Here is a 52,158-nt window from a genome sequence, read left to right on the forward strand (position 1 = left end):
CTGAACAGCCTCAAGCACCGGAAGGATATCCTGAATGTTGGAAATCTTTTGGTCGGTCATGAGAATGTAGGGGTTCTCGAGCTCGGCTGTCAGCGTCTCGTTATTGGTAGCGAAATACGGAGAGACGTAGCCCTTGTCAAACTGCATACCCTCGACGGTGTCGATATCAATGCCGAACGTCTGGGACTCCTCAACGGTAATGACGCCGTCCTTGCCAACAACGTCCATAGCGTCGGAAATCTTGGCGCCGACCGTCGGGTCGCCGGCGGAGATGGTACCAACGGAAGCAATCTGCTGCTTGGTGGAAACGTCCTGAGCGCCTTTCTTCATCTGCTCAACGACAGCGTCGACGGCTTTGTCGACGCCGCGGCGAATAGCGATGGGGTTAGCGCCGGCGGCAACGTTGCGGAGGCCCTCATTAACGATGACCTGTGCAAGCAGGGTTGCAGTGGTAGTGCCGTCACCAACGGTGTCGTTAGTCTTGGTTGCAACTTCCTTGACCAGCTGAGCACCCATGTTCTCCACGGGATCAGAAAGCTCAATCTCTTTAGCAACGGAAACGCCGTCATTGGTAATGGTAGGTGCGCCATACGAACGCTGAAGCGCGACGTAGCGACCCTTAGGTCCAAGCGTAGTCGTTACCGCGTCCGCCAAAGTGTTTACGCCCTTGGCAAGCTTGGCGCGGGCATCGGTGCCAAATGCAATATCTTTTGCCATGTTCTATTCCTCCAAATGAATGAGTACAAGAAGTACCAAGCGAGAAGACCGTTACTTTTGAGGCACTTCTCGCGAAATTTCTTGCGAAAGGTTAGTCCTCGACGATTGCGTAAATGTCATCGGCACGAAGAAGCAGAAGTTCCTCACCGTCGACCTTTACCTCGGTGCCACCAAACTTACCGTAAAAGACCTGATCGCCAACGTGAACATCAAGAGCGATGCGCTTACCATCCTGGTCATACTTACCTGCTCCGACAGCCAGAACTTCACCGCGCTGCGGCTTTTCTTGCGCGGCCGACGCGATATACAGACCGGTGGAAGTCTTCTCCTCCTTGGGAGCTGGCTTAACCAAAACGCGATCTCCAAGCGGCTTCAATGTCATCGTGCAAAACCTCCTTATAAGGGCGTACGTGAACGTCTGTGTCCGTACCCATGTTGCGGCTCCTGCCTTAACGCGGACGCCGCTCTTTCCAACGCTATGAAGTATTCCCCACATTGATAGAAAAATATACGAATCAATAGCAAAAAATCTTACTAACGGCACTTAGATTTTCTATAACTTGAAAAAGAAAGCCGAACAAAGGCGGAAATTGACCGTCACGGCAGAGAACTGACACAGAAGCACGGCGATAACTTTGGTCCAACCCCGATATGATGGATGCATTGAGCGCGGGTTTTGCGTACAATTTGCATACGACAAAGTCAACAACTGTCAACAGGAATCGAGGATCTATGCGTGAGCTCGAAGAGAGAATCATCGCCGAAGGGATTGTCCGTGAAGGCAACGTCCTCAAAGTGGACAGCTTTTTAAATCATCAATGCGATGTCACTCTCTACCGGCATATGGGAGACGCGTGGGTTTGCCACTTTGCAGGCAAAAAAGTTGACAAGATCCTGACAGTCGCAGCTTCCGGTATCGGAATATCCTGCGTAGCCGCGCTTTCCTTTGGCGGCGTGCCGGTCGTGTTCGCACGCAAGGCTCAGTCAATCAATCTTGACGGAGACCAGTACACCGCACGCGTCCACAGCTACACGCACGGCAACGACAATACCGTCATCATTGCAAAGCGGTTCCTGCAGCCAGGCGAACACGTCCTGCTTATCGATGATTTTCTCGCCAACGGAGCAGCGCTTGATGGACTCATTGAGATTTGCCGACAGGCCAACGCGGTTATCGAGGGCATTGGCATAGCTGTCGAGAAGGGCTTCCAATCCGGAGGTAAGCGCATGCGTGAGGCTGGCTATGATGTATGTTCGCTGGCCGTGGTTAAGTCGATGGACGTCTCCACAGGAACGATTGAATTTGCGTAGAAATAACAGCCATGCCGTGAAGCACCCCATAATCACAGGAACGATGTTGTTGATAACCAGCACCGCGATATTGAACCCCTGTGCACGCAGGGCAACCGTCCAAGTTGCCGTGAAAATGTACAGTACACCCCAGGCAACCGCCAGAACGTAATTCGTTTTCATGAACAGGGGATTTCTGAGCGCCTTATCCTCTCCGTAGTTGTACTTGACGTAGGAAGCGCACAGAGGTTGCTTCATCACGCATGAAGCAAGCCACATGAGGCCGAAGCAGAAATAGCCCGCCACGGTGATTACTCCGCCGTTCCCAGTATTCCACTCGACGCGTATTCACTGCCTGCCCGCTTTACCACGCTGAGGTACTTCTCGGTACGAGCGGATAATTCGGAAACGCAGAACAGCTCTCCCTGTCCACAGAAGATCGTTTCAAAATTGCCCTTGCCGAGAATGTGGTCGAACATGCTCGTTACGCTGTCGTAGTTGCCCTCAGACGACCAGAAGCCGCAGGTGAATACAAGTACATGCTTTCCGCCTTTGCCCTTATATCTCGAGTCGTGACTCCCGCTTCCGTAACCATCATCACGCGAACTCATGAACGGCCGGCTCATAGGAAGCTGCCGGTCAATCATGGTCTTGAGAATACCCGGCACGTTGAAGTAATAAAGCGGGAAGCTCCAGATGACAAGGTCGGCCGCCAGGAGCTTCTCAATAACACCCGCCATGTTCATGAAGGGTGTCAGCGAATCTCTCGCGGGGAGGATACGGATTTTAGAAATGCCTGCTTTGAGCCTAAGGGAGCTGACAGGTGCAGCTGGCAGTCCGCACCCCTACGTCCCCACTCCAATAAAAACACCCAGCAAGACACCTCAGACAGACATCTGGAAAATCATCCACAGAGGGTCGATGCCCGAGCTCCAAGACAGCTCAATCGACTGGGATTCGTTCTACTCCGACTATGTAGCAGCCTATCTGGAGAGGGACGTTCGCGACCTCATCAACGTCAAAGACGAGTCAAAGTTCTATAGCTTCATGGTAGCGTGCGCCGCACGATCGGGACAGCTGCTCAACGCCTCAGACATCGGAAACACAGTCGATGCCGATCACAAGACGGTGAAGGCGTGGCTCTCCGTCCTCCAAGCATCAAACGTCATCCGCATCATAGGGCCATTTTGGCCAAACATCGGCAAGAGCCTCACCAAAACGCCTAAGCTCTACTTCATGGATACAGGTCTCGTGTGTCACCTCACAAGGTGGATGACCCCGGAGCAATTGCGCCTCGGAGCGGTAGCAGGACACGTTTTTGAGACCTTCGTTGTATCTGAGGTTCTCAAGAGCTACATGAATTCCGGCGCCAATATGCGCGACGTCTGGTTCTACCGTGACGCCAAGAAGAGAGAGATTGACCTTGTGCTCCAGGAAGGCCACATACTGCATCCCGTTGAGATAAAGATGGCAGCGATGGTTGGAGCTGACGTTGTAAAGAGCTTCGGGAGTCTTAATAGTTTTTCGGACTACGAGGTCGGGTTCGGGCACGTCATCTGCCAGACCGCCGAGCCATACTATGTGGCCAAAGATGTGCAGGCTGTTCCTGTCTGGACGATTTAGAATTTGGCGAAAAGAAATCTCTTGACGCATCAACAGCAACGGTGAGATAGTCTACCGACAGCTCTTTCAAACGGTCTCACCCGGCAAAAGATCCGTTGGGAGAATAACCCGCTTATGCTCTACGGGTCTCCCGGCAATTTGATCCAGCAGCAGTGATAAGAGGGCAGCAGATTACCCGCTAGATATTACTGAGCGAGAGAAACAACAGAAGCCCGGGTTACCTACCCCGGGTTTTTTGGCGCTGTCCCATAAAATGGCCACACTGTGATAGGTATCATACGCGGAGTAGCGATTGTGTATCGTTCCGGACACTCTCATGGCACCAGTGACGGCTAAGTCAAACATTGTGTCGCAGTTGTAGGCTTGTACCCTACAACTGCGACATGAGAAAAATTCTACCTCTCCAGAAGTAACGAATAGAACCATTGAACGAACTTCTTCCAAGCGCAACCGGAGAAGAAATCTCTTCTACCAGGTTACTTATTGCTGCTTTGTGACCACATATCCTATAATTACTGCTTACCATGCACTAAAACCAAATATTTCGTTGTAGAGGAGAACCGTATGCGCACCACTGCTCAACGCCTATGGCTCAGTTTATTTCTTGTATTTGCTCTATGTCTGGGATTCATTCCCCCAAAAGTTGTTCTGGCACAACCGGCCAGCGTAACCGTTACAGACCCCAAAGCAACCGTTGACAAGACAGCAAGCGAGCTCACCAAAAATCCGCAGACCAACGATTTGGAAACAAAGGTTTCCCTTACCTTCTCCGGAACAACGGAGGATGTACCCTCAGACGTTGTTTTTGTTCTCGATAAATCGGGTGCCGCGGATGTTCTTGACGAAGCGCTCGCCTTTCTCGATGAACTCAAGCAGCAGGCAGACACCAAAGGGGTGAAAGTGCGAGTCGGCGTGGTTTTGTTTAACCGAGTCGGCAATATCAGGCTGCCTCTTACCGACATTTCTACTGGCTACGATGAAATCAAAGCCGCGATGCAATCATCAGTTCACATGGGAACTAACATGCATGCCGGCTTGCTCGCCGGTCAGCAGATGCTGGACGAGGACACCAGCATTCCCAACAACCACAAACATATGGTGCTTATTTCCGACGGCGCTACCTACCTTTATTCAAAGAACAACGACTACACTACGTCGTATACCCGCTCATTCGGCGATCCCAAAGCGCAGACAAACCCCGCGACGGGCAACCCCTTCCTTAACGGGAGCGACAAAAAAGGCGGCATCTGGGAGTATCAATCCCGTGAGTACAACCTGAATGAAGCGATTAAGTTTTCAGCCGCTTCCGGCAACGTTACATTACTGGAAACATATCTCAACCAGAAACGCCTGCACGACGCCGAGTATGAGCAGTACGAATATGAATACAATGCCAGCTCCGCCTATCTTGGCATCGGCCGCAAGACCACGCCCATCGAGGAAAACGCCGTGGCCAACATTGACGCGGCATGGATCCACGCCATCGATACCTTCGATAAAATCGCGGAAAAGTACCGCACCTACGTCTTCTTCAAGAACGTCGCTGATTTTGACGGATCAACGTTGCTCAAGTACATGACGCGCAACACAGGCGGCCTCTCACAGAACTTCGTACAGCTTGAGAGGGCGCTTAGCCACTCCCTTTCCGACGGCTCTTTTGTGACGGACGTTGTCGGAGACGACTTTGATTTCGTACATGATTTTTCACGTGTCACCGTAAAAGTCGGTGATAAAGAGCTTACCGGCGAGAAAATCTCTGACAATAAATACGGCTTCGGTAAGCGCGCCGACGGCACGTATCGCTACGAGCTCACCTATAGCGAAGCGGATAAGACCCTCAAGCTTGACATTCACGAGACCATTACTGCCGATAAGCCCGCCACGCTGAGCTTCTACGAGAAGCTCAAGGATCCTCCGGTAACTCCGGGAACCTATACATATGATACAAACAAGTCAGCAACGCTTACTGTCATTAACAGCGGCGGCAACAGCTTAGGCAGATACAACTTCCCCAAACCGCAAGTCACCTATGTGGCAGTTGCGCAAGGAACGGTTACCGCTCGCTACGTCGATGAAAATGGTGCTGAAATAGCCGATTCTGTTACCACTACGGGAAATGTCGACAGCCCCTACACTACGCAGCAAAAGGATATCGACGGGTACACCTTTAAGGAAATGGCCCATGATTCCGCAGCGGCAAACGGCACCTACATTGATGGCACACTTACGGTTACCTATGTGTACCACAAAAAGCCCACACCCAACAAACCTGACCAACCGAACAAGCCCAATCAGCCCGAAAATCCCAAGAAACCCTCTCAGCCTTCTCCCTCTAAAGGGCGCGGGGTCATACCTGGCATGGGTGACGTTGGCGCGGCGGCTGCAACAGGCGCTGTAGCATTAGGCGGCGGTCTGCTCATTCTTGACCTTCGGCGTAAGCTGAGAAATTCGCACAAGTAACCAAAGTAACCGAAGTAACCAAAATAACCGCTGCAAATAATCGCACATACTCATTGCGAAAAGCCCGGATCCTTACGAGTCCGGGCTTTTACTCTTGCCATTTTCGCTACTCTTTGTTGCTCTGTACTGTCGTGTCAGTCATCCTCATCCTCAAGCGAGTCCAGCTCAGAAAGCCAGAGCGCGCTTGACGCGTCAGACGGCATACGAAGGTCACCGCGCGGCGAAAGCGCTACAGAGCCCACTTTTGGTCCATCCGGCATCGCGCTGCGTTTGAACTGCTGCGCGAAGAACCGGCGATAAAATACCTTGAGCCAGGAAAGGATAGTTTTTCTGGAGTACTTCTCGCCAGAAGCTCCTGCACCAAACGCGTAACACGCGAGACGGAATACCTTGCGCGGGCTTGAACCATACCGAAGCACCTGGTACAAGAAGAAATCGTGAAGCTCATAGGGTCCCACAAGGTTTTCGGTCTTCTGCCCGATTGAGCCGTCCGCGCTCGCGGGAAGCAGCTCAGGGCTGACCGGCGTATCCAGCACATCGTACAAAGTATCCGCCACGTCTTCTTCATGTGTCTGAGCGTACATGTCGGCGCAATAGCGGACAAGATGCCTCACGAGCGTTTTGGGCACCGAGGCGTTCACGCCATACATAGACATTTGGTCGCCGTTGTAGGTAGCCCAGCCAAGCGCCAGTTCAGAGAGGTCGCCGGTACCGATAACCATGCCGCGCGCTTGGTTAGCGACATCCATAAGTATCTGAGTGCGCTCGCGCGCCTGAGCGTTTTCATACGTCACGTCGTGATTTGATTCGTCGTGACTGATGTCGGCAAAATGCTGGCGGACGGCGGCGGTAATGGAAATCTCGCGCAGCTCAGCGCCGAGAGCGCGGGCAAGCTCGACCGCATTGGTATACGTGCGATCCGTCGTGCCAAATCCGGGCATGGTAACCGCGACAATGCCGCCTCGATCAAGACCAAGCTGATCAAAGGCGCGCACGGTCACCAAAAGGGCAAGCGTGGAGTCAAGACCTCCGGAAATGCCAATAACAGCGTGGTCAGAGCCGGTATGAGCAAGACGGGTCGCAAGGCCGTGAGCCTGAATGCTCAACACCTCTTCACAACGCTCGGCACGACGATTGTCGCTTGCCGGAACAAACGGACGGGGGTCCACAAATCGCGTCAACTTCGTGGGAGTTTCAACATCAAGCGAGAAGTACGTAACGATATGTCGGGCTTCTTCCGGGCTTGGAGCCACCTGAAACGTTGACAGGCGACGCCGCTCCGCGGAAAGTCGTGTCACATCAATCTCGGACACGGCGATGCCGTCAGCAAAACAGCCGGAATCAGCCAACCTGCGGCCGTTTTCACAGATGAGGTCATGCCCAGGAAAGACCAAGTCGGTAGTCGATTCTCCCTCGCCCGAACTCGCATACGCGTACCCGCAGACAAGACGCGCGGACTGGTTCGTCACAAGCGCGCGGCGGTAATCCGCTTTACCAGCTGTAGCCGGCGAAGCGCTCATATTGCAGATGAGCGTAGCTCCCGCCATAGCGTGAGCAGTCGAAGGCGGGTCTGGCACCCAGAGATCCTCGCAAATCTCAACGGCCACAACTAGATCAGGCAGGGTGTCACATGCAAAAAGCTGATCAGCGCCAAAAGGAACAGTTCTCGACAGGTTGAAGTCTATTTCCGTTACAGAGCGGGGCCCGGCCGTAAAGTGGCGCCCCTCATAAAACTCGTTGTAGGTTGGGATATGCCGCTTGGGAACCAACCCGAGAAGTTCGCCGCCGTACAGCACAGCAGCGCAGTTATAAAGTTTGGACGCCACCCGCACCGGGAGACCCGCCAAAATCAGCGCGTCCACATCAGCGGTGCGCGAGGCGATAGCAACAAGACCCCGCTCAGCCATATCCAAAAGCTCATCTTGCCAGAAGAGGTCCTCGCAGGTATAGCCCGTAATGCAAAGCTCCGGAAGCACCACAACGCGAGCATCATGCTCAACGATGGCCTTCTCGATTGAGTTCAGACAGGACTCCACGTTATAAGCGACATCGGCAACACGCACCTTTGGCGTCACGGCGGCTACCTTTACAAATCCGTCTCGCATGGTTCTCCCCTATCTACTGGAAGCGCTTCTCGCCCTCCGCAGTCCCTTATCGAGAACAAAGCCCTCTTGAAAACGAGTTCTCTGCCACAGAAACCCTTTGCCCTATCTTACATGCCGCTCGGAATCACAGGAGCATCAGTCGAAGACCACTCGCCCAGCGGTGCGTTTGGATTGGCGTCAAGCGTCAGTGGAGAGAAGAGCCCGGCGCGGTAACTTCTGAGCGCGCCAACAGCAATCATGGCGGCGTTATCGCCACAGACCGACATCGGCGGCACGGTCACGCGCACTCCCTTTTTACCGAAAGCTTCCTTGTATGCCGCACGCAGCGCGGGATTTGCCGCTACGCCGCCGCCGACGCAAAAGTCATGGACGCCAGTTTCTTCTACCGCGCTGAGCGCCTTGGCAACTTGCACGTCAATAACCGCCTGCTCAAACGAGGCCGCCAGATCCGGAAGATTGATTGCTCTGCCTGCGCGATTTTCCGCTTCAATATAGGTGATAACTGATGTCTTAAGCCCGGAAAGCGAGAACGAATAGTCCCCGCTATGCAGCATGGCGCGAGGGAACTGAATAGCTCGCGGATTGCCCTGCGCCGCCAACTTGCTGATAACAGGGCCTCCCGGATATCCCAGACCCAGCGCCTTTGCCACCTTATCAAAGGCCTCACCAACCGCGTCGTCAATGGTCGTTCCCAGGACAACGTAGTCTCCCCAAGCACGCACGTGAACCAGCATGGTATTACCGCCGGAAACGAGACTTGCTATAAACGGCGGCTTCAAATCAGGCATTTCAAAGAGATTAGCAAGAAGGTGGCCTTCAAGGTGATGTACGGGAATAAGCGGGAACCCCGCTGCCGTACAGAGACCCTTCGCAAAGGCAACACCCACCACAAGCGCTCCCACGAGCCCTGGTCCCGCCGTAACGCCAACAGCCGAAAGATCTGAGGGTGCAAGCGTGTCGCAGCCAAAATGCTCGCCCGCGCGGATGAGCGTCTCCTCGAACAGACCTACGATAGCTTCGGTATGCTTGCGCGACGCGATCTCGGGAACCACGCCGCCAAAACGCGCGTGAAAATCAATCTGCGTTGCGACAACATTCGCGCAGATAATGCCATGGGAGTCAATGATCGCCATGGCCGTCTCATCGCAAGACGATTCAATAGCCAGCACCAGATCACCGGCCGCCTTGAGGGCGGCCTTGCTCTTATCGGAACGCTGAGCCGCCGTGAGAGGCCACGGGCGAATCGAAGCCTGAGGTTCGGGATCGCGAGCCGAGAAACCAGCGCCGGTTGCAAGCGGCAGCTTCGCCGTCATCACAATCGCCGCAACGTCCGGAGCGTAGTAGCCACTACGTTTTCCAACCTGCTCAAAGCCGAGGCGCTCATAGAGCCCATGAGCAGGCGTGTTATTCTCGGCAACTTCAAGGGTAAGGAAGCCTGCCCCCAGCATCTGAGCGTCATAGGCAACACGGCGGAGCAGCTCAGAAGCGATGCCGCCGTGGCGGTGCTCTTGCGCCACCACGACCTCTTCAATTTCAAACTCCGCTCCGGCGAGACGGCCGCCGGCAAAGCCCACCGGCTTTCCGTAATCATGAGCCAGCCACCAACTGCGGCCCGGCTGAGAAAGCTCCTCGTAAAAGGTCTTTTGTGTCCAAGGCGTATGCGCAGAACCAGCATACGCTGCAGCTTCTAGTTTTGCCACCTGCTCCAGATCGTTCACGGAGAGCGGTCGAAACTGCAGGTGCTTATCGGCAAGCGCGTCATCTACACCGGTCAGAGCGACAGTCGTCGGCTCTTTGAGACCTAAGCGCTGACGCTCCGTTTCCTCCGCGTCAGAAAGGCGTGTGTAGATGGGAAGCACCAGCGCAGGATCTCCATCGCCGAGTTCGTGCTCTGGAAGCGCCGCTGACCGAAGCAGCCCTTCTCCCGTGGGATACCACGTTTCTTCAGGCGTAAAGGCCGAGAAGCCCGCCGCTTCAAATCTCTCCTGGTATTTCTTGAGACCGTTGCCACTCAGCGTCAGTTCTTCGCGATCGGATCTTTCCGACCACTCCGCAACCACCTTGTCTACCTTGAACACCGTTTCAGCAGGAAACGTACGGTGGGCGCCCTCACCGTCAAGCAGATATACGCCGGGATACACCTCACCTCGCATGGCGTCACCCGCAACGGCAAGTTTGCCGCGAACGCCTGCGTTCCATGCGGAAAACGCCATCGCGTCAAGCGCGGAAGCGCCATAAAGCGGCAGTTCAGCCCCACATGCAATACCTTTCGCGGTTGCTACGCCGATGCGCACGCCGGTAAACGAGCCCGGCCCGCGGCCCACAAGCACCGCGTCCACATCTGCCATTGTCATGCCCGCCGTGCTCAGGACCTGCTGAATAGTTCCGGCAAGCTCCACATTCGCTTGACGACGGCAAAGATAATCGGCGGAGGCGAGCGTCTCAACGGCCGCGCCACCCGCCTGAGACGGTATCCAGCGCGCTACCGAGCATGCCAGCATATCCGTTGAGGTGTCAAGCGCAAGGACAATCTTCGGTTTGGTCGTACTTCTCAGCATACAAGCTCTTCTCGACAGGAAATGTACCGTGCAATACTATACGCCACCTGTTGATTTTCATTGAAAGAAGGTAGGCCTTGCTCCTTTATCTCCTTTCATCTTAGTCAAAACGTAAAAGAGAGCTCGCTGCATTGACGATTAAAAAACGAATAAATAGAACGCCCAGAAAGGCGGATAGTCCTGTTTGTGTGTTTTGCTTTTTACCAAATCAGTGAGGTGGCGCACACCTGTTATCTCAGAATAAGCATCATTTACCCTGCGTGCTTTTCATAATACTTTTCAAATTTTCATTACTATCTACATTGGTTTTTCATAATAGTTACTTCATCTCCATTTACTAAAATAACTTGGCCAATTATAAAATCAAGCTGAACATGTAGTAGAAAAGTCCATACGACATCTCTTGGTAGAACGTAAGTGTTCAAAGCTTCATTCATAAGGAGAAAACCTCTATGAATCACTTACGCTCCACTACAACTAAATACAAGAAGGGATAATGCCTTTCATTTGGGCACCGGGTTTTGATTCAAACTCAACTCAATAGTAGCTAGACTCCCAATAAGATTGTCGAAGAAATTGGCTATATATCAAACATCTTCCGCAACGAGATTAAGCACAAAACAGTGGAACTGTATCGTATTCCTAGCGGAAGCAAAACGATATCATGGACACCTCAGAGACCATCCGTTCACAGTATAGTGAGCATTGAGGCGACATTTTCAGGTACGACAGACAACGGTTCTGAGTTCTCGATGTTGTCTAAGCCGGAAGATTTAAGCAAAGCGCCAATCTTACTTTACCTATCCCCATACCTCTTGTGAAAAGGGATTCGCAAAGTGTCACAGCGGTCTAATCCGCAGATTTACTCCCCCAAGAGAAAACAAATCGACAGTTATTCTATGAAAACCGCCAAATCGAAATCTGATGTAATAGCTTTTCGAGAAAATTTCTGGGCTACCGCACCCCAGATAATCTCTTTGGAGATGAGCTGAACCGAATCTATTCCTATGTCGCCTGGTGCACCATTCAACTGTCAATATCCAACTTGTTATTGCAATTTACGTCCTCTATGATTGCATTTTTTATTTTTTTAAAACTCTCAGGATACTCAGCGGGTTGCAAGTTCTCTATTACTTCTAAAACGTTCTTCCTATTTTTAATTGATTTATATTTCTCCGTCAATAATGTTTTCTTCCTCTCTTTGTCATTATCTGAATTTGGTAACTTTAGAATTTTATAGTATAACTCTCTTGCTCTTTTAGATGAGCATACCAAGTCAATTTCTAAACACTGCTTCATAGAATAAAAATGTGCATATCTAATTAATTCAAAAAATTTTCTATATCCTTTTGCCTGTTCCAATTTATCAATATTTTTAGAAAAAGCATCATCAATTATCCTTCGTTTTGTCTCTATTTTAGTTATTTTATCCTGATACTTAGGCAATCCATAATTATTTCTACTGTCTTTGATTTTTTGCTCGCTGTAATCGAAAAAGAAATCATAGTCCACGACAACAGAAAATGGTATTGATAGTTCTTTTAATAAATAATATGGATATGCTAAATTGTTCACTCCATCAAGAGCTATAAATGAAATATCTGCAATATCATTTTCTATATGCGGTTTAATAAGCTCTTTTATTATATATGCATCGATTGGACTTTCACAAATTACAACGTGTTTTGCAAAAAAGAATTCACTATTTTTGAGTTTAAAAAAATTATAATGTGCTGATTCTTTTATAGCATATTTATTCAAAAAGTCTACTGGTACTTGTTTTATTGATGAAATAAAAGCCCTCTTCGAGTCTATCTTTCTCTTTACTAATAAAATATTCTCATGTTTTAATTCATCAATGAGCACTGTCGAGTGAGTAGTAAAAATAGTTTGAACTTCAGATTCTGTCATATTCCTAGATAGCGATTGAACAAACCTTTTTTGAGCTTGCGGATGCAAATTAATTTCTGGTTCTTCAATTCCTAAAATTATGTCTTTATCTTCTATTAGTGCATATGCTCTATACATAGCAATAATAGCTAAACTCTTTGTTCCACTCCCCCATTCTTTCAACAAATGATTACTAAAAGATTCACTAATTGATAACTCAACATAATTTAATATAGATGTGTAATCCATGTCACTTGGAAAGTCAATTTTAAAACCAATATCCTTATTTTGCATATACAATCCACTAAGTTGCTTTTCTAATTTACTTAATACAGTGTCATGAATTCTTCTGCTGGACCTCTTAATATCAGAGGATACGGTATCTCTATTTTTTGTATATTGATTTAAGAAACTTGTAATTAATTTTTTGAAAATTGTATTTTCGTTCCACATGATATCATGATTCGTTCTCTCTGCTGGGATATATACATATGTCAAAAATTTATTTAATTCTTCAATAAAGCTCTCTAAGTTCTGAATATGCTTCTTATTATTTCCCCTGACAACCGATAACTTTCTTTTATTATCACTATATGAATATTTCAATTCTATAGTTATCTCATCATGGAAAATATATCCGCTCAATAATTTACTTTTATCCGGGATATCCTTCAATTTTACCTCTATATAGGAATTGTTCCTTGGAGCATATTGATGAGTTTTATCGAGAAAAAATTTTCTTTCTTCATCAAAATTAAAAACACTATTTAACGCCCTTAATATTCCTGTTTTCCCAGCATTATTTTCCCCAACAATTGCAGTAATATCATTCATATGAAAAGAAGCTTCTTTAATGGAACGAAATTTTTTAATTGTGATGCTGCTAATTTTCATCTTTCTTTCCTTAACTATACTTCTTGAAATGTTCAACCTGTTATTATAATTTGTAGAGTAATTTTCTAACTGTATACTCTCCCCTCGTTTTTCTTTTATTTATAGTATAGAGTCTTACTGTCAGATTCAAACCAGTTTCGTGAAGGACTGTCGTCAGGTTCACGTCAAGTTCATCAGACCTTACTAAATCCAAAAAACGCAACATAAATTGCTTGGTTTATGACCAGATAGCCATAGCTATGGTACTGAAGACCATAAGAGCTAGCCCCCATGCCACCTTTTTGCTGAGCTTCTCATGAAATACCAGGAAAGAGAAGGCGATAGACACTAAAATACTCATCTTGTCGATAGGGACAACCACGCTGACAACGCCATTCTGAATTGCATAGTAATAGCATAGCCACGAGGCTCCTGTTGCAAATCCAGAAAGGATGATAAAAAGCAATTCTCTTTTGTCGATGTTTTCCAACGACGCTTGCTTGCCCTTAAGAAACACGATGAGCCACGCCATGATTAAAACAACACCTGTACGGATTGCCGTTCCAAGGTTGGATTCCACGCCCGTTATACCAACTTTCGCGAGAATCGCCGTCAGAGCTGCAAAAACAGCTGAGCCAATAGCATAGACACGCCAGCGCTGTTTCTTTGGACTTTGGTGCTGTTTCAAAATTTGCGTTTTTACCCGTTGAGAATTTGCAGGTTCTCTTCCTGTCATGAGAAAAATACCAGTCGCCAAGAGCGCCGTTCCCGCTAATTTAATAGCCAGATGATTTGTTTCTCCAAAAAGGATAATTGCCAGAAGTACTGTCAGAATCGTACTGGACTTATCAATAGGCACAACTTGATTTACATCGCCTACGGACAGCGCTTTGAAGTAGCAAATCCACGACGCACCCGTCGTCAATCCCGAAAGTATTAAAAATGCCAGCGACTTTGGCTGTATCTGCACGATTGTCTGAGCAGACCCCACCATGAAGACCATCGTCCATGAAAACGCCAGCACCACGATTGTGCGCAATGCGGTAGCCAAGTCGGAGTCCGTCTTCCGGATACCGCACTTTGCCAATATAGCCGTCAGCCCCGCGAAAAAGGCGGACAGCAGCGCCATGACAAGCCACATGCTATGGACTTCCTAACTTCCTATAGGATGCCCCTACGTCTCACCGTCGCCATAGAGCCAGTACGATTAATGCTCATTTCTGACATCACACGATTGCTAGTTTAGCGCACCTTCTTGCTGTCCAAATTATAATCTGAACCAAAATAATTTAAGGAAATCTGGAATCCGTCGAAAAATTATATCGCTGCGCTTTTTCTCAGGCATTTGCAGCGGTACTGCGCTTTACGTCAGCGCGCCGCTTCTAAAATCGAGCAACCTGCTCTATCTTTCGAGCCACGATTTCCAAACCGAGAAGATCTTCTCGGTTAAAGCGTCCCACAACAGGACTGTCGATATCTAGCACTCCCACGACAGAGCCTCCAACCTGCAGCGGAACTACGACCTCAGAATTCGACGCGGCGTCGCAGGCGATGTGACCTGAAAACTCATGGACGTTTTCTACCAGCTGACTCTCTTTTGTCGCGGCGGCCGTACCGCAGACTCCTTGCCCAAAGGGAATGCGCACGCAGGCTACTTTTCCCTGAAAGGGGCCAAGGTGAAGTTCAGAAGAGCACGCCTTCTCCAACTCCACGCTGTCGCGTTTCTCGCCTGAAAGCACCCAATCTGCCAGGTAAAATCCGACCCAATTGACCTCATCAAGTGCGTCCCACAAGAGCGCGGAAGCGTTCGCCAGCACCGGGAGCCAATGTGCGTCAATCTCGGCAAGCTCTTCAATTTGGCTGGCAAGCAACGTATAGTCGGGCATTGGACTCCTCTCAAAACGGCGCCGGGAATATCTCCCGACGCCGAAATCAGCACCACATTCCGATGAAACAGGCGCGCGCTTACAGGCTCTACGCTTACTTGTCCGCCGTAAGGTGCCATATCTCATCGTTATACTCAGCAATCGTGCGATCGCTTGAGAACTGGCCCGCCATAGCGATATTAACCAGGGATTTCTTGAGCCAGAGCTTGCGATCTTCGTAGTCTGAGCAGACCAGCTCTTTCTCCTGGATGTACTCTTCAAGGTCGAGAAGAGCCATAAACCAATCCTTACAGGCCAAGTCATCGTGAAGGCGCCGCAGACGCTCAGCGTTGCCGGTGGCTATAAACTGAGGGCTGGTAATAAAGTCGACCAGCAGCTTAATGCCGGGCTTCAGGTACTGCGCATGGGCGTTGTAGGAGCCGTCAGCGTAAAGCTTGACTACCTCATCGCTGGACGCGCCGAAGGTATAGATGTTCTCATCGCCCACAAGCTCAGCGATCTCAACATTAGCGCCATCTATGGTACACAGCGTCACGGCGCCGTTGAGCATGAACTTCATGTTGGACGTACCGGAAGCCTCCTTGGAAGCGAGCGAAATCTGCTCCGAGATGTCGGCGGCGGGAATCACATGCTCGGCCGCAGTCACATTGTAGTTCTCTATCATAATGACCTGCAGGTACGGGGCGACTTCGGGGTCATTTGCAATCCACTTGCTCAGTGTCAGAATCAAATGGATGATGTCCTGCGCAATAACGTAGGCGGGAGCGGCTTTACCGCCGAAAATGACCGTAAGGGGACGCTCAGGGATGTTGCCGTTTTTGATATCCAGATACTTCCAAATGAGGTACAGCGCAAGCATCTGCTGGCGCTTGTACTCGTGGATACGCTTCACCTGCACATCAACGATTGAGCCGTCAAGCACCTGAGCGCCCTGATGAGCCAGAAGAAATTCGCTCATGACGTGTTTCGCGTCGTCTTTAATGGCCGCCAGTCGCTCCAAGACCTCATCGTCATCGACAAAGCGCAAAAGACCCTTCAGATCTCCCGTGCGGCGCCACTCAGTTCCCAATAGCGTATCGAGAAGGTCGGCAAGACCGGGATTGCACCCCATGAGCCAGCGGCGGAAGGTAATGCCGTTGGTCTTGTTGGAGAACTTCTCAGGGTAGATGTCATAGAACGGCTTAAGTTCGCTCTCCTCCAAGATCTTGGTATGGAGAGCGGCGACGCCGTTAATGCTGTAGCCGTAGTGGATAGCCAGGTGAGCCATATGCACCTTGCCGTCGATGATAATTTGTACGGCGGGGTCTTTGAACTCAGCGTGTGTGCGCTCGTCAAGCTTCTTGATAATAGAGGCAATCTTCGGCGAGACTTCCTCAAGGAACTCAAGCGGCCATTTTTCAAGCGCCTCAGCCAAAATAGTGTGGTTGGTGTAGGCAACCATCGAGCGCACGATAGTAACCGCCTCGTCAAAGGCAATGTCGTGCTCTTCCGTGAGAATACGGATAAGCTCGGGGATAACCATAGTCGGATGCGTATCGTTGATTTGAATGACCGCGTACTCCGCCAAATCATGCAAGTTGCACCCGCGGTCCATCGCCTCTTTTACAATAAGCTGAGCGGCGTTGGATACCATAAAGTACTGCTGGTATACGCGGAGCAGCTGACCGTCTCTGTCGGAATCGTCCGGATACAAGAAGAGCGTCAGGTTCTTTTTCAGCTCGCGCTTATCAAAACCGATAGAATCCTCAGGCACCAGTCCATCATCAACGCCCTCCAAATCAAAGAGGCGCAGGCGATTCTTCTTCGGACGCTCGTACCCAAGCACATCAATCGAGAAGAGCTTCGAGGTGACTGAGAAACTGCCGAACGTAACGGTAAACGAGGTGTTTTCGTCACGCAGCCATCCCTCTCTCTCAAGCCAGCCATCGGGTACGGTCGCTTGCTGGTTGTCCTTAAACTTCTGATGAAACAGGCCATAGTGGTAATTGAGACCAACGCCATCGCCCGGAAGCGCGAGCGTAGCCATGGAATCGATAAAGCAGGCGGCGAGGCGTCCAAGGCCTCCATTACCCAGAGAAGGCTCCGCCTCATACTCTTCAACCGTATTGAGGTCATGACCGGCTTCGGTAAGCTGGCGTTTGACCTCGTCATACAGGCCGAGGTTGATCAGATTGTTGGTCAGAAGCTTGCCGATAAGAAATTCAGCGGAGATGTAGTACAGACGCTTCTTTCCCTCGTTCAGTGGAAGCTCAGCGCTCTTCTCGCTTACGACTGACATCAGCAGCTCATACACAGTCGCGTCATCAAGCTCAGCAAGCGGCCGGCCATATCTTTGATGAGAAAGCTCATCCAAATTCATTATTCGTCCCCCTTAGGAATCCTGAAGTAGGTCTCAGTAATCGTTCGCAGGTAGTCTTCGGTATGGCGAGTAATCGCGCCTCGTTCCATACGCCAGCACCAGTTTCCCCCTAATGTCGCCGGAGTATTCATGCGGGCTTCATCTCCAAGGCCGAGAAGGTCTTGCATGGTATGAATGCAGGTATCGCTTACCGAAGCCGCGATCCCGCGGTCGAGAGCTTCACTTACCGGCTCATCGGGCGCGCGATGGAGATATAGGTCAACTTGCTCACGTTCGCGAGGCGTCGCCGTATGCTCATACCAGCCGCGACCTGTTTGATTGTCGTGCGTGCCCACATACGCCACGGTGTTGGGCTTGTAGTTATGCGGGAGATCTCCCGCGTCCCTCTCGCCGTTAAAGCCGCACTGGAGCACTTTCATGCCGGGAAACCCGGTTTTCTCGCGCATATCGATAAGTTCCTGCGTCATGAGACCCAAATCCTCCGCAATGATGGGCAACTTGCCAAGCTGGCGCTTCAGCTCATCGAACAGATCAGTATCAGGCCCCTTGGTCCACTTACCGCCGCGGGCGTCGGGAGCGCCAAAAGGAACCTCCCAGTACGCCTCAAACCCGCGGAAATGATCAATGCGCAAAACGTCATACAGCTCAAAGCTCAGCCGGATACGCCATACCCACCACGCGTAGTGGTTCTTCTTCATGTATTCCCAGTTATAGATTGGATTGCCCCAATACTGACCGGTTGAGGAGAAGTGATCGGGAGGCGTACCGGCCACCGTTACAGGATCGCCCTTTTCATCAATCTTAAAGAGCTCGGGCTGCGCCCACATTTCAACCGAGTCGCGCGACACGTAAATGGGAAGGTCACCAATAATCAGAACGCCATGGTCATTGGCGTAGCTTTTGAGCGTATCCCACTGCTTGAAGAAGAAATACTGCGTCATCTTGTGATACAGCAACTTGTCCGAAAACTGCGCCGCATACTCCTGGCTCTTCTGGCCACGGCGTTGATACTGGCGTGGCCACTCCCAAAACGCCCTCAGACCAAACGTCTCCTTGAGCGTCATGAACTCCGCGTACGGCTCAAGCCATTCCTTGTGCTTCGCGCAGAATGTTTTGAAGTCGGCGGGGATGTCGGACGCGAATCGAGCAAAGGCACGCTCCAGCAGGCGGCGATGGCTCACAAAGAGTGTACCGTAGTCGACGCGGGCGGGATCAGAGCCAAAGTCAAGGTCATCGGCATCGTTTTCCGCCAGGTACCCAAGCTCTTTCAGGGCGTCAATATCGATAAAATAGGGATTGCCTGCGGCAGCGGAAAACGACTGGTACGGTGAGTCGCCGTAGCTGGTGGTCGTTAAAGGCAGCACCTGCCAATAGCGCTGTTTTGCGCGGGCGAGAAAATCGACGAACTGGTAGGCTTCGCGGCCAAAGGTGCCGATTCCATAGTGATTCGGAAGGGACGAGACTGCCATCAATACTCCGCTGGCACGCTCCATACATTTCCCTCTTTCTAACGTCAAAAAAATGCCGCCCTCTTGCGCCGCACATAGACAGACATTGCAAGAGAACGGCGTTCTATATTAGTACTTAATGAGGTTCTTCTCGGTCTCTTTATCAAAAAGATGCACGGCGTTGTCCTCAAACTTGAACCAGACATCGTTGCCGATCTCAAGATCGCGCTTTGCGATTTCGGTCGCGGGAACAATCAGAACGAAGCTACCGTCATCCGTCTTGACATGGACGTGCACCGTAGAGCCCATGAGCTCGGTAACTTCAATGATGCCCTGGAATGCGGTGGTGTCGTCTTTGTCAGTCAGAATAATTTGCTCAGGGCGGACGCCAACCGTAACGTCAGTTGCAGGCGCGGCGACCCAAGACTCTCCCAAAAGGTTCGCCGTTTCGGGAGCAAGGTCAAAGGACAGGTGCTCGGTCTCAACATGAAACTCGTTGCCAACGCGCACGAGGTGAGCGTCGAAGAAGTTCATCTGCGGCATGCCAATAAAGCCCGCAACAAAGAGGTTGGCCGGACGGTTGAAAACGTCCTGCGGCGTGCCGATCTGCTGGACAAAGCCGTCACGCATAATAACGATGCGATCTCCCAAGGTCATGGCCTCAGTTTGGTCATGCGTAACGTAGATAAACGTACCGTTGACTTTCTGACGCAGCTTGATGAGCTCGGCGCGCATCTGGTTACGGAGCTTCGCGTCCAAGTTGGAGAGCGGCTCGTCCATCAGGAAGACCTTGGGGTCACGCACGATAGCGCGACCGATAGCGACACGCTGGCGCTGTCCGCCGGAAAGAGCTTTCGGCTTGCGGTCAAGATACGCCGTAATGCCGAGAGTTTCCGCGGCCGCGCGGACCTTCTCGTCAATAATGGCCTGGTCAACCTTCTTGAGTTTCAGCGTAAACGCCATATTCTCATAGACCGTCATGTTGGGATACAGCGCGTAGCTCTGAAAGACCATGGCGATGTCGCGGTCTTTCGGAGCAATGTCATTCATAAGCTTGCCGTCGATGTAGAGCTCTCCTGAGGAGATGTCCTCAAGGCCGGCGATCATGCGGAGCGTCGTGGACTTGCCACAGCCCGAGGGTCCCACGAGAACGACGAACTCATGATCCTTAATCTCCAGATTAAAGTCTTGAACAGCGATGACGCCCTCATCGGTAACCTCAAGATTGCTCTTCTTCTGCTGCACAGGCTTCTTGCCAAAGAGACGCTTTTGCTCTTTTTCATTGGGGTAGATCTTTTTGACGTTCTTCAGAACGATTTCAGCCATGATTCATGCCTTTCTGAAAGCATCCGTCAGGATGCGCGAATTCTTTCGTGTGGCGAGAAGTGCACGGAGGCGAAACACTACCGGCCGCGGGCGCTTCTCGCGAGCGCTTAACCCTTCACGGCGCCGGAAACAACACCGTTAATGATGTAGCGCTGGCAGATGAGGTACATGATGACGATGGGGATGATGACCATCATGATGCAGGCCAACATAGGACCCATTTCCACACGGCCGTATCCGCCGCGGAAATATTGAATCAGGATGGGAATCGTCTTGTACTTAGTACGGTCAAGTACGAGGTACGGAAGGAGGTAGTCGTTCCATACCCACATGGTCTCAAGAATGCCGACTGAAATATACGTTGGCTTCATGATGGGAAGAACAACGTGGAAGAACGTCTGGACGGGATTGCAGCCGTCAATAGTCGCCGCCTCTTCAATCTCAAGCGGAATGGTCTTGACGAAACCCGCGAACATAAAGACCGCAAGACCCGCACCAAAGCCCAGATAGATAAAGCAAATGTTGAAGGGCGTATTAAAGCCCAGCGTAGTTGCCATATTGGACAGCGTAAACATAAGCATCTGGAACGGCACGACCATCGAGAACACAAACAGATAGTAGAGCGTCTTACATACGCGGCTGTTGACGCGTACTACATACCACGCGCACATGGAGCAGCACACCAGAATAAGCACGACAGACGTCACGGTAATAACCAGAGAATATCCGAACGCCGCCGCGAAACCCTGCCGCTCAAGAGCGGAGATGTAGTTCGCGAGGCCAGCGGCATTCTCGGGTGTTACCAGCTCGAATGCCGACGAGGTAGTAATGGCGGTCTCCTCCTTGAACGAGTTCAGGAGAATCATGACCATAGGATAGATCCATGCAAGCGACAAAACCGTAAAGAATACGGTAATGATCTTGTTGATAGTGGTTTCCCGCTTCATTACTGCTGCACCTCCCTTGACTTAGTGGCTCTGAGCTGGACCATGACGATCGCGATAACCAGAATGCAGAAAATAACCGCCTTCGCCTGGCCAATGCCCATCCACTTCGCGCCTTGGCGCGCGTAGAAGGTATTGTAGATGTTGAGGGCGAGCATTTCAGTTGTGTGCTTAGGTTCGCCCGCGGTCAGCGCCAGGTTCTGGTCAAAGAGCTTGAAGCCGTTGGTGATGGTCAAGAACAGGCAGATAGTAATGGTAGGCATCAGGTTGGGAATCTTTACCTTCCAAAGTGTCTGCCACGCGTTCGCGCCGTCCACCTTAGCGGCTTCAAGATAGTCGCTGGGGATGGACTGAAGACCGGCAATGTAGATGATCATCATATAGCCGACCTGCTGCCACAGCGTCAAGATAATCATGCCCCAGAAACCAGCAGTGCTGTTCAGGGCAAGCAGCTGCTCGCCTACATTGGAGAGCACGCAGTTGATGAGGATGTTCCAAATGTAGCCGAGAACGATGCCGCCGATAAGGTTGGGCATGAAGAATACGGTACGGAACGTGTTGGTGCCCTTGAGGTGCTTGCGCGTAAGAGCCAGGGCGATAGCCAGCGCGAGAACGTTAATCAGTATCATCGATACAACTGCAAAAAGCGCTGTGAACCAAAACGCGCTGGCGAACTGTTTGTCCGCGAAAGCCGCGGCATAGTTGGAAAAACCTACCGGCTTTGCGTCGCTGATACTGATGAATTTGCAGAATGAAAGATAAAAACCTTGGATAAACGGGATAACAAATCCGAATAAGAAGGAAAGCGCCGTCGGTAGCAAAAAGAGCGGCCACCAGCGCTTCAACATTTTGACCATAGGGGGATTCCCTTCCATAAACAAGGAGGCGAGAAGAGGCTCGGCCCTTCTCGCCCCTTTGAAAGCTACGAGCTACGTTAAAACCTTACTCAGCATTTGCTTCCTTCTCGGTCTTCCAGCCGTCAACGAAAGCGGTCTTGACAGCATCCCAGCTCTCGGTTCCTGCTGCATAGCCCTTGAGGGCGCTGGAAAGGTTGTTCTTCCACTCCTGAGAGGGAATGTAGATGAAGTCCCAAGCCACAGCCTCGTTGCCCCTCTTGGCGTAGTCGGCCGCGATGTTGGCGAGAGTATTGCTGGTAGGCTTGGCGTTCTTGAACGGAATGGTAAGGCCCATCTCCTCAGCGATTGCCTTCGTAGCGGTATCGGAGGTAACGCACCAATACATGAAGTCAAGCGTCGCCTTCTGAGAATCCTCGTCCGCCTTGGAGCTGACGCACCAGTAGTTCTCGCCGCCGGAGCACATGCCCTGCTTCTCTTCACCCTTAACGCCAATGTAAATGGGGATCATGCCGAGAGCGTCATCGCCGAGCTTCTTGATGTCGTTATATGCCCAGGTGCCGTTCTGATAGAAGACAGCTTCCTCATTGACGAACTCCGCGACGGAGTCATCGCCGGTCTTGCCGGCAAGCTGCGTAGGATCGCAGGTAGAGTTGTTGATATAGAGATCAAAGATCTGCTTGTAGTTAGGCAGATACGTACCCTTGATTTCCTTGGCCTCGGGATCGCCGGTGTCCTTGAACTCATAGTACAGAGGAAGGTTGGCAAGGTGAGTAGTAAAGCGCCAGTCAGAGCTGGAGTCAAGACCCGCGCTGGTAAAGGCGCCCTTGACGCCAAGCTCATCTTTGCGGGACTGAATGTCTTCGACGATCTTTTTAAGGGACGCAAAGTCCTTGATGTCCTCGCCCTTGTAACCGGCCTTCTCAAGAAGTTTCTTGTTGTAGATGATGCCGTAGTCTTCCTCAACATAGTCAACGCCGTACACAACGCCGTCCTGCTCAAGCTTCAGGGCATCATTGGTGAGCTCATCGAGAATCTTGGCGCCCTTGAGGTCAATGCAATAGTCCTTGATACCGATAAGGCCGGAAGGACCATTGGTCTGGAAGAGCGTAGGAGCCGCGGAAGCCTCTTTGTTGATCTCGGACTGGAATGTCTGAGCATAGGTATCGGAAGCAGCGGTAACAACCTTAACGGGAACCTTGGTCTCTTCGGTATACTTCTTGGCAAGGTCTTGCCACTGCTGATCAGCCTCAGGCTTAAAGTTCAGGAAATAAACGGAACCCTTTGTGCCGTCGCCACCATCTGACTTTTTGTCATCAGTCTTGCTGCCACCGCAGCCCGCAAGGCCGAGAGCGCAAAGAGCTGATGCGCTCAAAGTGACGAATTGCTTACGATTCAGATTGGACATACTGTTCCTCCTCATGGAACGTACTGCGCCGGCTCCATCGCCCACACAGATTAATTTGTAAGTTATGACCGCCGGGCAAGTCTTTGATGAGAGCCAACGGACAGTACTTACTCAACCTTTCAAAAGTATAGTCTTTTGCGGAAAATTGCGAAAAAGTTGTCTGAACAACTACGTCGGTGAACGGTCGGTTTTTACCGGCAAACGTTATGCCAATTGGAAAATCCATAACTTTGACGTAGTATCAACACAAAAAAGACATTGTTATTACAACTACTACCTGCAGAGATTAGTTTTTTGGATACTTTTGCGTTGTTCAAAGGATTGAATAGTCATGCCGAAGGCGCGATTTGAAAACATCTATCGAGATCTTAAGGTCAAAATTCTTGACGGCACTTACGCTTATCAAACGTTTCTACCCACCGAAACCGAACTCACCGCCTCCTACGCATGCTCAAGAAATACCCTCAGACGAGCGCTCTCCATGCTTTCTGATGAAACCTACCTGCAGCCGATTCATGGAAAAGGCGTCCGGGTCATCTGGCAAAAACAGTCCCATGAGATTCTCGGCTCCCTTGAGGGCTTGGAATCGTTCCATGAGTATGCCGAGCGCAACGGACTCATTCCCTTCACTGAAGTCAAGCAGTTTGACGCAATCACCTGCACTGCGGCCCTTGCTGAGCGCACGGGTTTTCTCGTTGGTGATCAGCTCATACGCATCGTGCGCGTCCGCGGGCTCAACGGTGTTGCTCGCCAAGTAGACCACGACTATCTTTTGTCCAGCGCGGTACAAGGACTTACCGAGAAGGACGCCGCGCGTTCCATCTTTTCCTATCTTGAGAACACGTTGGGTATGCGCATTCTCACCAGCAAGCGCCAGATCACCGTGGAGCTGGCGTCAGATGAGGACTCCAGCTATCTTGACCTTGGGCCGTACAACAGCGTCGCCGTAACGGAAAGCAATTCCTTCAACTCCGAAGGTATCATGTTTGAGTTTACGCAGTCTCGCAGCCATCCGATGACGTTTTGCTACAACGTCATCTCAAAGCGCGAAGCGAAGCAGGTCTAGGCGTCAAGCGAGAAGGAACTAGGAAAGTTCCTTCTCCAGCTGTTTGACCAAATCAGCAAAAGAGGCGAGCGCCGCGTTGATTGGCTCTGGGGTTGCCATGTCTATTCCTGCGCCGCGAAGCAGCTCAATCGGAGGCTTAGAGCATCCGCCTGAAAGATAGTTGAGATAGTCCCTCACCGCGGGAGCGCCTTCTTTGAGAATACGCTGCGACAGAGCGATGGCCGCCGAGAACCCAATAGAGTACTGATAGACGTAAAAGTCGTAGTAAAAGTGGGGGATGCGCGCCCACTCGATTTCGATTTCCTTATCAGACACAATGCCTGGTCCAAAGTAGAGCTTGTTGAGCTCGCCGTAGCGCTTGCAGAGTACGTCAGCGTTCAGCGCTTCGCCACGCCCATTCATAGCGTTGATATCACGCTCAAACTCGGCAAACATGCACTGGCGGTATATCGTTCCGCGAAAACCTTCCAGGAAGTGGTTAAGAATGTAGGCGTGACGCGCGGGGTCAGTCTCATGCTCAAGCAGATAATGAGAGAGCAGCGCTTCATTGCAGGTAGAAGCTACCTCAGCAACAAAAAGCACATAATTTGAGTAGGTGATCTCCTGCGCGTGGGACGAAAGGTATGTATGAATTGAGTGACCCATTTCATGAATGAGCGTAAAGACATCATCAAGCGTGCCCTGGAAATTCATAAGGATAACGGGGTTCATACCCTTGCCGCCGGCCGAGTAGGCTCCGGAGCGCTTGCCGGGGGTTTCAAACACATCGACCCATCGCTCTGAAAGCCCTTTCTTAACCAGCTGAAGGTACTTCTCGCCCATAGGCTCAAGCGCCTTTACGATAAGGTCGCAAGCCTCCTCATAGGTAAACTTCATGTCAACGTCAGCAACGAGCGGCGCGTAGATATCCCAATAGTGGAGCTCGTCGAGGCCCAGTTGTTTCTTGCGCAGATCCATGTATGCGTAAAATGCGGGCAAATTATTATGAACGGCCTCAATCAGATTGTCATATACCTCAACGGGTACCTCGTTCTTATCGAGACTGTACGCAAGAGAGCTCTCGTATTTGCGAGAATCAGCAAAGAACTTGAGCTGCTTGACCTGGCTGGTCAGCATTGCTGCGGACGTATTGCGGAATTGATTGTAGCGACCGTAAAGCTGCTTGAACGCGGACTCGCGCAGAACACGGTCATGACCCATGAGCATCGGAATGTACGATCCGCTGGTCAGTTTATGCTTTTGACCTTTCTCATCCGTCGCGTCGTCAAACGTGAGATCCGCGTCTTCAAACATGGAATATATGTTTTCAGGCTGAGAAGCGGCATCGTTAGCGCGGGCGAGAATTGCCTCTTCGGCCGCGGAAAGCGTATGAGCGCGCATGCGCAGAATCTGTTCAAGCTTGCGGCGATAGTGCTCAAGCGCGGGCTCGTCCGCGTAAAACCGGGCGATATCGTCCTCGGGAATGGAGAGCAGCTCCGCGTTGAACCAAGATCCGGCTTCTTCAAGCTGCGTATACAAGCTCATGCACTGCGCGCTATATGCCTGGCATTTTGACTTGCGCGTATCCTCATCAAAGCGGCGCTCCGCGTAGTTCAGCGCTTTTTCAACCTCAAGCGCGACACGGTCCTCCAACTTGAGGTACGAGAGAAGTTCTGACGCGGACTTCGAAATCTTCCCGCGATACGCCGCAAGCTGCTCCGGATAGGCTTTGATGTTGACAAGCGCCTGTTCAAAAGCCTCATCGCTGGGATACATAGAGGAAAGATCCCACTGATACTTCTCCTCTATCTGATCGCGGGATTCATACGTCATTGGGTGTCCTTTCAGAGTGATTGTCTTACAACAGTTAAATAAATGGTTTGAGTCATTGTGTACAAAACAGCATGCCTATCGTATTAGTGAGCGTACCGTAGGAAGAAAGCCTTCAAAAATTCCCGGAGCGCCCTCCATTTCGGACGCGATAAGATCCGCTTCGCTTGTAATAGTCCATGTCACCAAGTGAGCGCCCATTTTATTGCAAGCGAGGTCAACAAAAGGATTTTTGCGATCTTCAAAACGATAGGCGATAAAGTCCGGACGGGACAAAGAGTTGCCAAAAAGCGCTGTACCCGCCGCTTTCTTAGGAGCAGACAGGTCTGAGGTAGTGTCATCAGTCAGGAAGTTCTCCGCAAGCTGGCCGCGAAGGACCTCAGGTCGATGCACGCGAAGCCACCTAAGCGCCATCGGATCAAAACTTTCAACAGCGGCTCGCACGGAATGCCTGTCAAGAATTTTCATAACTTGTTCAGTCACTGCTGCGGCATTGCCGCCATACGTTTTTACTTCAACAATTAAAGGCGCTGGAAGCTCATCTTCGCCGTTCCAGTCGTAGCACGACAGCACCTCGGCAAAGGTCGGAATACCCGCTTCCGTATTAAGCAGGCGATACGTTCTCAGCTGCTCAAGAGTGCAGTCTTCAACAACGCAATCAACACCACAGAGGCGTTGTAAGTGAGAGTCATGAATAACTACTACCTGGCCATCGGCCGTCAGGTGAACATCCAGCTCCGAACCAAAACCATGCTCCACGGCATGGCGAAAGGCGGCAAGCGAGTTTTCAGGAATTCCCTGTTTGATGTCGTGCAGGCCACGGTGCGCGTACCGATATTTTTTAAACTCGTCCCAATGGGCGCGAAGCGCCTTATTGCCCGAGAAACGAGGAGCAATCGCAAAGGCAGTGAACGCCGCGGCACCTGCAACAACTCCCGCCGTAACACCTGCTGCAAGAGCCACGCCTTTGAGAACGGGATGGGCCTTCTTTGGCGCAACAGCAAGCTCGCTTTTTGCGACGGACTCATCACTCACCGCGACGGGTTTATCGTCCACAGCAACAGGAACTAAAGCACTGTCCCGCGTACCAACAACTTCCGCGTCAATGAGAGCGATCTGCGCGCCATCCGCAGGACGTCGGACGCCGAAGCCGTCCAAAAACGATGGACGCGCAGGCAAAGAAACCACCGGCAATCGCTTGACAATAGTTTTATGCGCCGCCCCACCTAACGCGCGGGCGGTCTTTGACGCCGCCGTTACGATCATTTTGCGGGCAGCGGGTGACGCGAGCGCCGCCTTCGTGGCATATCGCCCTAGTGTCAAACCAGCCGCATTGACAGCCATACGTTTAAGAAAACTACTCATCATTGCCTCCCAACGGCGCTTATTCATCAAATGCCTCGAGTCCGCGTTTAACGACAGTGCAACTATCGCCATGATGTACAAATTGCATTGTAATAAAGCTTGCCCCCACCGCGAGTGTTGAATATATAAACAGCGCCTCATAGGAAATATGCCCCATAAGCCATCCAGCCACAATTGGCGTTATCGTCTGCGACGCCATTGAGAACGTGTAGTAATAACCCGTAAATTTGCCCACATCGGAGCCTTTACACATCTCAACGACCATGGGAAGCGAGTTAACGTTGATAAACGCCCACCCTATACCGAGGATCACCATGACAGCATAAAGCGCTGGCGAGAAGCCCCACCCCATGAGAGTCCACACCACAAAAAAGGCAAACCCGCCGCCCAAAAGTAAAATGCCCGTAAGGATTGTCCGCTTGCGGCCAATCCTTCCTGCTATCTGACCGGCAGGAATGAAGGAAAGTATAGCTCCCACCGTGCACACAATAAGACACTGGGACGCTTCACCTAAGCTCATTCCCCACTCCGCCTGCGCGTATGTGGTAAACCATGTTTCCATGGCGTTGTATCCCAAAAACCACAGCGCGATTGAAAACAGCAGAAAAACAAGGGATCGCTTTACCGGGACAGGAAGCACTTCTCGCCCGGAGGCGTCAGTTTCAGAGAGACTGTCCTCCGGATGATTGGCTTCATAAGCGCTGAACTCCTGCTCAAGCTTGGGCTCTTTGATGGTAATAAAAACAATCGCCACCGACGCGATCATAATGGCGCCCACAACAAGAAACAGCGGCAGGTAGTCGACGTGCGTAAGCCCTGTGACACGGCTTTTGCTGTAAAGAAACGCCGTAATCAGAAGGTACACGATACCGCCGCAGGCTCCCATAAGATTGATGATGGCATTCCCTTTTGAGCGCAAGGGCTTTGGCGTTACGTCTGGCATCAACGCTACCGCGGGGCTGCGATAGGTCCCCATGGCCACAAGCACCAAAAGCAGCACGCCTACAAAGGCGTATATTTTCCAAGGCTGCAGCTGCTCGGCCGCCGAATTGTCAATAATGGGCAGGAAAATCATCAGCCCGACAGCCGCCACCGTGCCAAAAACCAAAAACGGCATGCGCTTACCCCAGGGATGCGTGCACTTGTCGGAAAGAGCGCCAAAAAACGGCAGTAAAAAGAGGGCGAGCACGTTGTCGAGAGCCATCAGAGCGCCTGAGACTGTCTCATCAAGATGAAGCGTATTAGTAAGCATGAGCGGTATAACGCTGTTGTACATCTGCCAAAACGCGCAGATAGAAAAGAACGCGAAACCGATAAGGATTGTCCGCTTTACCTTGAGTTTCATGCCTCTCCTCAAACGTTTTGAAACACTGCGCCAGCCTGACGCGCTATCCGATGCTCCTAATAGTAGCAAGTCAATCTCTCGAAATATGAAGTCTTTCAGCGTGCGGATAATTTTTCTACGGCAACGGCATACTATCCGGGTACTATGATGGAAGAAAACATAAGTTAATACCGTGAATACCTTAATCGGGGTACGCGAGAAGAGAGGTCGGTATGCCTGCTTTGCAACCAGCATATGAACTTTACCTGTACAGACTTCTTAAAGAACAGCTGGGTGTCAATCGGCAGGTCTCGCTTTCCCGCATTGATGAAGCGCTTGAGGCAGACGGCTTGGCGGCCTCCGATTTTGGCGCTCTCGATTCACGCCAATTGGCTGAAATGGTTCCTGATTTTATAAAGCTCACCGTTTTCAAAAAGGGCGTTGTTTTTGTAACTGTTATTGAAAACAAACCCTTTGAGCAGTCGCTTTCTGCAAGCGAGAAGAACAACGAAACCGGTAAGGCCGTCGTTAGCAATAAACCTTGGAAACGTAAGCGCGGAGCCAAGGGCATAAAACCCATAAAGCCGAAACATATCGCGAAAACTGAAGATGTCGCAAGAACCAAAGCGGCGAAGGATCCTGCAAAGGATGAAGACCGAGAGAACAGTGATACTTTTATCGCTGAGCTCATCGAAGCTGTAAAAGAAGCCACCGCCACAGAGCCCGCCATGGAATCCGAACCTGAGTCAGAGTTTGAACTTGTCTCGGAGCCTGCGGCGGAACCTGAGTCGGAGCCCGTATCGCAGCCGACGCAGTCTGACACCGCTCAACGTAAACCCTCGATTTCTCTTACCATCACCTATGATCCCTCAGACGCTGACACGCGCTCCGAAACCAAACGTATATCAGCGGCGGATATCGCCGCCGGCGATCTTATCAAAGACTTCGAAAACGATGTTCACATAGACAACGACCTCATGGGAACCTTGTATCAAATAGCGCCCATGGGAGCAAACGTTTTGCAGCTGCTCGCAGAGGACTTCGCCCTCGCAAGCGCTTCTCGCGATCTTAACGTTGCAGGAGGAATTATTACCTTCCCTACGCGCTACAGGCTTCCGCATCACACAGAGCCGATAGAGGCGGCGCTTAAGCGCACCCCGAAAGCTCAAAGACCTTGGAAACTTACGGCAATTAGCGTCTTGCCCTCTGAGCTGGAAACTCTCGCTATCGATCCTTTTGGCGGACTTCCCCACGCGGGAATCGCTCCGTGGGACAAACTCCCCTCTCAAAAAGGTCATCTGGCGCCTGATTTCCTCAGGGTTCTTACGAACGAACGCGCAATCGCCGACTGGAAAGCGCTGGTGGACGAAGTTTCAAGCCATATCGCACTTGAAGCTGACGATTTCACATCACGGCCTCTGGCCCTGCAACAGGCAACCATTGCCGCCGCCTACGCGTACCGCAAGGCCCAAAAACAGCTTACCGGGACTCATGAGGACTTTTACCTTCCCGTCAGGCGCTCTCCCGCAACCGAAACCATCCGTTTTGATCCTGAACGCTCGTGGGCATCTTCGCCTTCCTTCGAGCGTATCATCCGCGAGAAGAACCTTGATGCCGACACCCTTTTTACAGACGCAAAGACGGCAGGCGCCTGCGGATATCGTACTCTGGTAGAGCTGTATAATCCCTCGCTCGACATCGTCTGCGCCGCTTTGCCCGTTAAGAGCGAGCATGCTCCTCATGCGCACGGCGCCATAGAAAAGGTGCTAGTTTTTGAGACGCCTCAGGCATCTCAAGCGCCTCAGACGTCTCAGAGTCCATACGTTGCCATCACGCTCTTGAGCGCCCCGGAAGCCTACGCGCTTGCACGCATCTTCTCGGCAGGACTGCCAAGCTGGCTCGCCGCATAGGCGGTTTAGCCACGCGTTTACATTACCAGTCGTCACCAACCGGCCACTCTTTACCGGTGAGCTGCCAGTTGTTCATGTCGTTCGCGTCGCCATTGATAACAAACTCTTTTATGAACGTATCCCTCTTGCCGTCGGAAAGCGTCTCATAGTAGTAGCGAGGACGATCCTCTCCTTCTTTCACCTCATCAAGCGGGGTGGTGTAGTTGGAAAGCATCTGCCTGTCGGCGCCCATGTCTTTAAGAACTTGCGGCAGGATGTCATAGTGCCAAACCGGAGCGTCGGAAACCTTCATAGGCTGAGCGTCAAGCTCAGCGCTTTGAGCGGGTTTGTAGAAGATGCACGGCGCCGAAGGAGTCTTGATGTCTTCCGGTGTCAAGTACCAGCGACCATGGTCGGCGGTAATGATGATTGAGGTGTTGTCATACGCCCCAATATCCTTGAGGTATTGAATATAGGCATCGATGATCTTAAACATGCCGCGGGTCTGCTCGTCCTCAGTCTGTTCAGCCTCGTCTTGCGTCTCTTCCATATTGTGATTGAGGTGGAAAGGAGGATGAGAACCCATCAAATGGATAAAGCGGAACGACCCGTTTGTGTTCTCTTCATCATGAATCCTCAACTTATAGTGCTTAAGCTCGTTGTAATACTTGAGGTCGTCCTCATGGTAAGGCTGCGAAGAAAGATCAACCTTGTCAGGATCAGCTTCCTTACGCATACGCTGATTGAGGTCTTCCGTGTAATACCAGAAGCGAGGCTTCATAATCCAAGGGGCGTCCCTGCAAAAAGCTGCTTTATACAGAATCCGGAGAGCTCCCCCTACGTCAAGCTGATCATCGGCTCCAACTCCCTGAAGCGGATGGATATTCATGGTGCGATCCCGCATCCATATCTTGTTCTCGGGCTTCTCGTCACGCCATGAATCCGAATAAACACCTGCCGCGTACCCAAGTTTATTAACATCGTCCAAGAAGGTGCTCCGCTGATACCAACTGTAGAAGAAATCCTTGAATTTCTCATTGGTGTCAGTGGGGCGCACACCCGACAGAAGCGACGGAATGCCATAGCGGGTGGGAATCATTGAACCGGCAGTATTGCTGTACCAGGTAAAGCCCGTCAGATGGGCAAAGGTCTCGGGATATGACTCCCGCAGCGTACGGATCTCGTCCGTATCCGTCGTATCAAGCACGAACACTACAACGGTCTTTTTTGAAGAAACGTCATAGAGACCTTCGCGAGTCGTGTCTATGCTGTCAACCGTCTTGGCGTTCACGTCTGTAAACGTTTGAACCGCGGGGCCCCAGAGGCTGGCTACACCGACTGTTTGAATGATGATGAGTGCGACGGCAATGCCGAGAAGCGCTGTCCGCGTTTGACGAGTACGAATGATAATGAAAACAACCAGAGCCACCAGAATAGCCACCCAAACAACTCCGGAAATGACCATCTTTCGCGTAAACTCTGACCAGATTACTTCGTGACCGTCCGCAAGCGGCATTCCACCGTTCATGAACATAGCCTGTATATACGCGCAGAGCCCCAGTCCACCCACAAGAGATAGGGCAATATTGAAGGCGCGTCCACGCAGCGCGGTCAGTATGAGAGTCACTATCAGTGTTACGGCAAGACCGGCAAGAACAACCGGAACAAAGACGTCCTGCAGACTGAACGCAAGATCAGCGGCATTTCGCGCGACCAATTCAAGTGGAGCGACCACCAAAACCGTATAGACGGAAAAGGCCGTCACCAAAAGCCCCGAGAAGAACCTGCCCATCGGCTTAAGGCGACCTTCTTTTCTGTCACGCATGTAGGCTTGTTCCTGAGCGAGAATCTCTCTCATATGAGCATCCGCTTGTTGAGCGCCCGCCTCATCCACCCGACGCACATCGTCTTCAACCACTTTGTTGACGTTTTCGTCTATGTGAAGCAGACGAAAAAGCACTTTGCGAGAGCGCCTAAAGGCCACGCCAAGCACCGCGGAGAGCGCGACGGCGACCGCTGCAAGCGCCTGGATTGTATAGGTCATAACCGAAGGGTCAACATACGCAAACGCGGGACGAGCTGTCGCGCACAAAAATATGCCGACAAGCATTACCACATAGGTCGCATCGTGAGCCGCACGCGCTATGCGCTTCCCGTGCTTTCTTTTGTAACCTTGGGCGCTTTGCTCCTCGTGGGCATGCGTTTCCTCCTGGGGCTGTTCGCCTTGGGCGCGTTGCTCCTCCTGGTGCGCCAAGACGCGGTCGAGGATAAATTTGCCGGCGGCTTCTCCGCCATGACCCAAATTAAAAATCATATTGCTACGAATCTCTTTGATGCGGTCAGACCATGCGAGCGGATTGTCGAACATTTCCGCCACCGCGTCCGCAAGGCCGCTCAATGTTTGAGGATCAAAACTGCGACCAATCTCATTACGCAGGGTAATGTCGCAGGGATTGGAGTGAATCTTTGACCATTCGGGATTGTTTTCTTTCATCTTGGTATCAATAAACACGGATGGTCTGAGCGTCGTAAACGAGAACTCTTCTGCAACGCTCGACCAGTCAGTAATGAGCAGGTCCGCTGAAAGTACCGAGGTATTTGAGGTGAAGTCAGTTTCAAAGGTAAGCTCTGAAGGGTCAGCGTCAGCATAACGAGCCATAATCTCGTCCATGCGCGGACGATAGCGCTTGATGTATTCAGGATGCGGGCGAACCACAATGCGCCAGCCGTGACCCATAAGCTCTTTCAACAGGTCGTCAATGCAGCTGTCCATAATGTTGTCAAATTGCCACGAGGGACCAATAACAATGAGGGGCTTCTCGCCAGAATCGCGGCGGCCAAGGCCCTGTTTTTCATAGTCTGCAATAGAGCGGTCAAGCAGGTCGTACCCGATAGCGGGTTTACGTTTTTCTGTGGTGTGATAATACGCCTCAAGAAGCTCAAGGTCATGCTGCTGATGGGGGCCAACGCAAAGAACATCGTCATAGTACGTATACTCATTACGCGTTGAAGTTACCGTCATTGATGTCATGTGATGTGGCATATACATATATTCGGCGTCTTTTCTCACATACGAGCGCTTCATATAAGAACTCTCAAGGTCACCGAGGCTGGTAACGACAACGTCGGCGTCCATTTTCATAAAAAGCGTAATGAGGCGACGCTGACCCAGATAGTACGGAATCAAGCGCGGCTCTTTTTTGGAAATCTCAAATACCTGGTCGTTAGGGTCGGACGTCACATAGTGGATATGGATATCGGAATGGGAGAGTAGCCACTCGATGGCGCCTCGGAAATACTTGTAGAACCCGCTGGATTCGGAATAGAACACCAGGTGCTTGCCAATGGTATTGAAGAAGCGCGCATAGTCGTCCTTCTCGCGAGCTGCATGAGGATCACGCTGGAACCACTTTCTCGTTGACTTGGTTGCTTTCTCCATTGCTTCGTATTCCTCGCGAGCCTCATTGAGCACTTCATAATCGACCTGTTTGCGAGGGTCAATAATGAGGTTGCAGACAACCTGAACAAGAATGGAGAGCAGGTTTGAGCAGACCCAGTAAAACGCCATACCACATACGACATATATCGCCAGCACCAACGACATCGCAATAGAAAGGCCGTTGGTAGTGTTTTTCTCTGCGCGGGACTGCTCGCGCTGAAGCGGGTTGATTTTGTTTGACGCGAGTCCAAGCGCCACGGACGAAAGCGCCGCTGCAAGAGGCATTATCCAGGTAATGCCGCCGTCAATGATAGGCGTCATGCCGAGAAACTCCGTGCCGGGCGCGCCGGAATCAGTGATGCCGTGGATAACGTCGACAAGACCAAACAGGATGACAACCTGGATTGCTAAGGGAATCAAGCTTAAAAGCGGATGGTATCCGGCCTTTTTATTGAGCTCATTCTGACGTTCTTCAATAGCCTCGCGATCGCCGAAGTAGCGCGCCTTAAGACGAAATATCTCGGGCATGATTTTAACCATGACAATGGAGTTTTGCTGCGTCCACAATGCAAGCGGCATCAAAATAATCTTCGTTGCAAGCGTAAAAAGGAAAATTGCCGCCCACCAGCTTCCGGTAAGATCGTATGCCGGCTGGACAATAAGTGAGAAAAGCTTCGCAAGCTGCTCAAGCATAGGACTGTCCTTCGAATTCTTTTCGAGTCTTGGTTTACGCACCAAATTTTGGTTTACGTACCAAATGTTAGTTTGTGCACACAGAGTAAAAGTATACCAAAGAATTCGCGTGCTAGATGTTACACACCAGACGCTGCGAGCTAGATGTACCCTCCAACCCTGCGGACACTGTTCTTCACAATGAGCCGTGGTTTCAATACCACTCTATGGGCGCTGTGAGCGCGAAGTCTTTCCTCTCCCTGATTTTCTTCGGCAATTCTTGAAAACAATAGGTCAAGAGCAGCGGCTGCCAACTCTTCGACATTTTGTTCGATTGATGTTAACGCTGGTTCAAAAAGGGCGTCCGCAGCGGAGTTGTCGTACCCGACTACCGAGTAGTTTTGCGGAACATGGAGTCCGTGCTCGTAGAGGTAGCGAAGCAATCCTAAGGCAATGTTGTCTGAGCCGGCAAACACCGCAGTAGCGTTCAGGCGAATAAGCTGTTGAGCGGCAAGGTACGCGTCGGGGATGTAATAGTCGGTATCCAGCACAAGGCTGGGATCCAATCTGATGTTCTTCTCGCCAAGCGCCTGCTCGTATCCGGCGAGACGGCGCATACCGGTCGCTGACTTAGTGTTGACCATACAGGCAATGCGCGTATGTCCATGATCCAGCAGGTGGCGAGTTGCCAGATAGCCGCCCAGCTTATTGTTGAAATACACCTTATCGCAGGCGAGCGTGTCTATGGTGCGATCGACCATCACAAAAGGGACCGGCAGCTGCGACAGATTGACCGCGAGACTTTGCGCGTCACGACCTCCCGATGAAATGATAAAAAGCCCATCAACACCGCGATTTACCAGCAGCCCCACAAGCTCGGAGTCATTGGTGGAATTGTCATCGGAATTGGTGATAAAGAGCGCGTATCCGCGTTGCCTGCATCTCAGCTCCAGGTTTCGTGCCAGTGACGAAAAGAACCTCGACTCGATATTGGGAACGATGAGGCCGAGTGTTTTCGACTGCTGCGTCACCAAGCTGCGCGCGATTTGGTTGGGAATGTAATGCTCGCGCCGGGCGACCTCCAAAATGTGACGGCGATGCTCTTCCGTGACGCGGACCGGCTTGCCGTTGAGCACCAAAGAAACCGTCGCCGGTGAAAGGCCGACTTCCCGCGCGATTGATTTGAGCGTTACCTTCTCTGGCATGAATCCCCTTCTGGGCCGCACCCTCGCCCTTCTCGCTTCAAAAGGTATTATAGAAGCATTGTGCCGAGCAGTTATCGAGAGGGCTTTTATGAACATTACTCCCCAAGAGGTCGCCGAGACGTTGGCAATGGTTGGCGAGCAGAACCTTGATCTTCGCACCATAACTATGGGGATCTCGCTCAACTCATGCGCTGACGAGGATCTTAACCGCATGTGCGAGAAGGTCTACGAACGTATTGTTCGCCAAGCGGAACACCTGGTAGACGTAGCTGTCGACCTGGAGTGCGAATACGGTATCCCTATCGCCAACAAGCGAGTTTCCGTTACACCCATAGCGCAGATCGCGGCCTGTACAAGCGCGGCAGACCTCTCCCCTCTGGCCTGCACGCTTGACCGCGCCGCTGAAACGCTGGGTGTCGATTTTCTCGGTGGCTTCTCTGCCCTCGTGCACAAGGGCACTGGCGATGCAGACCGTCGCTTGATCGCGTCGATCCCCGAAGCGCTGGCCACCACCTCACGCGTATGCTCGTCCGTCAACGTCGCGTCGACGCGCGCGGGCATCAATATGGACGCTGTGCTGCTCATGGCTGAGACCGTGCTCGAAGCTGCGCGCCGCACAACGAGCACTCAATGCTATGGCGCCGCGAAGCTGGTTGTTTTTGCCAATATGGTCGAAGACTCGCCGTTCATGGCAGGTGCCGTTCATGGCTCCGGCGAAGCGGACGCGATCATCAACGTGGGCGTTTCCGGTCCCGGCGTCATGGCCGCCGCTCTTGAGGAGCTGACGGACGATGCCAATCTTATGGATGTCGCCGAGAAAATCAAGGCCACCGCGTTCAAGATTACCCGTGCGGGTGAGCTCATCAGTCGAGAAGCTTCCCGGCGACTTGGTGTCGAGAAGGGCATCGTAGATTTGAGTCTGGCACCCACGCCGGCAGCAGGCGACTCTGTTGCTCGCATCCTCGAACTTATCGGTGTCGGCGAGTGCGGAGGTCCTGGAACTACCTGCGCTCTGGCTCTCTTGAACGATGCTGTCAAAAAGGGAGGCGTTATGGCATCAAGCTCTGTGGGAGGCCTGTCCGGCGCGTTTATCCCTGTATCCGAGGATGCAGGGATGATTCGCGCCGCTCAGGATGGCGCTCTCTCGCTCGAAAAGCTTGAGGCTATGACCTCGGTATGCTCGGTTGGACTTGATATGATTGCCATTCCCGGCGACGTCAGCGTTGAGACCATTGCCGGCATCATCGCAGACGAGATGGCTATCGGCGTCATCAATACCAAGACCACCGCTGTTCGCGTCATCCCCGCCATCGGCTACAAAGAAGGCGACATCCTGGAATTCGGAGGCCTCTTTGGTTTGGCACCCGTGATGTCCGTCAACCGCTTTGCGGGTTCAACGCTGGTCCATCGCGGCGGCAGATTCCCCGCTCCTTTGAACTCACTCAAGAACTAAGCCAGCTTGCTGTTCTGGTTGCTGCAGGATATCAGCATCGCGACATCGCGGCAGCGTAGCATCATAGTCCACAGGTTTTAAAATAACCCCTAGAGTAGCAAAAGTACCCGAAGAACTGAAGTGGCCTCTTCTCGCCCTATGGCTTTGCCGAGAAGAGTCATGAGACGTTGGAGATTAAAATCGTCGTCCGTGCGAGCATACTTACAGGAGAACTCGCGCAGAATTCTGGAAATCTGAAAACGATCCGCCCTGTCAATAATCAGATCGAAGACCGTACGTTCAGGTCTTGTAACAGGAAGTCCTTTGAGAAAGGTAACATCTTTCGGCGCGACACGCCTCGTGCTGAAGTGAAGCTGAGCGTTCCGCGAATTAAAGCGCCGTGCCCCAAACATCCGATAGGGAGCCAATGGACCGTCCCCCACTTCCCAAAGACAAGCAGCGGTCAAGCCCCCAATCACGAATCCGTCCCACTGAGCAAGCGAATTTCTTTCTCGTGAAAACGCTTTCGGAGCTGTAAGCTTCCACAAAGCGATAAGTTCATCCAGATTCGAGGGCTCGATGTCCACGAGACGATACGCGCCGCGAGTAACTCTGCTGATTCGACCTGATACCATGGCGTCATGAAGCGCGTCACGAGGAATCCCCATGCGCTCAGCCTGCGCTGTTGTAAAAATCCCCTCTCGCTCCGCGAGACGGGCAATTGTAGATATGTGTCTAAAGTACGTCATGTTGCAATTGTAGGTTATATCCCTACTTTTGCAACGCGACTCAAAGACTACAGAAAAATAACTTAAAGCCCGGTGAGAATGAACTCAAAGCCCGATGAGAATGCTGTTGCGAGCCGTCGCAAGCGCATTCGTCAGATGCCGAGAAGCTCCTCGTAGATAGCCTGGTCTTCTGCAAGGAACACGTTGAACACCACCGTTAAGCCGGCAGAAGCGGACCTGTGCTCATCAAGCCAGGCGCGCACCGTATCCACAGCAATGCATGCCGCCTCTTTCTGCGGAAACCCAAACACGCCGGTACTGATGCAGCAAAACGCAACGCTGGTCAAGCCGTGAGCGGCTGCCAGATCGAGACAGCTGCGATAACACGACGCCAGTTGTTCTTTCTGATGAGGCGTCGGCCGGCCGCTGACGATCGGCCCCACCGTATGGAGCACATACTTCGCAGGCAGGTTGTAAGCCGGCGTGATCTTAGCCTGACCGGTCGGCTCTTCATACCCCTGCGCATCCATCAGACGAGCGCACTCCGCCCGCAGCTGCACGCCGGCAAAGGTGTGAATGGCGTTATCGATGCAGTAGTGACCCGGCACCCAGCATCCCAGCAGCTGGCTGTTAGCGGCATTGACAATGGTGTCCACTTCAAGTGTGGTGATGTCGCCGCGCCACAGACAAAGCCGCGAATCACCTGGGGCGGGAGTCGCCTCTGCCGGCGCATGTATCCCGGCTTCAGCGATCATGCCTTGCAGCAGCTCATCTTGCAGCGAGAAGAACTTCTCGCCCGCAGGGATCGCGAGACGCGTATTGACCAGCGCTCGAAAAGCCGTCCACAGTTCCGAGACGTCGCTTGTCTCCGGCGGGTCTATAGCGCGCTCAGAGCAGAGCGTCCGAACAAGCTGGCGAAGCAGCTCTCGTTTGCGTGTCTCAGTCATGATGAACCTCTCCTTCCAGCAGATCATTCAATACGATATCAATATCCGCATCAATGAGGATAGACTGCTCAGCGATCTCTTTTGGGGCAAATACCTCGCCGAAGTTGATGCACGCATAGGTCGCCTGGGGATTTGCGTGCACGAAGCGCCAAAACGGGTACTTGATGATGCCGGGCGTATTGCCTCCAACGCCAAGCTCCAGGTAAAGCGTGCGGTCATGTGCGTGATCCTCGATGAAGCGTCCGTAGCGCCTGGATGCGGAATGCCATCCGGCGTCTTCAACGAAGGTCGCATCGCTGCGCAGGTTCATGGTCATAGGCTCGCCACAGACCGGACAGCGGGGAACAAGCTCACTTGCCACCCGAAGATCCTGCTCCGTCTCGACCATGAGCTTGACCACATCGTAGTTGTCATAGGTCTTTTTGTGACAGGGAATGCTGCACTGCCAGAGGCCGTAGTCTCCCTGCGTATAGAAGAGCTGATCCTTAGGGAAGCCCGCCAACTGGAACTGATGGTCGACATTGGTGGTAAGCGCAAAGAAATCCCGACCCGGAAGCAGCCTGAGCAGCTTTTTATAGGTATCTTTCGGTGCGGGGACATAGCGGTTATACCAGATATGCTTGCACCAATAGCCCCAGTACTCCTCAAGGCTCCGGTACGGGTAAAAACCGCCTGAGTACATGTCATGAAACCCATAGGCTTCCTCATACGCACCGAAATACCGCTCAAAGCGCTCGCCGGAATAGGTAAATCCGGCCGACGTCGAGAGACCTGCCCCAGCGCCTACGACCAGAGCATCGGCTTTGCTGATTGCCTCACGCAGGCATTCAAGCTGAAACTCATAGTCCTTCTCGTCCATGGCAACGCTCATGGCAGGCCTCCTTTGACATTTCGTAACTACGCGGGCACGGGTAGGCGTCCGCAAGCGTGGCGCGTGCACCTTACTCGTTTATTTACGGACAACGCTGATGCGCTCTTGGATGTGATTTCCCGACTCAGCCTCATCGATCATCGCAATGGCATAGTCAGCGTAACTGATAATGGACTCTCCCTCGTCATTGAGCGTCAGTTCTTCGCCGGCGAGAATATAAGCGCCGGTACGCTCGCCCTCAGCCTGGAAATCACCGGCCGGGCTGATATAGGTCCACTTGACGTTGTCACGCTTGCGGAGCTCAGCCAGGGCCGCCGCCATGCCCTGAACAACAGCTTGAAACGCGTCCGGAAAGTCAGGAGTCTCCGAGACCATCATAGTGTGCTCAGGGTTGACGTAAAGAGATCCGGCTCCGCCAACGACTAACAAACGAGTGTCCGTATTGGCGAGAAGGTCGCTCAAATGTCCGAGAGTTGTAGAGTGCTGAGACATCTGGCCGGGAGCCCAAGTTCCAAACGCATCGATAACCACGTCGAAACCTTGGAGGTCCTCGCGAGTAAGATCCATAATGTCCTTCTTGATAAAGTGCTGAGCCGTAGTCTTGTTTTCGGAGCGAGCAATTGCGGTGACATCAAAGCCGCGATCGACTGCTTCTTTGACAATCAGACGGCCAGCTTTACCGTTGGCTGCAACTACTGCCATTGTCATATTCTTCTGAGCCATTGTGATTCCTTTCATCTGAGGCAGGCGCCCGAGAATATTCGTCCTGCCGACCTGGCGAAGCTCCGCGCCGCGCCCTTTTGACAATGCTTACTTTAGGATTAGCGGTTTACTTATGAAAGTAGGCACTATAAAGTGTTATACAATACTTTTGGTAACTATTGGAGTTGAACTGGTGATTATGGATAAAATAAATCTGCAGAAACTTCCCGCCTGCCCCGTGGAAACCACTTTGACCTTCATCGGTAACAAATGGCAGGTGCTTATTTTGCGCGATCTTCTCGGCAAGGGAACGCTGCGTTTCAATGAGCTCCAGCGATCTGTGGGAAAAATCTCGCAGAAGGTGCTCACAAGCAACCTGCGGGAACTCGAACACGCCGGCATTGTCCGCCGCAAGGTATACGCAGAAGTGCCCCCACGCGTGGAGTATTCCCTTACTACCACCGGTCAGACCCTGGAACCCGTGCTCAATGCCCTGAGCAGCTGGGGCGAACAGTACAAAGCGTCGCAACAGCGCAAAGTGGCACAGCAGCATAAAGTGTCGTAACGGCACAGGGTATTAAAAACAAGAAAAAGTGCGGCACGTTGCAATTGTAGGGATGTACCCTACAATTGCAACACGACTAAAAAACTACCAAGAAATAACCCAAAGCCTGGTAAGAATGAACTCAAAACCTGGCGAGAATGAATCCAAAGCCCGTTGAGAACGCTGAGGATCACACAAGTCGCTGAAGGTTGTTGAGAACGCCGAAGATTAGGCGCCTATAATCCTTATGACGCTCGGCAGCAACCACAAGGCCGCTATAACAAGGTAAGGCCAGAAATGAGCCTTGGTGATGGCCGCAAACTCCCTGATAAATGCTGTAGGCCAATACCATCCTCTGGTATGTGAGCCAACACCGTCCGCCCGAATACCTAAATTGTGCGCGTACTCGGCACAGCGGAACACGTGAAAATCGCTGGTCACCATTGCTACGCTGCATTCCTGATACTGCGCATCAGCGTTTATGAGCGCTTGTGAATACTTGAGATTTTCCAGCGTTGTCCTTGAACGATCTTCCATAAGGATGGCCTCTTGGGGAACACCATGTTCCACCAGATAGTCATACATAGCCTGAGCTTCTGAAACCACTTCATCGTCACCCTGACCTCCCGAAGCGACAAACTTGCCACAGCAACCCTGTCGATTCCAGAGCTCCAAAGCGCGGTCAATACGGCCGGCTAAAAGTGGCGTGGGCTTCTCGCCATCAAGGCCTGCGCCGTGGATGATGATGTAGTCATATCGGCGGTTCTTGGGCAAAATTCGATACAGCCATGAATATATGAGCAAGGCGACAAAGGTGAAGGAGAACCACAGGCCCTCAAAGAAGAAGAGTGCCGTGACGCCGAGAAGGAACTCATCTTGACTCGCATACATAGGCACGCAGTACATAAGGAGGATGAACAGGGCCAAGCCCATCGGTAAAAGCGAGGTCAGCGAAAGACCTTCTCTGCGTATCACGATAATGCCGTTTATAACCAAAAACGTGCAGGTCACAATCGGGAAAAGCGCAAAGAGAGCAGCAATGACATACACAGTCCACATCTGACTAAAACGCAAAATCAGAAGTAATACAAGCCACAGTATGGTCGCCAGCAGATAGATGGCGTTGCGGAACTGCCGCGGTTCTCTGAGAAACGAGCGTGTGAACAGAATGCCTAAAATGACTGCCGGCGAGAAAAACAGCGCATACACCACCAGCATCTGCCAATCCAGATTGGCTCCCATGTCTTTTATCAAAGCTTCAAGCATTTTGATGCGTTCCGTCCAGATACGTTTCGTTCAGATACCTTTTGTTTGCATGCTCACGCGAACAGCCACTAACGGTAAACCGTCTACCTTTCGCCGTTACGTCATACCTGAAGATTATCTCATATATGAAAATAGAACGTATTCTAGGGGTCTTGGTCAGCCTGTATCGCGCGAGTACAACACACTCGCCGAACCTCCACTAAGACCGCAAAGGAGCGATTCTCGCGAGAAGACGCCTCGCGTAGAAAACGTCCGCTGTCAGCGCTTTGCGCCAGCAAAGCCACGTTTTTAGGAGGGTTTATGAAAGGTTATGCAATGCTCAAGATCGGCGAGTCCGGTTGGATTGAGAAGGATACGCCCGCGTGCGGTCCGCTTGATGCCATCTGTAAGCCGCTCGCGGTAGCAATCTGCACGTCTGATGTCCACACGCTTTGGGAAGGCGCCATCGGCGACCGCCACAATATGATTCTTGGCCACGAATGCTCCGCCGAAGTCGTTGAGGTTGGCGAGCTCGTCAAGGACTTTAAGCCGGGTGACCGCGTTCTTGTCCCCGCCATTACCCCCGACTGGAATTCCCTTGAGGCGCAGGCTGGCTATTCCATGCACTCCGGCGGCATGCTTGCCGGCTGGAAATTCTCTAACTTCAAAGACGGCGTCTTCTCCGAGTACTTCCATGTCAACGACGCTGACGGCAATTTAGCTCACATGCCCGAAGGCATGGATCCCGCGGACGCCTGCATTCTTTCCGACATGGTCCCCACCGGATTCCATGCCGTTGAGCTGGCCGGTGTTGAGTTTGGCGACACGGTACTTGTCATCGGCATCGGACCTGTCGGCCTCATGAGCGTCGCCGGCGCGGCTCTGCACGGAGCTTCACGCATCATCGCCGTGGGCACCCGCCCTGTTTGCGTTGAGGCGGCCAAGGGTTACGGAGCCACCGATTTCATTTCCTACAAGGACGGCCCCATTGACGAGCAGGTCATGAAACTTACCGATGGTAAGGGCGTCGACCGCATTTGCATCGCCGGCGGCACTGTCGAGACTTTTGATCCCGCCGTCAAGTGCCTCAAGCCCGGCGGCAGAATCGGCAACGTCAACTACCTGGGCTCCGGCGATTACATCAACATCCCGCGCGTTGAGTGGGGCGTTGGCATGGGCCACAAGGACATCCGCGGCGGTCTCATGCCCGGCGGCCGTCTGCGCATGGAGAAGCTCTCCAGCCTGGTCACCTCCGGCCGTCTTGACCTCCACCCCGAGGTCACGCACCTCTACCACGGCTGGGAGCACCTTGAGGAAGCACTGTTCTGCATGCGCGACAAGCCGCGTGACCTCATCAAACCGGTCGTTGTTATCGACTAGCCGACCGACTCGGCGTTTGTCCTGGAGCCGTCCGACGTAAGTCTTTCGGTTCCTGAAGCGTTTCGGTTCACGTTTAAGCTGGCGAGAAGCGCGATCTTCTCGCCAGCTTTTCATTTGGAGCGGCATGAAGATTCTTGTAATTTCCGGATTTCTCGGAGCCGGCAAAACCACATTCATCCAGGAGCTCGTACGGCGCACCGGGCGCGACTTCGCCATTTATGAAAACGAATACGGCGAAGCGGACATCGATGCGCGGCGTTTACGCGAAGATTCCGACCTGCGCGTATGGGAGTCTGTTGAAAACTGCATCTGTTGCTCGGGCAAGCAAGATTTTGCCGCAAGTATCCTGACAATCTCAAACTCCCTTGACCCCGAGTTCCTGATTGTCGAACCTACGGGCGTAGCCAAGCTGCAAAGCATTCTCGACAATATCGGCCAAGTAACATGGGAGCGCATTTCGTTGCTTGCACCGGTAACCATTATCGACGCTCAATCGTGGCAGCAGCAGCGCCGGGCCTTTCCCGAGATCTTTGATGACCAGCTATCCGCAGCGAGAAGTATCGTCGTGTCCAAACTTTCATCCGACACTGAAGCTGATGTCGCGCCGATCGTCTCTTTGGCGACAAAGCTCAATCCTGCGGCGGAGCTGATTGCCCGAGCCTCTTATGCCGATATCTCCGACGAATGGTGGGAAAGTCTGCTGCACCGCCCCTTTGCCGACACCGAAACCGAGTCCGCAGACGAGCGCGCTCCCGAAAGCGAGCGGCGCAATCACAGCAACCTCGGCGCTCCTGACAGCCACAGCAACCACCACGATCACGAAGAGATCGACCTTGAAACCCTATCTTTACAGCATGCGGAACTGCCATCCCCCGCGCATCTGATCTGGCTTTTGGACGCAGCTTCCGCGGGCGTCTTTGGCAAGCTCGCACGCGCGAAGGGTTCGCTGCCTTGCGGAAACCAGTGGGTAAAATTCGACATGGTCGAGCATGCCTGGGCCATTACTGGTGATGAGCCGCAAGAAGATTCTCGCTGCGTTTTTATTGGCCAAGATTTGCTGCAGTCGGGACTTCGAGAAGTATTTGTCCCGGCTCTTTGGCATGACGATGCGGAAATCAAGCATGAACACGCCCATCACCACGGGCATGAGCATTCCGGCAGCCAAGAGCATCACGATGCCCAGAAGCTCCATAACCAGCCCGCGCAACGGCAGCGGTAAGAATCTCACCTTTGGTTTTCGCAAGCAACCGGTACGCGCCAACGAGCAACCACACCAACGCGCTAATAAGCCGGCGCATCAGCGCATCAACACATCAACACATCAACAAATCAACGCGCTAGTTTTAAGCTATCCCAAAATCTCATCTGCATCGATATAGCGACCAGGCTTTCGTGGAGCCGCTTTTGGTTCAGGACCATCAGGCCAACCGATAGCGCAGTGGCCAATGCCCGTCCAACTGCCCTTCACACCCAGCTCAATAAGGAACTGTTTGAACTCTTCCGTCTCAAACTCCTGACGGGCGCGGTGAATCCAAATCGAACCCAGGCCTAAGTCATGCGCCGCCTGCATCAAATTACCCATGGTAAGCGAACCGTCGTATATGCCATTGTGATTGTCGGCTGGTACAAGCACCACAAGCAAAACCGGAGCGCCGTAAAATGGGTCAAAGCCCTCGGGACGCCCCATGATCGCCGCGTTTGCGCGCACGAACTTCTCGCGAAGCTGAGGGCTAGAAACCTTAATCACAAGAGGGCACTGCGAGCCTACAGCGCTGGCAGCATATTCGCCGGCTTTGACGACTTTGGCGATAAGATCCTCAGGCACCGGTTTGTCCGTAAACTTTCTCCAGCTTCGGCGCGTCAGCAACGATTCATACGCTTCATTCATGAGAATCTCCTTCTCTTACGTGACCGCTTTCAGTGTACGCCAAGTACCTTCTCTATGAAACTAATTCAAATCCAAAACCTGTGTCCAGCGTCAAGTGATATCTTGGACGTATCAGTAAACGCACGAGGCTTTCAAACTAACAGCCAAGGCAGGTTATGACAAACGCTCACCGTACTTCTCGCCAACACCGCCTCACCAAGGCTCAGATACGCACGCTTACAACGCTTGCGTTGACCTTTGTTATAGCTGTCGCGGCGCTCATACAAGAGTGCACGACACGCCCGTATGACGCCGCGGCTCAATCGGATGCTCCCGCCGCCGTAACCGCCGCGGCGTCCGCTGATCCCACCAAAACTACCATCAGATTCCTTGATATCGGTCAAGGCGACGCTACAATTGTGGAACTTCCTGATGGCAAAACTATGGTCATCGATGCGGGACCTCGCAGTTCGGCGAAAACAATTGAATCTCAGCTCAAAGCCGATCACCGGAACCAAATTGACTATCTTATCGCCACACACCCTGACGCCGACCATATCGGCGGAATGGCGGAGCTCATCCGTGATACTGACGTCAAGTCCATCTGGGCGCCAAACGCTACAAACAACACCGAAACCTTCAAAAACTTCCTGAACGCCATCGACAAAAAAGGCCTCACAATCTCGCAGGCCGCCGCCGGCGCTACCATAGTCCAAAGTGACCAGTACTCCATCGATATCCTATGGCCTCCCGCGGCCGCGCAGTTTGATGACACTAACGACTATTCGATCATTATTAAACTGACCGTTGGCGAGAAGACCTTCCTCTTTACGGGCGACGCTCCAACAGCCCTTATCGATCAGGCCACCGAAGGTCATATCGACGTATTGAAAGTATCGCATCACGGGTCGCACACTGGCACCAACAAAGCGCTTGTCACTAAGCTCTCCCCCGACTATGCCGTTATATCCTACGCTCTCGACAATGACTACGGACACCCGCATGCCAGTGTACTCAAAGCGCTGAACAGCGCACATACGCAGGTATACGGAACAGGAGCGAACGGTACGGTTACGGCTGTCACCGATGGCTCAACTATTGCTCTGTACGTTCAGCGCGAGGGCACGCCCGTTACCCCGCCAAAGTCAAAGTAGAGGTGCTCTATGACCGCAATTGTCGACAGAATCGAAGACAACAACATCGCCGTCCTTGAGATTAACGGTGGCGAGAAGTTCTTGGATGTTCCTCTTTCCGAGCTGCCCGAAGGAACCTCGCAAGGCGATGTTCTTACTCATACGGCAAGCGGATGGCAGCGCGACGCTGCAGCAACAAACAAGCGCTCGCTTGAAATCCTCAGTCTTTTCAATAAGCTTTTTAAGAGAGATTAACGAGAGTCCCTTGACTAAAGACCAGTGTCTCTGAACTAAATCAGGGTCCCTGAATTACAAATCAGAGCGTCTGAGAGTGTCTAAGGGTTCGAGGGTTAGAGGGTGTCTGAGAATCTCTAAAAAAGCGAGGCTGAAAATCTTCGTTTCCGGCCTCGCTCCAAAGCTATTTCTTTGAGTCCTGTTACTTCTCGTCAGATTCAGACTGCTTCTTGTCGGAAGCCTCCTGCTCAGAAGAGGGTTTCTGAGCAGCCTCAGACGTTCCCTCTTTCACGCCCTGGGCAACGGCATCGGAAAGCGTTGGCGCAATGGCCTTTGCCCCTACAAGCGCACCGAAGAGCTGCTTCAAGTCCAATCCCATAGAATCACCAAGACCGGCGTTGATTTGCGTCACAGACTTGGTAATGTCCTCGGTGAGCTTTGCGGCATTGCCTTCGCCATACATGGTGATGGAGTCAACGTTGGCAAGCGGCTCAGCAACGGCGCGAGCAACATCAGGTAATGCATTAAAGTACATTTCAAGCACGGCAGCTTGGTTCATCTTAGCCATTGCTTCAGCCTTCTTCTCAAGACCCTCAGCCTCAGCAGTTAGCTTTGCTGCTGTTGCGGCAGCCTCGGCGTCGCCCTTAGCACGAATACCTTCAGCTTCAGCAAGCATGGCTTCGCGTGTTGCATTGGCGGCCTGTGTGCGTTCGTACGCCTGAGCCTCAGCCTCTTTCTGACGGCGGAACAAATCAGCTTGGGCGGCCTGCTCAGCGGCGTAACGTTCAGCGTCCGCCTTCGCGCGAACCTGAGAATCGAGGGTATTCTTGGTGACCTCGACCTCTTTCTGCTTGACGACAGCCTCCTGCTCCTGCTTTACAATATTTGCCGCCGCGGTCTCACGCTCGATATCCTTCTGCTGGATTTGCTTTTGAATCTCATACGCGGCGTCAGCCTTCGCGTTTTCTGTATCAGCTTCAACCTTCAGCGCCGCCTTACGCATAGCCAGGTCGGTCTGTTTCTGAGCGATGTCAAGGTCAGCATTGACGCGAGCTTCATTGGACGCCTTATCAGCGGCGGCCTGAGCCTCAGAGATCTCCTGGTTGGAACGGGCCTGAGCAATCTCAGCGTCCTTGCGGATAGTCGCGACATTCGCAACGCCAAGGTTATCGATGGTGCCGTCCTTATCGGCAAAGCCTTGAATGTTGAAGGCGACAATCTCAAGACCCATCTCAGCGAGATCCTGGTGAGCGTTGTCCTGCACACGCTGTGCAAACGTATCGCGATCGGTAACGATATCCTTAAGCTTCATCTGACCGATAATGGCGCGCAGGTGTCCTTCAAGCGTATCGCGAACCTCATTGGAGATTTCGTCGATATTTTTGTACAGGAAGTTGCGTGTAGCGGCCTGCAGGAGCTCCGGCGTCTCGGTTGCAATGCGAACCTTAACGGCGGCGTCCGCCTGCACGTTGATGAAGTCATTTGTAGGCACGTAATCCGATGTCTTGACATCCACCGGAATCATAGCCGCGGTCATCGAGTCAACGCGCTCAATCATTGGCACCTTAAAGCCGGTTTTGCCGTGAATGATGCGCTGCCCCCACGGGCCTGAGACTACTTTAATCTCTGCGGGAGACGCAGATACAAAGCCGTTTATCAAGACGAGAAGAACGATAATCACCACGCCCACAATGGGGATGATTGTTCCCAGCGAACTCAACATAGTTATCCTTTCTACCGCTTCTCCAGACGTATCATTCTAGGGCATATTCCAGCAGGTTGTACATACGCCTCAACAGACTTTTCTATCCCTTCCAAACCTTCATAATTGCCGCTACCACGAACTTGCGCACAGCCTCAATAACGGCGCAGCAAACGAACACCACAAGAATCATTTTGAAGGAATACAGCACAAAATGCAGTTTTGAATCGGTGAGATGTGTCGCCACGTGAAAAAGATCCCCTTGCCAAATAAAGCGCCACACGAAATTGTTTTCATGAATCAGATAGACCCCAAACATCAGGCTTGCAAGGTAATTGATTCCTTTACTCCTAAAATCAAATCGAGAGAAAACGAGGAAAAGTCCAACCGCGGCGAGCGCAATCGGAACTGAGGAAATGTCCATAAACACATGAGCCGATGTGTTTTGATAGCCGGCGCGAGCAAGAGCCGCCAGAACAGCTGGTCCCGCAAGCAGGATTATCGCTGCAATAAGTATGCAGGCAAGCGGAATTACGGGACTGGAAAACTTGTCCTTAAAGCGATTCAGAGAGTAGCCCATCACCACAAAGATAATCGTTGAACTTATGACGCCGCCAATGCTTGCAAATTCCGAAGTGAGGAAAAAGTCAAACGTCGCGGCTCCAGTATTAAATAGAAAGCTCAGCAATACAACGGCGACAATCTCTTTGAAGCAGAGCGCGTCAAGCCATTTCTTCAGATAAGGCGAGAGCAGCGTGATGTAGATATAAGTAGAGATAAACCAGTAGGAATTCAAAAATATCGGAAACATTGACTGAGCGACCACCTGCGACATGGGAGTAGTAGTTGCCACAAGGGGATTATGGAAGAGGTACGCAAGCGCTAGTATAACCCATGAATAAAACCAGGTCGGACGTGCAATCTTAAAGACTCGTTGCCAATGGAAGTTTTTTCTTTCATACAGAAAATAGCCGGAAATCAAAAAGAATATGCCTACGCCAATTTGCCCAAGGCTCTCAAGCAGTTCAAGCCAATACTCGTTAAATACCATGTGACCGGCAGACGCCCAATTAACTCGGCTGCCAAAGTGACAGGCAATAATCATCAGCATCGCGAGGATGCGCAAGAGTTCCAAACTAGAATTTCTTGTGCCGCTTTTGGCAATTGCCCGTTCTTTCGCTCGTTCTTTCGTCTGTTCTTTCATCCGCTCTTCCATAAATGCTGCTTCCACCTTCGCAGTTGTCCTTAAACTCTTTGCATTGTACCGTGAACTATCGAGAAACACCGCTGATGAGGCTACTTGAATGAGCCTTTTGCTGTTTAAGGTTTTACCATTTTGCGATTCCGAGATTTCACGATATTATCGACTTTCTCGTTTGAGCCACCTTACCAAGAAAATAGACGTTATCTATTATAGGGACGATGCCTAATCTTTCATCCTAGATTAGGCGCACACAAATAGAATCTCGCTAGGCTCAAAAAATTACCTGTAAAATTCTTCAAAACCTTGTGCATCACCGAGTAAAAAACTAACCGAGAGAGTAAGAGGAGTCTTGTTAACAACCTCAAAGACATAGTTTTCTTTCGAAGTTCCTAGTGCCTGACCAGTAGCATAAAGATTCATATATAACTCATTGGTATCAATAAGAGTCTTATTAACCTCTAGCAAGTAAAAATAATTTTATCTTCTTTGTACCTCGTGAACTCATTCTGTAATCGCAAGGGGGTTTAAATGATTTTTTCTAAACGCAAAAGCTACAGAGAATATGTTGCTGACTTCTCTTGCCGACATATTACTGGACAGAATCAGCTCTGTTACTTGCAATATACTACAGCTCCAGCCAGTCTAACGGTAAACACGAGGTTCTAATTTTTGAAATCTGTAGGATTATTCCCACGTGTACAGGGAGCGGCGGTTACACACATACTTAGTAAAGTGCAGTAATATTGCAGTTGAAAGCACCTCCGCTATCCCCGCTTGTGGGATGGCCAAGGTGCTTTTTATCTGACAAAATAAATTTTCAAGTTTCTGCCTAAAGTAATAAACGTTTGACTGTCAATTAGAATGTCACTACTTCAAAACTCTCCTGGTAGTCACAGCCACAAGAAATATACGTAAATGCGCATGTTTTCAAGCAACCTACTGTGGGTAGCTTTTTTGTTAACGAAGATTGCTGCAAAATCGGCGATAAAAATGCGAGGCCGTGTCAAGACAAGCAACTGCCCGGGCGTACCTCGCTTCAGTTGAACTATACCCGATTTTGAAGGGTTAATCTATATAAAGCTTCGCTAGGGGAAGCGGTTCGATTACCAGTCAGAATGACACTGCTCAAAAACCATTAGAGCAAATTCTCTCTGCAAAGAGACGAAAATTCTAACTGGAAGAACTACTAGAACTCTAGAAAATGCTGGTCAACAATACTTTTATTTTCGTGTTTATGATAGGACTGATCCATCTTGTTCTCAAGCATCAACACGCGAACTCTCGAGAAAAATATGTATTCATAAAACCTCTCGAGCTCGTTTTTTGTCAAAAAAGTCTTAAGATTGACAAATGTAAGCATCTTATCGTAACTCGCATCAAGTGCCAACGAAACAAAAGACATCAACTTATTAAGGTACAGTCGATTGACTTGAGCATCAATATCAAAATCAAAGGTCTTTTCTTTTTTACTTTTTAGCACTTGCTAAGGAAGTAACTGTTTCAATCCACGCACCCGTGAAGGGTGCGACGCTTGTTCCACTCGCCCATAAGATCAGACAGCCCGGTTTCAATCCACGCACCCGTGAAGGGTGCGACTATTTAAAGAAATTTGTGGTGCTACGGTGGCATGGTTTCAATCCACGCACCCGTGAAGGGTGC

39 protein-coding genes and 1 pseudogene (1 of these 40 only partly in view) are annotated in these 52,158 nt (G+C 51.6%); 11 read left to right on the forward strand and 29 right to left on the reverse strand.

Annotated features, from left to right (window positions below):
• Positions 1-717: the start of a chaperonin GroEL gene (groL, locus tag HMPREF1527_RS07070; RefSeq protein WP_016478010.1), read on the reverse strand. It extends 924 nt beyond the left edge of the window; 717 of the gene's 1,641 nt are visible here — the first part of the coding sequence; it begins with the start codon at positions 715-717; the stop codon falls past the left edge of the window.
• Positions 718-808: 91 nt separating this feature from the next.
• On the reverse strand, positions 809-1,099 hold the full coding sequence (groES, locus tag HMPREF1527_RS07075; RefSeq protein ID WP_016478011.1) for a co-chaperone GroES: 291 nt from the start codon (positions 1,097-1,099) through the stop codon (positions 809-811).
• A 350-nt stretch (positions 1,100-1,449) separates the two neighbouring features.
• Here groES and HMPREF1527_RS07080 point away from each other — a divergent pair, with 350 nt between their 5' ends.
• A complete protein-coding gene (locus tag HMPREF1527_RS07080; RefSeq protein ID WP_016478013.1) occupies positions 1,450-2,028 on the forward strand; it encodes a xanthine phosphoribosyltransferase in 579 nt (192 codons plus the stop codon).
• A 290-nt stretch (positions 2,029-2,318) separates the two neighbouring features.
• Here the strand turns inward: HMPREF1527_RS07080 and HMPREF1527_RS07960 are convergent, their stop codons facing one another.
• Positions 2,319-2,753 (reverse strand): NAD(P)H-dependent oxidoreductase, encoded by a 435-nt coding sequence (locus HMPREF1527_RS07960; protein WP_016478014.1) that lies wholly within the window; start codon positions 2,751-2,753, stop codon positions 2,319-2,321.
• 46 nt (positions 2,754-2,799) lie between these two features.
• Here HMPREF1527_RS07960 and HMPREF1527_RS07090 point away from each other — a divergent pair, with 46 nt between their 5' ends.
• Complete coding sequence (locus HMPREF1527_RS07090) at positions 2,800-3,630, forward strand: ATP-binding protein (RefSeq protein ID WP_232209550.1); 831 nt, start codon at positions 2,800-2,802, stop codon at positions 3,628-3,630.
• A 564-nt stretch (positions 3,631-4,194) separates the two neighbouring features.
• Positions 4,195-6,090 carry a MucBP domain-containing protein gene (locus HMPREF1527_RS07095; RefSeq protein ID WP_016478016.1) on the forward strand — a complete coding sequence of 632 codons (1,896 nt, stop codon included), beginning with the start codon at positions 4,195-4,197 and terminating at the stop codon, positions 6,088-6,090.
• A gap of 134 nt (positions 6,091-6,224) precedes the next feature.
• Here HMPREF1527_RS07095 and HMPREF1527_RS07100 read toward each other — a convergent pair whose 3' ends face one another.
• The 12 genes and pseudogenes from HMPREF1527_RS07100 to HMPREF1527_RS07150 form a co-directional block, all read right to left on the reverse strand.
• The gene (locus HMPREF1527_RS07100) at positions 6,225-8,195 is read right to left on the reverse strand and encodes an NAD(+) synthase (protein ID WP_016478017.1); all 1,971 of its coding nucleotides are present in this window, start codon (positions 8,193-8,195) and stop codon (positions 6,225-6,227) included.
• Positions 8,196-8,302: 107 nt separating this feature from the next.
• Positions 8,303-10,753 carry a tRNA (adenosine(37)-N6)-threonylcarbamoyltransferase complex transferase subunit TsaD gene (tsaD, locus tag HMPREF1527_RS07105; RefSeq protein WP_016478018.1) on the reverse strand — a complete coding sequence of 817 codons (2,451 nt, stop codon included), beginning with the start codon at positions 10,751-10,753 and terminating at the stop codon, positions 8,303-8,305.
• 1,026 nt (positions 10,754-11,779) lie between these two features.
• Entirely contained in the window at positions 11,780-13,537 is a 1,758-nt protein-coding gene (locus HMPREF1527_RS07110; protein WP_016478020.1) for an ATP-dependent endonuclease, read from the reverse strand.
• A 217-nt stretch (positions 13,538-13,754) separates the two neighbouring features.
• A complete protein-coding gene (locus HMPREF1527_RS08060) occupies positions 13,755-14,252 on the reverse strand; it encodes an EamA family transporter (RefSeq protein WP_369745460.1) in 498 nt (165 codons plus the stop codon).
• A pseudogene (locus HMPREF1527_RS08065) lies at positions 14,250-14,657 on the reverse strand (EamA family transporter); the annotation flags it as partial. The gene HMPREF1527_RS08060 and the pseudogene HMPREF1527_RS08065, both read right to left, overlap by 3 nt.
• A gap of 241 nt (positions 14,658-14,898) precedes the next feature.
• Positions 14,899-15,402, reverse strand: a complete 504-nt coding sequence (locus HMPREF1527_RS07120; RefSeq protein ID WP_016478022.1) for a GAF domain-containing protein — start codon at positions 15,400-15,402, stop codon at positions 14,899-14,901.
• Between the two features lie 94 nt (positions 15,403-15,496).
• Positions 15,497-17,761: a glycogen/starch/alpha-glucan family phosphorylase gene (gene glgP, locus HMPREF1527_RS07125; protein WP_016478023.1), complete on the reverse strand. Its 2,265-nt coding sequence runs from the start codon at positions 17,759-17,761 to the stop codon at positions 15,497-15,499.
• On the reverse strand, positions 17,761-19,254 hold the full coding sequence (malQ, locus tag HMPREF1527_RS07130) for a 4-alpha-glucanotransferase (RefSeq protein ID WP_016478024.1): 1,494 nt from the start codon (positions 19,252-19,254) through the stop codon (positions 17,761-17,763). The genes glgP and malQ overlap by 1 nt, the downstream gene beginning before the upstream one ends.
• A gap of 84 nt (positions 19,255-19,338) precedes the next feature.
• The gene (locus tag HMPREF1527_RS07135; protein ID WP_016478025.1) at positions 19,339-20,535 is read right to left on the reverse strand and encodes an ABC transporter ATP-binding protein; all 1,197 of its coding nucleotides are present in this window, start codon (positions 20,533-20,535) and stop codon (positions 19,339-19,341) included.
• Between the two features lie 107 nt (positions 20,536-20,642).
• A complete protein-coding gene (locus HMPREF1527_RS07140) occupies positions 20,643-21,482 on the reverse strand; it encodes a carbohydrate ABC transporter permease (protein ID WP_016478026.1) in 840 nt (279 codons plus the stop codon).
• Positions 21,482-22,336, reverse strand: a complete 855-nt coding sequence (locus HMPREF1527_RS07145; RefSeq protein ID WP_016478027.1) for a carbohydrate ABC transporter permease — start codon at positions 22,334-22,336, stop codon at positions 21,482-21,484. The genes HMPREF1527_RS07140 and HMPREF1527_RS07145 overlap by 1 nt, the downstream gene beginning before the upstream one ends.
• An 85-nt stretch (positions 22,337-22,421) precedes the next feature.
• Positions 22,422-23,741: an ABC transporter substrate-binding protein gene (locus tag HMPREF1527_RS07150; RefSeq protein ID WP_016478028.1), complete on the reverse strand. Its 1,320-nt coding sequence runs from the start codon at positions 23,739-23,741 to the stop codon at positions 22,422-22,424.
• A 331-nt stretch (positions 23,742-24,072) separates the two neighbouring features.
• Here HMPREF1527_RS07150 and HMPREF1527_RS07155 point away from each other — a divergent pair, with 331 nt between their 5' ends.
• Positions 24,073-24,807, forward strand: a complete 735-nt coding sequence (locus HMPREF1527_RS07155) for a GntR family transcriptional regulator (protein ID WP_016478029.1) — start codon at positions 24,073-24,075, stop codon at positions 24,805-24,807.
• Positions 24,808-24,825: 18 nt separating this feature from the next.
• Here the strand turns inward: HMPREF1527_RS07155 and pepF are convergent, their stop codons facing one another.
• The 3 genes from pepF to HMPREF1527_RS07170 form a co-directional block, all read right to left on the reverse strand.
• The gene (pepF, locus tag HMPREF1527_RS07160; protein WP_016478030.1) at positions 24,826-26,619 is read right to left on the reverse strand and encodes an oligoendopeptidase F; all 1,794 of its coding nucleotides are present in this window, start codon (positions 26,617-26,619) and stop codon (positions 24,826-24,828) included.
• Positions 26,620-26,694: 75 nt separating this feature from the next.
• On the reverse strand, positions 26,695-27,981 hold the full coding sequence (locus HMPREF1527_RS07165; RefSeq protein WP_016478031.1) for a glycerophosphodiester phosphodiesterase: 1,287 nt from the start codon (positions 27,979-27,981) through the stop codon (positions 26,695-26,697).
• Between the two features lie 19 nt (positions 27,982-28,000).
• Positions 28,001-29,326 (reverse strand): MFS transporter, encoded by a 1,326-nt coding sequence (locus HMPREF1527_RS07170; RefSeq protein WP_016478032.1) that lies wholly within the window; start codon positions 29,324-29,326, stop codon positions 28,001-28,003.
• A 212-nt stretch (positions 29,327-29,538) separates the two neighbouring features.
• Between HMPREF1527_RS07170 and HMPREF1527_RS07175 the strand changes: the two genes are divergently transcribed.
• The gene (locus HMPREF1527_RS07175; RefSeq protein ID WP_016478033.1) at positions 29,539-31,215 is read left to right on the forward strand and encodes a hypothetical protein; all 1,677 of its coding nucleotides are present in this window, start codon (positions 29,539-29,541) and stop codon (positions 31,213-31,215) included.
• A 22-nt stretch (positions 31,216-31,237) separates the two neighbouring features.
• Here the strand turns inward: HMPREF1527_RS07175 and HMPREF1527_RS07965 are convergent, their stop codons facing one another.
• On the reverse strand, positions 31,238-35,326 hold the full coding sequence (locus HMPREF1527_RS07965; protein ID WP_016478034.1) for a YidC/Oxa1 family membrane protein insertase: 4,089 nt from the start codon (positions 35,324-35,326) through the stop codon (positions 31,238-31,240).
• A 140-nt stretch (positions 35,327-35,466) separates the two neighbouring features.
• Positions 35,467-36,510, reverse strand: coding sequence for a LacI family DNA-binding transcriptional regulator (locus HMPREF1527_RS07190; RefSeq protein ID WP_016478035.1), 1,044 nt, complete (start codon positions 36,508-36,510; stop codon positions 35,467-35,469).
• A gap of 88 nt (positions 36,511-36,598) precedes the next feature.
• On the opposite strand from HMPREF1527_RS07190, the gene HMPREF1527_RS07195 reads away from it, so the two are divergent.
• Positions 36,599-37,963: a PFL family protein gene (locus tag HMPREF1527_RS07195; protein ID WP_016478036.1), complete on the forward strand. Its 1,365-nt coding sequence runs from the start codon at positions 36,599-36,601 to the stop codon at positions 37,961-37,963.
• 89 nt (positions 37,964-38,052) lie between these two features.
• On the opposite strand, the gene HMPREF1527_RS07200 is transcribed toward HMPREF1527_RS07195, so the two are convergent.
• From HMPREF1527_RS07200 to HMPREF1527_RS07215, 4 genes are all read right to left on the reverse strand, one after another.
• Positions 38,053-38,691 (reverse strand): type IV toxin-antitoxin system AbiEi family antitoxin domain-containing protein, encoded by a 639-nt coding sequence (locus tag HMPREF1527_RS07200; RefSeq protein ID WP_016478037.1) that lies wholly within the window; start codon positions 38,689-38,691, stop codon positions 38,053-38,055.
• Positions 38,692-38,822: 131 nt separating this feature from the next.
• Positions 38,823-39,617, reverse strand: a complete 795-nt coding sequence (locus HMPREF1527_RS07205) for a protein-ADP-ribose hydrolase (RefSeq protein WP_016478038.1) — start codon at positions 39,615-39,617, stop codon at positions 38,823-38,825.
• Positions 39,610-40,488, reverse strand: coding sequence for a hypothetical protein (locus tag HMPREF1527_RS07210; RefSeq protein ID WP_016478039.1), 879 nt, complete (start codon positions 40,486-40,488; stop codon positions 39,610-39,612). Before HMPREF1527_RS07210 ends, HMPREF1527_RS07205 begins: the two co-directional genes overlap by 8 nt.
• 78 nt (positions 40,489-40,566) lie before the next feature.
• A complete protein-coding gene (locus HMPREF1527_RS07215; RefSeq protein WP_016478040.1) occupies positions 40,567-41,211 on the reverse strand; it encodes an NAD(P)-dependent oxidoreductase in 645 nt (214 codons plus the stop codon).
• Positions 41,212-41,389: 178 nt separating this feature from the next.
• Here HMPREF1527_RS07215 and HMPREF1527_RS07220 point away from each other — a divergent pair, with 178 nt between their 5' ends.
• Positions 41,390-41,755, forward strand: a complete 366-nt coding sequence (locus tag HMPREF1527_RS07220) for a helix-turn-helix domain-containing protein (protein WP_035434295.1) — start codon at positions 41,390-41,392, stop codon at positions 41,753-41,755.
• A 207-nt stretch (positions 41,756-41,962) separates the two neighbouring features.
• Here HMPREF1527_RS07220 and HMPREF1527_RS07225 read toward each other — a convergent pair whose 3' ends face one another.
• Positions 41,963-43,000 (reverse strand): YdcF family protein, encoded by a 1,038-nt coding sequence (locus HMPREF1527_RS07225; protein ID WP_016478042.1) that lies wholly within the window; start codon positions 42,998-43,000, stop codon positions 41,963-41,965.
• 300 nt (positions 43,001-43,300) lie between these two features.
• On the opposite strand from HMPREF1527_RS07225, the gene HMPREF1527_RS07230 reads away from it, so the two are divergent.
• Together HMPREF1527_RS07230 and HMPREF1527_RS07235 are read left to right on the forward strand one after the other, a co-directional pair.
• Positions 43,301-44,359, forward strand: coding sequence for an NAD(P)-dependent alcohol dehydrogenase (locus HMPREF1527_RS07230; RefSeq protein WP_016478043.1), 1,059 nt, complete (start codon positions 43,301-43,303; stop codon positions 44,357-44,359).
• Between the two features lie 124 nt (positions 44,360-44,483).
• Entirely contained in the window at positions 44,484-45,578 is a 1,095-nt protein-coding gene (locus HMPREF1527_RS07235) for a GTP-binding protein (RefSeq protein ID WP_016478044.1), read from the forward strand.
• A 129-nt stretch (positions 45,579-45,707) separates the two neighbouring features.
• Here HMPREF1527_RS07235 and HMPREF1527_RS07240 read toward each other — a convergent pair whose 3' ends face one another.
• The gene (locus HMPREF1527_RS07240) at positions 45,708-46,247 is read right to left on the reverse strand and encodes a nitroreductase (protein WP_016478045.1); all 540 of its coding nucleotides are present in this window, start codon (positions 46,245-46,247) and stop codon (positions 45,708-45,710) included.
• Between the two features lie 155 nt (positions 46,248-46,402).
• Here HMPREF1527_RS07240 and HMPREF1527_RS07245 point away from each other — a divergent pair, with 155 nt between their 5' ends.
• Positions 46,403-47,380 (forward strand): ComEC/Rec2 family competence protein, encoded by a 978-nt coding sequence (locus HMPREF1527_RS07245; RefSeq protein ID WP_016478046.1) that lies wholly within the window; start codon positions 46,403-46,405, stop codon positions 47,378-47,380.
• Positions 47,381-47,389: 9 nt separating this feature from the next.
• Positions 47,390-47,614 (forward strand): DUF3006 domain-containing protein, encoded by a 225-nt coding sequence (locus HMPREF1527_RS07250; protein ID WP_016478047.1) that lies wholly within the window; start codon positions 47,390-47,392, stop codon positions 47,612-47,614.
• 181 nt (positions 47,615-47,795) lie between these two features.
• Here HMPREF1527_RS07250 and HMPREF1527_RS07255 read toward each other — a convergent pair whose 3' ends face one another.
• The 3 genes from HMPREF1527_RS07255 to csn2 form a co-directional block, all read right to left on the reverse strand.
• Entirely contained in the window at positions 47,796-49,316 is a 1,521-nt protein-coding gene (locus tag HMPREF1527_RS07255; protein ID WP_016478048.1) for a flotillin family protein, read from the reverse strand.
• Positions 49,317-49,398: 82 nt separating this feature from the next.
• Complete coding sequence (locus HMPREF1527_RS07260) at positions 49,399-50,511, reverse strand: acyltransferase (protein WP_016478049.1); 1,113 nt, start codon at positions 50,509-50,511, stop codon at positions 49,399-49,401.
• 1,174 nt (positions 50,512-51,685) lie between these two features.
• The gene (csn2, locus tag HMPREF1527_RS07265; protein ID WP_016478051.1) at positions 51,686-51,979 is read right to left on the reverse strand and encodes a type II-A CRISPR-associated protein Csn2; all 294 of its coding nucleotides are present in this window, start codon (positions 51,977-51,979) and stop codon (positions 51,686-51,688) included.
• Between the last annotated feature and the right edge of the window lie 179 nt (positions 51,980-52,158).

This window comes from Atopobium sp. oral taxon 199 str. F0494 (assembly GCF_000411555.1).
Classification (GTDB): domain Bacteria; phylum Actinomycetota; class Coriobacteriia; order Coriobacteriales; family Atopobiaceae; genus Lancefieldella.

Excerpts from the sequence above, each read along its gene's own strand:
- groES (WP_016478011.1), bottom strand. The coding sequence starts at position 1,099 with ATGACATTGAAGCCGCTTGGAGATCGCGTTTTGGTTAAGCCAGCTCCC.
- HMPREF1527_RS07080 (WP_016478013.1), top strand. The coding sequence starts at position 1,450 with ATGCGTGAGCTCGAAGAGAGAATCATCGCCGAAGGGATTGTCCGTGAA.
- HMPREF1527_RS07960 (WP_016478014.1), bottom strand. The coding sequence starts at position 2,753 with ATGAACATGGCGGGTGTTATTGAGAAGCTCCTGGCGGCCGACCTTGTC.
- HMPREF1527_RS07090 (WP_232209550.1), top strand. The coding sequence starts at position 2,800 with ATGCCTGCTTTGAGCCTAAGGGAGCTGACAGGTGCAGCTGGCAGTCCG.
- HMPREF1527_RS07095 (WP_016478016.1), top strand. The coding sequence starts at position 4,195 with ATGCGCACCACTGCTCAACGCCTATGGCTCAGTTTATTTCTTGTATTT.
- HMPREF1527_RS07100 (WP_016478017.1), bottom strand. The coding sequence starts at position 8,195 with ATGCGAGACGGATTTGTAAAGGTAGCCGCCGTGACGCCAAAGGTGCGT.
- tsaD (WP_016478018.1), bottom strand. The coding sequence starts at position 10,753 with ATGCTGAGAAGTACGACCAAACCGAAGATTGTCCTTGCGCTTGACACC.
- HMPREF1527_RS07110 (WP_016478020.1), bottom strand. The coding sequence starts at position 13,537 with ATGAAAATTAGCAGCATCACAATTAAAAAATTTCGTTCCATTAAAGAA.
- HMPREF1527_RS08060 (WP_369745460.1), bottom strand. The coding sequence starts at position 14,252 with ATGACAGGAAGAGAACCTGCAAATTCTCAACGGGTAAAAACGCAAATT.
- HMPREF1527_RS07120 (WP_016478022.1), bottom strand. The coding sequence starts at position 15,402 with ATGCCCGACTATACGTTGCTTGCCAGCCAAATTGAAGAGCTTGCCGAG.
- glgP (WP_016478023.1), bottom strand. The coding sequence starts at position 17,761 with ATGAATTTGGATGAGCTTTCTCATCAAAGATATGGCCGGCCGCTTGCT.
- malQ (WP_016478024.1), bottom strand. The coding sequence starts at position 19,254 with ATGGAGCGTGCCAGCGGAGTATTGATGGCAGTCTCGTCCCTTCCGAAT.
- HMPREF1527_RS07135 (WP_016478025.1), bottom strand. The coding sequence starts at position 20,535 with ATGGCTGAAATCGTTCTGAAGAACGTCAAAAAGATCTACCCCAATGAA.
- HMPREF1527_RS07140 (WP_016478026.1), bottom strand. The coding sequence starts at position 21,482 with ATGAAGCGGGAAACCACTATCAACAAGATCATTACCGTATTCTTTACG.
- HMPREF1527_RS07145 (WP_016478027.1), bottom strand. The coding sequence starts at position 22,336 with ATGGTCAAAATGTTGAAGCGCTGGTGGCCGCTCTTTTTGCTACCGACG.
- HMPREF1527_RS07150 (WP_016478028.1), bottom strand. The coding sequence starts at position 23,741 with ATGTCCAATCTGAATCGTAAGCAATTCGTCACTTTGAGCGCATCAGCT.
- HMPREF1527_RS07155 (WP_016478029.1), top strand. The coding sequence starts at position 24,073 with ATGCCGAAGGCGCGATTTGAAAACATCTATCGAGATCTTAAGGTCAAA.
- pepF (WP_016478030.1), bottom strand. The coding sequence starts at position 26,619 with ATGACGTATGAATCCCGCGATCAGATAGAGGAGAAGTATCAGTGGGAT.
- HMPREF1527_RS07165 (WP_016478031.1), bottom strand. The coding sequence starts at position 27,981 with ATGAGTAGTTTTCTTAAACGTATGGCTGTCAATGCGGCTGGTTTGACA.
- HMPREF1527_RS07170 (WP_016478032.1), bottom strand. The coding sequence starts at position 29,326 with ATGAAACTCAAGGTAAAGCGGACAATCCTTATCGGTTTCGCGTTCTTT.
- HMPREF1527_RS07175 (WP_016478033.1), top strand. The coding sequence starts at position 29,539 with ATGCCTGCTTTGCAACCAGCATATGAACTTTACCTGTACAGACTTCTT.
- HMPREF1527_RS07965 (WP_016478034.1), bottom strand. The coding sequence starts at position 35,326 with ATGCTTGAGCAGCTTGCGAAGCTTTTCTCACTTATTGTCCAGCCGGCA.
- HMPREF1527_RS07190 (WP_016478035.1), bottom strand. The coding sequence starts at position 36,510 with ATGCCAGAGAAGGTAACGCTCAAATCAATCGCGCGGGAAGTCGGCCTT.
- HMPREF1527_RS07195 (WP_016478036.1), top strand. The coding sequence starts at position 36,599 with ATGAACATTACTCCCCAAGAGGTCGCCGAGACGTTGGCAATGGTTGGC.
- HMPREF1527_RS07200 (WP_016478037.1), bottom strand. The coding sequence starts at position 38,691 with ATGACGTACTTTAGACACATATCTACAATTGCCCGTCTCGCGGAGCGA.
- HMPREF1527_RS07205 (WP_016478038.1), bottom strand. The coding sequence starts at position 39,617 with ATGACTGAGACACGCAAACGAGAGCTGCTTCGCCAGCTTGTTCGGACG.
- HMPREF1527_RS07210 (WP_016478039.1), bottom strand. The coding sequence starts at position 40,488 with ATGAGCGTTGCCATGGACGAGAAGGACTATGAGTTTCAGCTTGAATGC.
- HMPREF1527_RS07215 (WP_016478040.1), bottom strand. The coding sequence starts at position 41,211 with ATGGCTCAGAAGAATATGACAATGGCAGTAGTTGCAGCCAACGGTAAA.
- HMPREF1527_RS07220 (WP_035434295.1), top strand. The coding sequence starts at position 41,390 with ATGGATAAAATAAATCTGCAGAAACTTCCCGCCTGCCCCGTGGAAACC.
- HMPREF1527_RS07225 (WP_016478042.1), bottom strand. The coding sequence starts at position 43,000 with ATGCTTGAAGCTTTGATAAAAGACATGGGAGCCAATCTGGATTGGCAG.
- HMPREF1527_RS07230 (WP_016478043.1), top strand. The coding sequence starts at position 43,301 with ATGAAAGGTTATGCAATGCTCAAGATCGGCGAGTCCGGTTGGATTGAG.
- HMPREF1527_RS07235 (WP_016478044.1), top strand. The coding sequence starts at position 44,484 with ATGAAGATTCTTGTAATTTCCGGATTTCTCGGAGCCGGCAAAACCACA.
- HMPREF1527_RS07240 (WP_016478045.1), bottom strand. The coding sequence starts at position 46,247 with ATGAATGAAGCGTATGAATCGTTGCTGACGCGCCGAAGCTGGAGAAAG.
- HMPREF1527_RS07245 (WP_016478046.1), top strand. The coding sequence starts at position 46,403 with ATGACAAACGCTCACCGTACTTCTCGCCAACACCGCCTCACCAAGGCT.
- HMPREF1527_RS07250 (WP_016478047.1), top strand. The coding sequence starts at position 47,390 with ATGACCGCAATTGTCGACAGAATCGAAGACAACAACATCGCCGTCCTT.
- HMPREF1527_RS07255 (WP_016478048.1), bottom strand. The coding sequence starts at position 49,316 with ATGTTGAGTTCGCTGGGAACAATCATCCCCATTGTGGGCGTGGTGATT.
- HMPREF1527_RS07260 (WP_016478049.1), bottom strand. The coding sequence starts at position 50,511 with ATGGAAGAGCGGATGAAAGAACAGACGAAAGAACGAGCGAAAGAACGG.